Origin of the sequence: Novosphingobium lentum NBRC 107847 (genome assembly GCF_001590965.1) — a bacterium.
Classification (GTDB): domain Bacteria; phylum Pseudomonadota; class Alphaproteobacteria; order Sphingomonadales; family Sphingomonadaceae; genus Novosphingobium; species Novosphingobium lentum.
This window is the reverse complement of record NZ_BCTW01000008.1, coordinates 107501-165171: the sequence shown is the minus strand read 5'-3', so window position 1 is coordinate 165171 and position 57671 is coordinate 107501. Positions and strand designations below refer to the sequence as shown.

Here is a 57671-nt window from a genome sequence, read left to right as displayed (position 1 = left end):
CGAAGCGCGGCGGCTGCTGCTCGCGGCGGGCCTGCGCCTTGGCTGAGTGGCTGGTCGAGGCCGGCATCGGCGAGGACCGCGCGATCCTGCTCGATCGCGGCGAAATCCGCGCCGCGCGGATCGACTGGGGCGACGCCGCCGGAACCTTGCGCCCGGGCCTGGTCGCGCAAGCCCAGATCGTGGCGCGCGCCGCATCCAGCCGGCGCGGCACCGCGCGCTTTGCCGATGGCGCGCAGGCGCTGGTCGATGCCCTGCCCCCCGAAGCCACCGAAGGCTCGCACCTGATGTTGCGCGTCACCCGCGCCGCCATTGCCGAGCGCGGCCGCACCAAGCTGCCCCACGCCCGCCCCGCCCCGCGCGACACGCCCCGCCCCGCGCCCGGCTTGCTCGACACCTTGCGCGCCGGCACGGACCCCGTCCGCCTGCTGCCGGTGACCGACCGCGCGTTCGATGACGCCGACTGGGACGAGCTGGTCGAACAGGCGCTGACCGGCGAGATCGCGTTCACCGGCGGCAGCCTGACCATCAGCCCGACCCCGGCGATGACGCTGGTCGATGTCGACGGCACCCTGCCCCCGCGCCAGCTGGCGCTGGCCGCCGCCCCCGCCATCGCCGCCGCACTGGGACGGCTCGACCTTGGCGGATCGGTCGGGATCGACTTTCCCTCGCTCGCCGAAAAGCGCGACCGGCACGCAGTGGACGAGGCCATCGCCGCAGCGCTGGCGCAAGTGCCCGATGGCTGGCGTGGTGAGCGCACCGCGATGAACGGCTTCGGCTTTGTCCAGCTGGTGTCGCGGCTGGAACGCCCCTCGCTCGTCGCGCTGCTCGCCCGCCGTCCCGCGGCCGCTGCCGCACGGATGCTGCTGCGCAAGGCCGAGCGCGTGGCCGAGCCGGGCCGCCTGCTGCTCACCGCGCATCCCGCCGTGATCCGCGCGACGCCCGCCCACTGGATCGACGAACTGGCGCGCCGCACCGGCCGCCTGATCGAATGGCGCGAGCAGCCGGGGCTTGCCCCCGCCGCCGCTTTCGCGCAGGCGCTGGCCACATGAGCCCGACTCCCGAACCAAGCCCGCGCGTCCGCACCTGCCCGATCTGCGGCAAGCCGCGCAGCGCCGAACACGCCCCGTTCTGCTCCACCCGCTGCCGCGACCGCGATCTGGTAAAGTGGCTCGACAACGGCTACGCCCTGCCCGTTGCGCCGACCGAGGCCGAGGACGAAACCTGAGGGGTTTTGTTGGTTGAGGCCAAAGGGGCTGGACAGATTGCGCGCACCTCGCCATAGGCGCGCTTCCCATCGCTCGCCGGTCCTCAACGGGCCGTCGCTGGGGGCGATGCCCGGGTAGCTCAGTTGGTAGAGCACATGACTGAAAATCATGGTGTCGGCGGTTCGATTCCGTCCCCGGGCACCACTTGCCTGATCGCCACTGGCCGCCAAAGCTTGCAAAAACCCCAGAAATCTGCCAAAAATGTCACCGGCTTAACCGCCGGGGTTCACCTCTGTTCGCCTGCAATCGGGTGATTCTGGGGGCCACGCTGGGGGCCACTTCGAATTGATCGAAAGGCGTGGCCCCCAAATGGCACTGAACATCACCACCATCCGCAACGCGAAGCCCAAGGCGAAGCCGTATAAGCTGACCGATGAAAAGGGTCTGTTCCTGCTGGTGCAGCCATCAGGCGGGATGCTCTGGCGGTTCAAGTTCCGGACTGATGGCCGCGACGGAGCGGGCAACCCCAAGAAAGTTGAGAAAAAGCTAGGCCTAGGTACGTTTCCGGACGTGGGCTTGAAGGATGCGCGCGATCTACGCGACGACGCCCGGGCGCTGCTGGCGAAAGGCATCGATCCGGCAGACAAGAAGCGCAAGGACCTTCACACCGCCAAGGTCAGCGCTGCCAACTCGTTCGCGTCTGTAGCGCAGGCCTACATCGACAAGTGCAAGCGTGAGGGCCGCGCCGAAGCTACCACCACCAAGCAGGAATGGCTTCTGAAGCTGGTAGATCGGGCAATCGGTCAACGGCCTATCGGCGAGATTGAACCGTTTGAAATGCTTGAAGCCGTGCGCAAGTACGAGACAACTGGCCGCACCGAAGCCGCACACCGCGCGCTGCAATTCTCCAGCCAAGTTTTCCGCTTCGCGATTGCCAATCAGTTTGCCGCCTCCGATCCGACGCGCGATCTGCGCGGTGCGTTGACCGCCCACAAAGCCAAGCACCACGCGGCAATCCTCGATCCGCAGAAAGCGGGCGAACTATTGCGTGCGATGGATGGCTACGAAGGCGGTCCGGTTACAAAGTCCGCGCTGCAGTTATCCGCGTTGCTATTCGTCCGCCCGGGCGAACTTCGCCAAGCCGAGTGGTGCGAGATCGATACTGCCGCGAAGGTCTGGCGCATTCCGGCGGACAAGATGAAGGGGCGACTCGAACACGTCGTTCCCCTGTCCACGCAAGCGCTGGCTATCTTGGATCAGATGCGAGGTTTGACTGGCGACGGGCGCTACGTTTTCCCGTCGATCCGCACCTATGCCCGCCCCATGTCGGAAAACACCGTCAATGCGGCGCTGCGCAGATTGGGATACTCTGGCGACGAAATGACAGCGCACGGCTTCCGCGCCATGGCCAGCACGTTGTTGAACGAATCAGGCAAGTGGTCGTCCGACGCCATCGAACGCGCGCTGGCGCATAAGGACAAGGACGCAGTGCGAGCAGCCTACCATCGCGGTGCGCATTGGCAGGAACGGGTTGAAATGGCCCAATGGTGGGCCGATCATCTGGGCACGTTGCGAACCGGGGCCGAAATAATACCGCTGGGCCGCAAACGCCATTGAAGCGATTTATGCCCACGCTTGAGTAAGCGCGTTTCTTCCGCTCTACCGATACCATGGTGGAGCAATGGATTTCGGCTATAACAGCTGCAAAAGTCGCGGAAAACTCGCAGGCGCTCCTTTCACGGCTGCGCGACGGCCTGATCGCGGCGCGTGCCGAACGGTTTGTCGTGGAAGGGGAGCCAACAAAATCCCGCGCAATCCCTGCGAATTTCTGGACTGACGACCGCTACAACGATCTAACCCAGGATTGGGAATCGGGCGATTTTGCAAGTGATGCATTTGAGGGGGACTTAGAAGCGCGCGCCTATGGCGTTACCTTCGGCCTAGCTGGCATTCTGAACCTTCGGCCAGCCGAAGAACGGGCGTTACTCGCTCGGTCGCTGTCCGTGGCGGGTAATCCGGATTGGCTTTCAGCCAAGGTCGCGCGAAATCTCGCCTTCACCGAATATCATGCAACCGGATTGGGAGCGGGCACCGAGATCATCGCGCAGGCTCGCCTTGGCTTCATCGCGTCTCGCGCCGTGCTTGCTCAAGGTTCGGTTGCTGGTCGCGACGAATATGATTGGTCATGGCAGGAACGAGAGTGGGACATTGAGCCGTGGTTCTGGACCAACTTTACGTCGCCCAACCAAAGTGCCCAAGTTTGGGAAACAGGAATGTTTTCTGGCCGGGGCATCGGACCGCACGGAATTCGCTGGATCACTTTAAGCGGTGTGCATTTCTATCGGCCCTCCCTCGCCTCGCTTGGACCGGCCAAGGAAGCCGCCTTATTGACTGACCCGATTCGTCGAGGTCGCAAGCAGGAATACGATTGGGACGCCGCCACCACGGCGATCTGGGGCCAAATTTTCCGTGCGGAACTCATTCCTGATAATCAGGCCCAAGTGGAGAAAGCATTCCAGCGCCATCTCGAAAAAGCCGACAAAGAACCTTCTGAAAGCACGGTTAGGCCTTATGCAAGTCGACTGTGGAAAGAGTTCAAAAAGTAGGCTGAAAATTCCGTTCCGTTGAATTGCTGGCCTATTTTCGGCCCTTTCGTCCGACTTAGGCGCGAAATTCCCCGATGTTTGCTGCCAGTCGCTGACAATCGCCAGCGACATGGGAGTACACCTATGGAACGCCTCGCCTACTCCATCAATGATACCGCCCGGCTGCTTAGTCTCGGTCGAACTTCCGTTTACGCAATGATCGCTGACCATCGGCTGGAGTCCTTCAAGTGGGGCCGCCGTACGCTGATCCGTGCGGAATCGATCAAGCGCCTGATCGAAGCGCAGGATTGATCCGATGCCAGCTCGCCGGATCAATCCCTTTCGCGTCAGGATGCATCGCAGCTACAGCGTGCAGGAGTTGGCGGCCTGCTGTGGTGTCCACAAGAACACGGTGCGCAATTGGCAGGCCAATGGACTGGAAGCCAATGAGCCACGGAGGCCCTACCTGTTTCAAGGCGAACGGGTTCGTGCCTTCCTGACGAAGGCGAACGCCAAGCGGAAGTCCCCCTGCACACCCGGGACCATCTTTTGCTTCCGCTGCCGTGCCCCACGGGCACCTGCGTTGGCGATGGTTGAATACACCCCGCACAGCCCCACCGGCGGCAATCTGCGCGCCTTATGCGACCACTGCGAGGGCTTGATGCATCGCCGGGTCCGCAAGGCCGATCTGGCCAGCGTCATGCCGGGAATCGCCGTCCACATTACGGAAGGCCAGCCACGCCTAATTAGCCGCCCCTCACCCTCCACCAACTGTGACTTTCAAGGGAGTTGATCGATATGCCCAAACACAACGCCGCAAATGAGCGGATCAAGCGCGACTATTTCCGGTATCTGAAGGACGCACGCGGTCGCGACGACGCCACGATTGATTGCGTCGCAAAGGCGCTATCTCGCTTCGAACTTTCGACCGGCGCTAAGGACTTCAAGCGCTTTCACCGCGAACAGGCGATGGCCTTCAAACGCCGATTGGCCGAGATGAATAGCGCCCGGACTGGCGAAAGGCTGAGCAAGGCGACGTTGCTTTCCACACTTCGCGATCTGAAGGCCTTCTTCTTCTGGCTGGCGCACCAGCCGGGCTACAAGTCGCATATCGAATATGCCGGGTCGGACTATTTCAACCTTTCCGAAAAGGACGTGAACATCGCCCGCGCCCGCCGCGAGCAGCCGGTCCCGAGGCTGGAGCAGGTTCACCACGTACTGTCAGTCATGCCCACTGAAACCGTGCTGGAGCGGCGCGACCGTGCACTGATCGCCTTCGCCGCCATAACCGGCGCGCGGGTCAATGCGCTCGCCTCGTTCCAGCTTGGCCACGTCAACTTCGGGGGTGGCTATGTCGAGCAGGACGCGCGCGTGGTCCACACCAAGTTCGCCAAAACCTTCCGCACGTATTTCATGCCGGTGGGAGGCGAAGCGCTGGAGATCGTCGGCACATGGACCCAGGAACTGCGCGAAGCCCACCTTTGGGGATCGGCGGATGCACTTTTCCCCGCCACCGCTATGACAGTGGGCGAGAGCGGCGGCTTTGTCGCGTCGGGTTTGCAGCGCCGCGCATGGTCCACAACCGAGCCGATCCGCGAAGTTTTCCGCAAGGCCTTCGCAGCGGCTGGCCTGCCCTACTTCAACCCGCACAGCTTCAGGAGCATGCTTGTCCGTCATGCCATGACGCTGAACCTGTCGCCTGAACAGATGAAAGCATGGTCGCAGAATTTGGGACATGCTGACGTGCTGACTACGTTCACCAGCTATGGAAACGTCCCGGTCTATCGGCAGGGCGAACTGATCCGCGCCGTGGCCAAGACGGCAGGTCATTCAACGTTTCCATCCGATCTGATCGAACTGGCGCGCCGCATCGTGGACGAAAGCAATTAAATCAATTGGCCAACGTGCCGTTGCGGCCCGCGAGCCAGCCGGTATCTTGCGACAATGTGCAACCACTACCGAAACCACCCGGACGCCATTTCGACATGGCAGGAATATATCGGCTGGGATTTGTATGACCGGCTGCCGGAGCCGGACCTGTGGCCCAAACGCCAAGCCTTGGTGGTGCGCATCGTTGATAACCGCAAGGCGCTGGACAGTATGGCATGGGGCGTGCCGTTGACGCTGCCGGGCAAGCGACCGGGAACGACGATAACCAAGCACGTCACCAATGTCCGCAATCTGGCCAGTCCGTATTGGAAATCGCTGCTGGCAGCGCCAGCGCAACGCTGTCTTGTGCCGTTCACGTCTTTCGCAGAGCCGAAGCTGAACGCGGGGCGGGAGGAACATTGGTTTGCAGTAAAGGATGGCCCCCTGTCCGCCTTTGCGGGCGTCTGGCGGGCAACCGGGGCCGGTCATGCCTTTGCCTTCCTGACTTGCGAACCCAACCCGCTGGTCGCGCCGCTGCATCCCAAGGCGATGCCGGTGATCCTCCACCCCGGAGACTATGACCGATGGCTGTCAACGGACTTTGCCGATGCCTGCACGTTGGCCGCGCCGTTCCCATCGCAGTTGATGATCATGGAATAGCGCGCGGGTTCACCGACTACCGCCCCGCCGTTTCCCTTATCCCCTTGGCGACCAACCGAACGCGCTGCTAAGCCCCCGCCATGTTTGAACAGACCTTCCGAAACATCGACGACGTCCTGCGTAAAGAGGCCGGTTGCACCACCGAACTGGATTACACCGAACAGACCAGCTGGATTCTGTTTCTCAAATACCTCGACGAGCTGGAGGTGGACCGCGCGCTGGATGCGGAACTGCGCGGCAAGCCCTATGCGCCGATCATCGATGCCGCCCACCGCTGGAGCAAATGGGCAGCGCCCAAGGATGCGGCGGGCAAATTCGATCACAACGCGGCGCTGACCGGGCCGGACCTGATCGATTACGTGAACGTCACGCTGTTCCCGTACTTGCAGGGGTTCAAGCAGCGCGCGCCCGCGCCCGATACCATCGAATACAAGATCGGCGAGATTTTCGGCGAGATCAAGAACCGCTTCAACTCGGGCTATTCGCTGCGCGATGCGCTGGAGCTGATCGACGGGCTGTCATTCCGCAGCCAAGACCAGAAGCACGAGCTTTCGCACCTGTATGAAGCCAAGATCAAGAACATGGGCAACGCCGGGCGCAACGGCGGGGAATACTACACCCCGCGCCCGCTGATCCGCGCGATGATCAAGGTGGTGAAACCGCAGATCGGCGACAAGATTTACGACGGCGCGGCGGGTTCGGCTGGCTTCCTGTGCGAAGCCTATGACTTCATGAAGCCGCTGGCGAAATCGACCGGCGACCGTGAAACCCTGCAAACCCGCACGTTCTACGGCAAGGAGAAGAAGTCGCTCGCCTATGTGATCGCGATCATGAACATGATCCTGCATGGCATCGAAGCGCCCAACATCCTGCACACCAACACGCTGGGCGAGAACCTGAACGATATTCAGGAGAAGGACCGCTACGACGTGATCCTGGCCAACCCGCCGTTCGGTGGCAAGGAGCGGCCCGAAATCCAGCAGAACTTCCCGATCAAGACCGGGGAAACCGCCTTCCTGTTCCTCCAGCACTTCATCAAGTCGCTGCGCGCGGGAGGGGCGGCAGCCATCGTGATCAAGAACACCTTCCTGTCGAACTCTGACAACGCCAGCGTGGCGCTGCGCAAGGAACTGCTGGAAAGCTGCAACCTCCACACCGTGCTCGATATGCCCGGCGGCACGTTTCAGGGCGCGGGGGTGAAGACGGTGGTGCTGTTCTTCGAGAAGGGCGAGGCCACCCGGCGCGTGTGGTATTACCAGCTCGATCCCGGGCGCAACATGGGCAAGACCAACCCGCTGAACGATGCCGATCTAGCCGAGTTCGTGGACTTGCAGGCCGTGTTCGCCACCAGCCCCAAGAGCTGGAGCGTGGAGCGCAGCGCGATCGATCCCGCCAGCTTTGACCTTTCGGTGAAGAACCCCGACGCGGGCGAGGTTGTGGCGCTGCGCAGCCCGGCAGCCATTCTGGAGGAGATCGCTGCGCTCGATGCGGAGAGCGCGGGGTTTTTGGCCGAGATCAGGGCGCTGCTGTGAGTTTGGAACAAAAAATACCCGCCGGTTGGAAGAAAATTCGACTGGCGGATGCCTGTTTGCGGATCACACAAGGGCCAAATCCGAAATATGACAAAGCAGGAGTAGCTGCTTATAGGGTTTTAAAAACCAAGGACATTTATGACGATCGTATTCGTTATGATTCTGCGGATACGATTAGCGCAAAAGTTTTTGATGAAAATTTCAAATCTGAGCTTATAAAAGGCGATTTAATTTTAGCAATTGTTGGGAAAGGGTCCATCAATAAATGTAATGTTTTCGAAGGAAGTTCCGGTGTCCGCTTCATATTTACTCGTGCGCTTGGCTTGATTCGCCCAAATAGTAAAATTCTAAATCCTTACTTTTTGAAATACGTTTTGCAATCTGACTTAGGCAAATCGATGATTGATGCCGGGATCGGCGGCACATCAGGCCAGCAGGTTGTTACAACAACCCATCTCAAGGGATTGGGCTTCTTGCTCCCCCCGCTCGACGAGCAGCGGCGGATTGTTGCGATGTTGGACAAAGGCTTTGCAGGCATCGCCACCGCGACGGCGAACGCGCAGAAAAACCTGACCAACGCCCGCGCCCTTTTTGAGAATTATCTGGAATCCATCGCCACCGGCAAGGGCCACGGCTGGACTACAACACCGCTCGGTGAGGTCTGCGAGACGCAATATGGCATCTCTGGAACCATGAACACTCAAGGCGTTGGCTACAAGATTTTCCGCATGGGTGAGGTGCAGGGCGGCCGGATGGTTGATACTGGCCAAATGAAGCACATCGACATGGCGGCTGCTGACTTTGAGCCCTATCGCTTGCGGAAAGGCGACGTTCTTTTCAATCGCACGAACAGCATTGCGTTGGTTGGGAAGACCGGGGTCTTCTCACTTGAAGGACCTTATTGCTTTGCATCCTATCTAATCCGGGTCATCTTCGATCCGAAGAAAATGGCATCGCGCTTTGCCGGATACGTTATGAACTCAAATTCGTTCCTCGAAAAGGTGCGGGCAAAGGCTGCGCAATCAGTCAATCAAGCCAACATAAATGCCACGATCTTGCGGGCTGAAGTGATCAACTATCCCGTTGACGTCTCTGTTCAGAACGAAATTGTTGTTAGACTGGACACCTTTTCGGAGCATATCCAAGCACTGCAAGCGGTCTATCAAGCCAAACTCGCCGCCTTCGCCGAACTCAAACAATCGCTCCTGCAAAAAGCCTTCGCCGGGGAACTGACCTGATCCGATGAACGAAGCCGAAACCCGCGCCGAACTGATCGACCCCGCGCTCGCCGCCGCCGGCTGGGGCGCGGTGGGCGACAGCCGCACGCGTCGCGAGGTGATCGCGCCGGGGCGGCTGATGGGTTCGGGCAAGCGGGCGCAGGCGCTCTCGGCGGATTACGTGTTGGTCTATCGCAACACCAAGCTGGCCGCCGTGGAGGCCAAGCGCGTCGGGCTGGAAGTGGGCGAAGGCGTGGCGCAGGCCAAGGACTATGCCGAACGGTTGCAGATCCGCTTCGCCTATGCCGCCAATGGCCGCGCGATCTATCGCATCGATATGCACACCGGCGCGGAAGGGCTGGTCGATCGCTGGCCCACGCCGCAGGAGCTTTGGGACGAAACCTTTGCCCACGCCAACAACTGGCGCGATCGCTTCGCCGCCGTGCCCTATGAAACCGGCGGCAAGTTCGATCCGCGCTATTACCAGTATAACGCCATCGAAAAGTCGCTGGCTGCCATCGCGGCGGGCAAGGACCGCATCCTGCTGACCCTCGCCACCGGCACCGGAAAGACCGCCGTGGCCTTCCAGATCGCGTGGAAGCTGTTCCAGTCGCGCTGGAACCTTCACGACTGGAAAGCCGGGACGGAACCGGCGCGGCGCCCGCGCATCCTGTTTCTGGCGGATCGCAACATCCTGGCCGATCAGGCCTACAACAGCTTTTCCGCGTTCGACGACGATGCGCTGGTGCGGATCACGCCAGCCGAAATCCGCAAGAAGGGTCGCGTGCCCAAGAACGGCAGCGTGTTCTTCACCATCTTTCAGTCGGTTGCCACCGAAGGCGGGACGGAAGCGGAACCGGCGTTCAACTATCAGGATTATCCGCCCGACTTCTTCGATTGCATCATCATCGACGAATGCCACCGTGCCGGGGCCAAGGATGGCAGCGAGTGGCGCGGCATTCTGGAATATTTCGCGCCAGCCGTGCAGATCGGCCTGACTGCCACACCCAAGCGCCGCGACAATGTCGATACCTATGCGTACTTCGGCGATCCGGTTTACACCTACTCGCTGAAAGAGGGGATCAACGACGGCTATCTGACCCCGTTCAAAGTGGTGGAGCTGGGCACGACGATTGACGATTACGTCTATACTCCCGGCGACGAGATCGAATCCGGCGAGGTTGAAGAGGGCAAGCGCTACAAGGAAGGCGACTTCAACCGGACAATCGAGATTGAGGCGCGCGAGCGCTACCGCGTCAAAATCTTCATGGAGCGGATCAACCAGCGCGAAAAAACATTGGTGTTCTGTGCCACGCAAACCCACGCCGCACAGGTCCGCGATCTAATCAATCAGGCCAAGAAGAACTCCGACCCGAACTATTGCGTCCGCGTGACCGCCAACGACGGGGCGCGGGGCGAAGCATGGCTGCGCGTGTTTCAGGACAACGAAAAGACCGTCCCCACTATCCTGACCACCTCGCAAAAGCTTTCGACCGGGGTGGACGCGCGGAACATCCGCAACATCGTGCTGATGCGCCCGATCACCAACATGATCGAGTTCAAGCAGATCATTGGGCGCGGCACGCGTCTATTCGATGGCAAGGACTACTTCACGATCTACGATTTCGTGAAGGCCTATGAGCTGTTCAATGATCCGGAGTGGGACGGCGAGCCGCTGGAACCTGATCCACCCGGCCAGCCGCGCGGCAAGCCGGAAGGTGGCCCAACGCCGCCCGACGGCGGCGACCCCGGCGAGGATGATCCGCCCAAGCAGCGGCTGGTGATCAAGCTGGCGGACGGCAAGGAGCGCGTGCTTCAGCATATGAGCGCGTCCACCTTTTGGGATGCGTCGGGCAAACCGATTTCCGCCGCGCAATTTGTCGAAAGCCTGTTCGGCAAGCTGCCCGAACTTTTTCGCGACGAAGAAGAGTTGCGCGCGATCTGGAGCGAACCGGAAACACGCGCCGCCCTGATCGCTGGCCTGGCCGAACGTGGCTTCGACGGCGAACAGCTTTCACAGGTGCGCACGATGATCGACGCGGAGCAATCGGACCTGTTCGACGTGCTGAACTACATCGCGCACACCAAACACCCCTTGAAGCGGTCCGAACGGGCAGGCACGCATCGCGCCAGCATCCTGTCTGGCTATGGAGCCAAGCAGCAAGCGTTCCTCGATTTCGTCCTCTCGCAATACGTGGAGGAAGGCGAAGCCGAACTGGGCATGGACAAGCTGCCCGACCTGCTCGACCTGAAGTATGGCTCGCCTAGCGATGCCGTGCGGGAGCTGGGCAGCGTAGCCGATATTCGAAGCACGTTCCGGGGCTTCCAGCGCCAGCTTTACGACGCGGACGACGAGAGCAAAAATCGCTTCTAAGCCAAGATTTTTAGACAACGGAGGGCCACATTGGGGGCCACTTGCGAAAAATAACTGATTTGTTCGTTATATATCAACTATTTGCCCGTTCAATTCGATGCCGTCCCCGGCACCACTTGCCGGGCCGTGCCCGAGGGCATCGGCGTGCGGTTCGGCAACCGACAACTTCTCTAACTTCTCCCGTATCGGGCAGGCTGTTCGGGATTTTCGATTTCGAAAACGAAGGACAGGAGCGAGGCCGATTACAGCCTGACCGGTTCTGGCCATGACTCAACTGAAAGCCACCCCTCCATTCAGCCCACGCAATTCGACTGTTGTCGACCCAGTTCCGCCGTACCGCGCGCAAGCGACGCATGACCGCTTCGGGAAAAACTGGCCTTACGGCAATTGCGATTGCTCTGACCATTCGCGGCGCTTAGGATCTGCGGGACAGTGATGCCGGACAGACCGACAAACATGGCCGGGAACAGGTTTACGATCATTGGTGGACCGGTTGTGCTTGGGGTAAAGGTAGCTGCTGGCTGATCGTCACAGAAAATCCGGGGCCGACGCCGGTCGTCTCAACCACGGCATTCAAGCTGTTGGCGAGTGCAGCGACAATGTTTGTGCCAAGGCCGCCGCTCGCCTTTGGCGGTACGTCGGCTATCCTCCCGACCCCGTTATCCGCCACGGCTAAAGTCCAGACGTCGTTTGTGATGTGGTAACTGACCGTGATCAGATTTAGACGATGCGCGTCAGGGAAGGCGTATTTGAGCGCATTAATCACCAGTTCGGTCACGATCAAACCTAGGCTGACAGCTGTTGACGAAGGAATCATGGCGCCATCCGACACAACGCTGATATCGACCGGTCGGTCCGCACTGATCATAGACGAACCCAAGCCATCACACAGCTTGGTCAGGTAATTGCCGACTTCGATCTGGTCGATTCCGTTGGTCATATCGAGATAGCGCTGGACGGAGGCGACCGACATGACCCGTTGGTGCGCGTCTCTGAGGTGAAAGCTCGTTTCGTCCGAATTCACTGTTCGCGCCTTGAGCAACAGGATGCTCGCGATGATCTGCAGGCTGTTGGCGACGCGATGCTTCATTTCCTGCAGCAGCACATCATTTTGCCGCCGGAGTTCTTCCGAGCGCTCCAGCAGCGCTTCCTTTTCGCGCTCGATCGCGCGCCGTTCTGTCACGTCGCGAAAAGCCAGCAGGATCGCCATGGTATCGCTCTCGTCGTAGAGCACCTTCCGCGCGTTGAGCAGCATCACGCGCCAGCCGATTGCGGGGAAATCGTGATCGACCTCGAAGTGGTCCATCGCCACGCGCTCGGGCAGGATCGTTTCGAGCAGCAGCCGCAACGCTGGAATGTCCCATTGGCCGTCGCCCAACGCATAAAGCATCCGCCCTTGAGTCGCCGTCGGCTCGACCTTGAACACCTCGTAGAACGAACGGCTGGCTTCGAGCACGCGCAAGTCGGCATCGAGCACCAGGAAAGGTTCAGGGATGGTATTGACGATGGCCTGGGCCAGCAGGTTCGCTTCTTCGAGCGTCCGCACCGGGAGCGTGATTGACATTTCAAACGGTCCGCCGGTTCAGTGCGTCGGCTTTTGTCACCGTCATTATCATCGTTTCCCTCGCGTTGCAGGCGAGGGCGCGATCGTCCCACTGTCACGGGACGCCTGCATATGCGGTCAGGTGATGTGGAGTACCTACCACGTCGCAATGGCCAAGCCTAACCCAAGCTTCGCAGACAAGGCTCGCGGAATACATCGCAACTGCGGCAACAGGCCGGGCATATTGCATAAGGCAATGGCCGATGGTATCGCCAAACGTCAACTCTCAAGGCGGCGCCGGTCTCGCAGATCAGAGTGCGGCCTAAGGCAGCTTCTGACATCAACGGTCATTTTTCGCCATGGCCTTCAATGACGGCGAAGTCTCAATGCCGGTTTTTCGCGATAAATTGGCCGCTCTTTGCGGGAATGACTGGTTTAGGACCATCTCCGATGCTCTGAAAGGCAAGCATCGGACACCAACCTATCACGACCAAAGGTGGCCAAGCGCTTCACCCCTCCACCATCCTGCGGATGGTCCCCCGCCCCCGGCGGGGGCGGAATTGACGGCTCCCCCCCCTCTTCCCGCTGGCATCGCGGGGCAACTCGCGGCAAGCTGTGTGCGCTGGCGGATGGGCGCCGGGGGACAGGCATCATGGATCATCTGCAGATCATCGTCGACGAGATCGCCGAGGAAATGGCGCTGGCGGTCGAGCGCGGGAAAGTGGCGGACTACATTCCCAACCTGGCGGCGGTGTCGCCCGCGCATTTCGGCATGGCAATCGTGTCGGTCGACGGGTCGGTGCATGTCGCGGGCGATGCCGAGCAGGCGTTTTCGGTACAGTCGATCACCAAGGTGTTCGGGCTGACGATGGCGCTGGGCGCGGTGGGCGATGCGTTGTGGAGCCGCGTGGGGCGCGAGCCTTCGGGCAGCGCGTTCAATTCGATCGTCCAGCTGGAAACCGAAAAGGGCATCCCGCGCAATCCGTTCATCAACGCCGGCGCGATCGTGGTCTCGGACATCCTGCTGGCACGGTACGAACCGCGCGAGGCGATTGCCGAATTCCTGCGCTTCATGCGCGCGCTGGCGGGCGACGACACCATCGTGATCGACGATCACGTCGCGCGCGGCGAGGAGCAGACGGGATTCCGCAACGCGGCGCTGGCCAGTTACATGCGCGCGTTCGGCAACGTGCGGCACCCGATCGAAAAGACGCTGGGCATCTATTTCCACCAGTGTGCGCTGGCGATGAACTGCCGGCAGCTGGCGCTGGCCGGGCGCTTTCTGATGTGCGGCGGGCGCAATCCCGAGACCGGGCGATCGGTGGTTTCGCCCCAGCGCGCGCGGCGCATCCTGGCGCTGATGCTGACCTGCGGCCACTACGACGGATCGGGCGAGTTCGCCTATCGCGTGGGCCTGCCGGGCAAATCGGGCGTGGGCGGCGGCATCCTCTCGATCGCGCCGGGCATCGCCTCGATCGCGGTGTGGTCGCCCGGCCTGAACGAGCGCGGCAATTCGCACCTCGGCACGCTGGCGCTGGAACGGCTGGTGCAGCGCACCGGCTGGTCGGTGTTCGAACCGGTCTCCCCCGACAGCGGCCGCGCGGGGCGCAAGATCGGCAGCCATTTCGTGGATTGAGGGTGGGGGTGGGCGAGCTATAATCCGTCCAACCACCCTTTTTGATCGTCATCCTGAACTCGTTTCAGGATCCATTCCTCCGCCTGCACGGCGGATGGGTTTGAGAGGCCTTTCGGCCCGGTCTAACCCAATTCCGCCGGTGCCGACCAAACGGCCCGATGGATCCTGAAACGAGTTCAGGATGACGATAACGAGACAGGGCGCTGGTATGCGAATCCCTTGCCGACAGAGGCGAGGGCTTTTTGCTCCCGCTCGCGCAGCCCTTCGCCGATCAGCAGCACCGCCGGGCCATCGCCCAGCGCGCTTTGCGCGGCGAGCGGCAGCAGGTCGAGCCGGGTGCGCAAGGTGCGTTCGGTGGGCAGGCTGGCGTTCTCGACCATGGCGACGGGGGTGGACGCGGGCAGCCCGGCGGCGATCAGCTCGCGCGACAGCAGCCCGGCGGCGGCCTTGCCCATGTAGACCGCCAGCGTCGCCTGCGGATCGGCCAGCGCCTGCCAATCAAGCACCAGCGGCTCGCCGGCGCGGGCATGGGCGGTCACGAAGGTGAGCTTGCGCGCGAGGCCCCGCAGCGTGAGCGAGGTGCCCAGGCTGGCGGCGGCGGCGCTGGCGGCGGTGATGCCGGGGCACACGCTGATGGGCACCCCGGCGGCGCGTGCGGCGTCGAGCTCCTCGGTCGCGCGGCCGAAGATCGCCGGATCGCCGCCCTTCAGGCGGACGACGCGGTCCCCCTGCAGCGCCGCCTCGACGATCAGCTTGTCGATCGTCGCCTGATCCTTCGAATGGCGGCCCGATCGCTTGCCGACGTGCACCAGCCGCGTGCCCGGCGCGGCGAGATCGAGCACGCCGGGGCCGACCAGCGCATCGTGGAAGATCACGCTGGCGGCGCGGATCAGCCGTTCGGCCTTGCGCGTCAGCAAGTCCGGGTCGCCCGGCCCGGCGCCGACGAGCCAGATGCTGCCTGCGGGAAAATCGGTCATGCCGCCTGCTCCGTGGGTTTGGCGATCGCGGCTTCGAGCAGCCGGGCGATGGCGGGGCGGCAGCTGCCGCAGTTGGTTCCGGCGCAAGTGGCGGCACCGATCGCCTCGACCGTGGCCGCGCCCGCATCGACGGCGGCGGTGATCGCGCGATCGCCCACGCCGTGGCACACGCACACGATCGCGCCGCGATCGGGCGCGGGCGTGCTGGGTCGGCCCGCCAGCAGTTCAACGGGCGAGGCGTCGTCGCTGCCAAGCTGGTCGGCAACCCATTCGCGCGGGGGCAACGTGCCCGACCGGGTGACGAACAGCGCGGCGGCGAGCGATCCGCCGGGCCCGCGCACCGCGATGCGCCGCATGCCGCGCACCGGGTCGGCCGCTTCGAGCACGTCGCCGGTGGGCAGCAGCGCGGCGCTGTCGATCGCGCCGTCGCCAGCCAGTTCATACAGCCAGCCGCCAGATCCGCTGCCCGCCCCGCTGCCTGCAACGCGCGACCGCGTCCAGTAGAGCAGGCCGACCGGCACCGGATCGTCGCGGGTGACGAGGAAGCCGCGCCATTCGGGGGTGACCGGCTCGATCCGCGCGGGGCCGTTCTTGAAGCCGGGCTGGCCCGAATGCGGGTCCGCCCCCTGCCCCGGCAGGCGGTTGCTGCGCCCTTCGCCGGCCATCGTATCGGTCCAGTGCATCGGCACGAAGATGTCGCCGCGCCGCTGGTCGGCGGTGACGCTGACGCGGAAGATCGACCGGCCGTGCGGCGTGACCACGCGCGCCAGCCCGCCGTCCGACAGCCCTTGCGCCAGCGCATCGGCGGGGTTCACCTCGAGCAGCGGCTCGCGCCGGTGCTGCGACAGCGTGGGCGACAGCGCTGTGCGCGTCATCGTGTGCCACTGGTCGCGATAGCGCCCGGTGTTGAGCCGCAGCGGATAGGCCGGATCGGCCTCGGTCCGCGGCGGCTGGACCGCCACGAGCCGGGCCTTGCCATCGGGCGTGGAATAACCGTTGGCCAGCGGATGCTCGCCGCCCCACTGGAACGGCTGGAGCACTTCGTAAGCGCGATCGGTCAGGTCCGCCCACGCGGTCAGGTCGAGCTTCTTGCCATGGCGCATCGCCAGCGCGGTCATCGCGGCATATTCGCGGAACACCGCAGCGGGCGATGCGAACGCGAACGCGCTGCCCCAGCCCAGCCGCGCCGCGACGTCGCACACGATCCGCCAGTCGGCGCGCGTTTCACCCGGCGGGGCGAACAGCGCGCGCTGGCGGCTGATGCGGCGTTCGGAATTGGTGACCGTGCCGTCCTTCTCGCCCCACGCCAGCGCGGGCAGGCGGATATGCGCGAACCGGCCGGTGTCGGTATCGGCCATCACATCGGACACCACCACGGTGGGGCACTTGGCCAGCGCCGCGCGCACGAAGGTGGAGTCGGGCATCGACACGGCGGGGTTGGTCGCCATCACCCACAGGAACCTGATCCGCCCGTCGTGCACCGCGCGGAACATGTCGACCGCCTTCAGTCCCGGCCCGGTGCACATCTGCCCGGCATTCCAGAACGTTCCGGCGTCGGCCAGCTCGGTTGCGGAAAAGCCGAGGTGACAGGCCAGCGTGTTGGCCATGCCGCCCACTTCGCGCCCGCCCATCGCGTTGGGCTGGCCGGTGATGCTGAACGGCCCGGCGCCGATGCGGTTGATGCGACCGGTGGCCAGGTGCAGGTTGGTGATCGCCAGCCCCTTGTCGGTGCCGCAGACCGACTGGTTGGCGCCCTGGCTGAACAGCGTGATCGTGCGCGGGTGCGCGGCGACCATGTCGGCCAGCCGCGCGAACAGCGTGGCATCGATACCCGGATCGCAGGCCAGCCCGTCCCAGAACCCTTCCGGCACCGCGACGCTGCGGTCCAGCGCCGCCGGATCGACCAGTCCGCGCTGGTGCATATCGGCCAGCAGCGCGTTGAACAGCGCGATGTCGCCATCGGGCGCGATCGGAATGTGCAGATCGGCCTGCTCGGCGGTTTCGGTGCGGCGCGGATCGATCACCACCAGCCGCGTACCGCGCCGCTCGCGCGCCTTTTCGATCCGCTGCCAGATCACCGGATGGCACCACGCGGTGTTCGAACCGACCAGCAGGATCAGGTCGGCGGCGTCGAGATCGTCGTAATTGCACGGCACGACATCCTCGCCGAACGCCATGACGTGGGCGGCGACCGCGCTCGCCATGCACAGGCGGCTGTTGGTATCGATGTTGCCGCTGCCGACGAAGCCCTTCATCAGCTTGTTGGCGACGTAGTAATCCTCGGTCAGCAGCTGGCCCGAGACATAGAACGCCACGCTATCCGGGCCATGCTCGGCGATGCAGTCGCGCATGCGCGTGGCTACCAGATCGAGCGCCTCGTCCCAGCCAGCGGCGCGGTCGCCGATGTGCGGGACCAGCAGCCGACCCTCCAGCCCAACCGTCTCGCCCAGGTGCGTGCCCTTGGAGCACAGCTTGCCGAAGTTGGCGGGGTGGTCGCGGTCCCCGGCGATGGTGACGCTGCGCTCACCGATGGGCGTGGCGACGATGCCGCAGCCGACCCCGCAATATGCGCAGGTGGTGCGGACCTTGCTCACGCGCCTCAGGCCGCCTGCGCCGAAGGATTGCCGCCGACCACCGCCTCGCGCAGCAGATAGATCCGCCCCGCATCGACGCGTAGCGGGATGGTGGGCACGCACCCTTTGTCCTCGCCCAACGCCTCGCCGCTTTTGAGCGAGATGTTCCAGTTGTGCAGCGGGCAGGTCACGACATTGCCGTGGACGATGCCTTGCGACAGCGGCCCCTGCTTGTGCGGGCAGCTGTTGACCAGCGCATAGAACTGGTTGTCGAGCGTGTGAAAGATCGCGATCTCCGCTCCGCCCCGCACCGGCAAGGTGCGCGCGTTGCCGGGGGCGATCTGGCCCACCGGGCCGATATCGAGCCAGTCTCCGATCATGATACGGTCTCCACGGTGATCGCGCTGGGCATCAGCGGCCGCACTTCGGCCAGATGCTGGTGCAGTTCGCTGTCCTCGCCCGCGGCGCGTTTTGCCCACGGATCGTCCTGCATGAACGACTGCGAATAGCGGAACCGCGCGGCCAGCCGCTCGATCGCCTCGGGATCGTCGAACAGCCCGGCCTTCACATGGTCGAGCCCGACGCGTTCGATCCACGGTGCGGTGCGTTCCAGGTAATGCGCCTGTTCGCGATAGAGCTGGATGAACGCGGCGCAGATGCGCATCGCCTCCGCCTCGGTCGCCACCTTGCACAGCAGGTCGGTGCCGCGCAGCTTGATCCCGCCGTTGCCGCCGACCATCAGTTCGTACCCGCTGTCGACGCAGATCACGCCGAAGTCCTTGATCGTCGCCTCGGCGCAGTTGCGCGGGCAGCCGCTGACCGCGATCTTGAACTTGTGCGGCATCCAGCTGCCCCAGGTCAGGTGCTCGAGCTTCACGCCCAGCCCGGTCGAATCCTGCGTGCCGAAGCGGCACCATTCGGACCCCACGCAGGTCTTCACCGTGCGCAGCGACTTGCCATAGGCGTGGCCCGAAACCATCCCGGCGGCGTTGAGATCGGCCCACACCGCAGGCAGGTCTTCCTTCTTGATCCCGAAGATATCGAGACGCTGACCGCCGGTAACCTTGACCATCGGCGCGTTGAATTTATCGACCACGTCGGCAATCGCGCGCAGCTCGCGCGGGTTGGTCAGCCCGCCCCACATGCGCGGCACCACCGAATAGGTGCCGTCCTTCTGGATGTTGGCGTGCATCCGCTCGTTGACGAAGCGACTCTTCTGGTCGTCCTCGTATTCGCCCGGCCAGGCGCACAGCAGGTAGTAGTTGAGCGCGGGGCGGCATGAGGCGCAGCCATCGGGGGTGGACCAGTGCAGTTCCTGCATCACTTGCGGGATCGCCTTCAGGCCCTTTTCCACGATCAGGCGGCGGACATCGTCGTGGCCGAAGCTGGTGCATTTGCACACCGTCTTGATCGCGCGTTCGCCGGCGAATTCATCGCCCAGCGTTATCGCCAGCAGGCTTTCGACCAGCCCGGTGCACGATCCGCAGCTGGCCGACGCCTTGCAGGTGGCGCGCACCGCATCGAGGCTGCACGCGCCATCCAGGATCGACTGGACCACGCGGCCCTTGGAAACGCCGTTGCAGCCACAGATCTCGGCATCGTTCGCGAGGGCAGCAACGGCAGCGTTAGGGTCCAGCGGCGCCCCCCCGGACGCGAAGGCCTGCCCGAAGATCAGCGCCTCCCGGATATCGGAGATGTCGTCGCCCTTCTTGAGCAGATCGAAATACCAGTTGCCGTCGGCGGTATCGCCATACAGCACCGCGCCGACCACGCGGTTGTCCTTGACCACCACGCGCTTGTAGATGCCGCGCGCGGCATCGCGCATGACGATGTCTTCCGCGCCATCCCCGCCCGAAAAGTCCCCGCCCGAAAACAGGTCGATGCCCGAAACCTTGAGCTTGGTGGAGGTGACCGATCCGGCATAGCCGGTCGGCGCGTCGGTCGCCCCGCTCCAGGTGGCGGCGTCGGCCAGTGCGCGGCACATGTCCCACAGCGGCGCGACGAGGCCATAGCAGGTGCCCCGGTGCTGCACGCATTCGCCCACCGCCAGGATCGCCGGGTCGGACGTGACCATGTGATCGTCGACCATGATGCCGCGCTCGACCTCGATCCCGGCGGCCTTGGCCAGCCCCGTCGCGGGGCGGATGCCCACCGCCATGACCACGATGTCCGCCGCGATCTCGCGCCCGTCCTTCAGCTTGACCGCGCTGACGTGGCCGTCCTTGCCGACGATCTCGGCGGTGTCGGCGCCCGTCAGGATCACCTGACCGCGCCGTTCCAGCTCGGCCTTCAACAGCCAGCCCGCCGCTTCATCGAGCTGGCGTTCCATCAGGGTGGGCATCAGGTGGATGACGGTGACCTGCATGCCGCGCAGGCTGAGGCCGTGCGCCGCTTCGAGCCCGAGCAGGCCGCCGCCGATGACCACCGCCGTGCCGCCGCCATGGGCCTTGCCCGCCTCGGCTGCGGCCAGCATTTTGTCGACATCGTCCAGATCGCGGAACGTGACCACGCCCGCCAGATCCTTGCCGGGAACGGGGATGATGAACGGGTCCGACCCCGTCGCGATCAGCAGCTTGTCATACGGCTCGACCCGGCCGGACTTGCCGATCACGGTCTGCGTGCCGCGATCGATCTGCGCCACCGGATCGCCGGAGATCAGGGTGATGGCGTTGTCGGTGTACCATTCGGCGGCATTGATGACGATGTCGTCGAACGCCTTCTCGCCCGCCAGCACCGGCGACAGCATGATGCGGTTGTAGTTGACCCGGGGTTCGGCCCCGAAAATGGTGATGGCATAGCGATCGGGGTCGCGGGCGAGGATTTCCTCCACCGCGCGGCACCCGGCCATGCCGTTGCCGATCACCACCAGCCGTTCGCGCAACGCGCGCGGTGTGCCGCGATCCTGGATACTCATCGGAGCGTTCACGTCGATCTCCATCGCAACGCGCGCACGCAAAAAAGCCGCCACGAACCGACCCTGGGAAGGATCAGACCGGGCGGCTTCGTTGCCACGCGATTTAAGGTGTTTGGTGCAGGGCGCTGGTTCGTCCAACGTTGGACGGCGCTTTCCGCTTGCCCGCCTTTTACCCGATTCGGGGCGCTCTGGACAAGCTGTTTTTTGCAGTGCAGCAAAATTGTGCCGGACGCCCGGCATCGGGCAGCCGCTGCGGTCGTTCCGAGCAGCAACAACGCCACTCCGCCATGTGCTCGCTCCCCTGCAGGGGAGAAATGCGAAGGCCCGGCAGCTTGCCTGCCCGGCCGGAGTTGAGAGGGGTTTCGTTATGCGATTCCCTCTCTCGGCCCCCTCTCCCAACCCTCTCCCCCGAAGGAGAGAAGGCTTCGTTCGTTTTCGCCCGTCAGAAGCTGTATTCGGCCTGCAGCCAGAACTTCTTGGTGTCAGTGTCGGTCGCAAAGTCCTTGGCGCCCATCTGGTTGTAGCGCGCGTACTTGGCCAGCAGCGTCACTTTGCTCACCTTTAAGCCAAAGCTGGCGTCCCATTCGTCGCCATAGCGCAAATGGCCCACGTCGCTGTCGAAGCGGTGATAGGTCACGCCCGCATTCAGCCCCGGCAGCGCCTTGATCTTGGCGAACTTGTACGAAACGCCGCCGTACAGATCCTGCAGGCCCGCGGCGGGCGTGGTCAGGAACACATCGGCCCAGCCGTTGAACTTGTGCAGCGTCGCCAGCTGCGTCTGCAGCGCGCGGCCCTTGTTGCTGCCGAGCAGTTCGTACCCGCCGGTCACGGTGAAGCCCGCGTACGACAGGCCCGCCTCGCCCGCGACATAGTTGGCGCCATAGCTCAGCGGGTTGTTGCGATAGCCCGACTGGCGGGCATAGCTGGCCGCAACCGCCAGCTTGACCTGCTTGCTCAGCGCGAACTGGCCGGTGGCGCGGCCGCCGTACGTCTGGGTATCGGCATTGACGATCGCCAGCGCGCCGGCCTGCTCCTTGGCGTCGTAGCCCAGCAGATAGGCAAAGCCCTTGAGCTGGATCGGTCCGACTTGCGCGCCCGCGCCCAGGAACACGAAATCACCCTGGTACGAGCGGCGCGGTCCGGCATCGTGGCCGAAGATCGTGCGCTGCGCGATCGAGTACGTCGCATCGACGCTGACCGGGCCGAACTTGGCTTCGCCGCGCACCGCGTCGAACGTCTGTTCGTTCTGGCGCCAGCCGACCGAACCGACCCAGCGCTGATCATCGAGGTTGATCCGCTGGCGACCCACCGTGACGGTGGCCTCCTTGGTCTTGTACTGCAACTGCAGGCGGTTGAGCTCGATGTTCTGCGGATCGGCAACCACCGAATAGGCCAGCCGCCGCTGGCTGTCGGCGATGGCGAACGGGAACGCGTTGTAATGCTTGTCGAACGCCAGCGTGGCCTCGGCTTCGGCCAGGAACGCCAGGTGCGACGGTGCGTGCTTGATCTCGAACCCGCTGCGCAGGCGCAAGGTCACCGCATCGGCGTCGGTCGCGGGCTGATCGACGTGTTCGTAGCGCAGCCGCAGGTCGAGCATCGGGTCAAAGGTCAGCCCGTCGCCCATCGGCACGGGATCACCGAACTGGTGCTTGGGCGGCGGCGCGGCGCAGGCCGGAACCGAGGCGAGCGCGATCGGCGCGGCAACCAGTGCCGCGACAGCAAGACGAACGGTCATGTCATTTTCCCTCGTAGTGGTTGTGAACCGGGCCTCCCTGGCCCTTCGTGTCAGGCCGCCTTCTCGTGCGGTCCGTGATCGTATTCGGCCAGGAAATGCAGCACTTCCTGGCGGTATGCGTAGAAATCCGGGTGCTGGAGCAACGCCTTGCGATCGCGCGGGCGCGGCAGGTCGATCTTGAGCACTTTGCCGATCGTGGCATTGGGGCCGTTGGTCATCATCACCACCCGATCGGCGAGCAGGATCGCCTCGTCGACGTCGTGCGTGACCATGATCGCGGTCACCTTGGTGCGGTTCCACACTTCGACCAGCACGTCCTGCAAGTCCCAGCGGGTCAGGCTGTCGAGCATCCCGAACGGTTCATCGAGCAGCAGCAGCCGGGGCGACAGCGCAAACGCGCGGGCGATGCCCACCCGCTGGCGCATGCCGTTCGACATTTCCGCCGCCAGCTTGTCGCGCGCATCGGAAAGCCCGACGCGGTCGAGGTAATAGTCGATGATCTCGCCGCGTTCGGCCTTGCTGGCGTGCGGATAGACCCGCTCCACCCCCAGCGCGACGTTCTGCCGCGCGGTCAGCCATGGCATCAGGCTGGGCGCCTGGAACACCACCGCCTTGTCCGGCCCGGCAATGTCGATCTCGCGGTTGTCGAGCACGATCGAGCCCTTGCTGATCGCGTTGAGCCCGGCCGCCATCGTCAGCACGGTCGACTTGCCGCAGCCCGAGTGGCCGATCAGCGAGACGAATTCACCCTTGTCCATCAGCAGGTTGAAATCATCGACCACGGTCAGCGGGCCCTTGGGCGTGGGATAGACCTTGTGCAGCTTGTAGAATTCCATGAACCGCCGGTCGGTGCCGCCGCGCGCCGCATCGCGATAGGCCTGCGGCGGGGGCGCGAGGTCGAGCGGCGTCACGTTGGGCAGGTTGCCGTAATCGGCCACGGTGCGCACGCGGCCCGCGACCAGCGAGCCGAGGTACGACACGATCTCTCCGCGCAAGGCCTGGAACGCCGGATCGTCGTTCACCGCCTCGCGATCGCGCGGGCGGGGCAGCGCAACGTCGAACATCCGCCCGATGGTGGCGGCCGGCGCCGGGGTCAGCACCGCGACGCGATCGGCCAGCAGCAGCGCTTCATCGACATCGTTGGTCACCAGGATGATGGTGCGGCCTTCGTGCTTGCGGATGCGCTCGATCTCGTCCTGCAGCTTGGCGCGGGTCAGCGCGTCGAGCGCGGACAGCGGTTCGTCGAGCAAGAGGATTTCGGGCTCCATTGCCAGCGCGCGGGCCACGGCCACGCGCTGGCGCATGCCGCCCGAAAGCTGCCCCGGCTTGCGGTCCATCGCATGGCCCAGCCCGACCAGCTCGACCTTCTGGCGCACCAGCGCTTTGCGTTCTTCGGCGGTACGATCCTTGTGGACCGCATCGACCGCCAGCGCGACGTTCTTTTCCACCGTGAGCCATGGCAGCAGCGAGTACGACTGGAACACCAGCCCCCGGTCGCGCCCCGGCCCGTCGATCGCCTTGCCCTTCAGCAGGATCTCGCCCGCGTCGGGCTCGACCAGTCCGGCGATGCACGAGATCAGCGTGGTCTTGCCAGCGCCCGAAAAGCCCAGGATGGCGATGAATTCGCCTTCCCTGACCTCAAGGTCGATGCCGGCCAGCACTTCCGTGGTGGCGCCGGACTTGCCCGCGTAACGCTTGGTCACGTTGCGCAGCGAGAGGATCGAGGTCGGGTCCATGGTGTCGTGCCCTTTCGCGGTTCGTCAGACGGTGCGGTTGCGGCTGACGGCGGCCTGCAGCGCCATCATGATGCGGTCGAGCGCGAAGCCGATCAGGCCGATCACCACCACCGCCACCATGATCCGGGCGAGCGACTTTTCGTTGCCGTTCTGGAATTCGTCCCACACGAACTTGCCGAGGCCGGGGTTCTGCGCGAGCATTTCCGCTGCGATCAGCACCATCCAGCCCACGCCCAGCGACAGGCGCATGCCGGTGAAGATGTAGGGCAGCGACGACGGCAGCACGAGCTTGGTCAGCCGCGCAAACCAGCCAAGCCGCAGCACCCGGCCCACCGCGAGCAAGTCCTTGTCGATCGACGCGGTGCCGATCGCGGTGTTGATCAGCGTGGGCCACAGCGAGCACAGCATCACCACCACGGCGGAAATCACGAAGCTTTTCGCCAGCGTCGGGTCTTCGCTGGTGATCGAGGCGGACACCACCATCGTCACGATCGGCAGCCAGGCCAGCGGGCTGATCGGCTTGAGGATCTGCACCAGCGGGTTGATCGCGGCGTTGACCCGCTTCGACATGCCCGCGACCAGCCCCAGCGGCACCGCCACCAGCGTGGACAGCACGAAGCCCAGCGCCACGGTCTTCAGCGAGGTGAAGATCTGGTCGATGAACGTGGGCGGCCCGGAATAGCTTTGCCCGGCAGCCTCGGCCACGGCAGCGGCAGCGCGGGCGGCGGAATATTCGTCCATCAGTCCGCCGAACGCGGTCCAGACGTCGCCCGGCCCGGGCAGCGTGCCGAGCGAGGTCTTGACCAGCGGCGCGAGCACGGCCCACATCCCCAGGAACGTCAGCACGCCGACCACCGGCGGCCACGCCGCCTCGAATATCACGCGGCCCGGCGGCAGCGCGATGCGATCGAGCAGGCGGTTCTTCTTCACCGCCGTGTCCTTTACCGGCAGATGGGCCGGTTCCCGTGCCGCCGCATCCTCAGGCGTGGCAACTTCGAGATCGCGAACGAAATCGTCTTTCCTGATCGATGCGACGGTCATGTCGGTTGTCCTTACTTCACGCCCGCAGGCGTTACGTGCTGGCCCTGCTTCAGGCCGATCGAGAACTTGGCGAGGTAGGCGTTGGGCTGCTTGCCATCATAGCTGACGCCATCGATGAAGCCCGATTCCGCCGCCTTGAAGCCGTCGGTTTCCGGCACCGATCCGGCAGGGATCACGCCTGCATCGACCAGGCTTTTGGCGGCCGACATGTACAGGTCGGGCCGGTACACGGCCTTGGCGGTGTCGAAGTACCACTGGTCGGACTTGTCGTCGGCGATCTGGCCCCAGCGGCGCATCTGGGTGAGATCCCAGATCGCGTCGGAGTAGAACGGATAGCCCGCGAACTGGTCGAAGAAGATGTTGAAGCCCGGTGCATCGCGGGTGTCGCCCGGCGCGAACGTGAACTTGCCGGTCATCGATGCGGCGATCACTTCGGGATCGGCGCCGACGTAGTTGGGCTGCGCCAGGATCTTCACCGCTTCTGCGCGGTTCTTGCCACCATCGGCATCGAGCCATTGCTGCGCCTTGATCAGCGCGCGCAGGATCGCCTGGGTGGTCTTGGGGTTCTTCGCGGCGAAAGCGTCGGTCATGCCGAACACCTTTTCCGGATTGTTGTGGAAGATCTCGTCGTCGGTGATGATCGGCACGCCGATCTTCTTCTTCACCGCCGCCTGGTTCCACGGCTCACCCACCGAATAGCCGTCGATCGTGCCGGCTTCGAGCGTGGCGGGCATCTGCGGCGGCGGGGTAACCGAAATCTGCACTTGCGCACCGGTCGTGCCGGCCAGGTCGCCCGGCAGGTAGAAGCCCGGGGCAATGCCGCCGGCGGCCAGCCAGTAGCGCAGTTCGTAGTTGTGCGGGCTGAACGGGAACACCATGCCGAACTTCAGGCTTTTGCCCGCCATCGCCGCCTTCAGCGCGGATGCCGGGATCGGATGCTTGACCTTGCCGTCGGCATCCTTGGGCAGCGACGGGGAAATTTCAGCCCACACCTTGTTCGACACGGTGATGGCGTTGCCGTTGAGATCGAGGCTGAGCGGCGCGATCAGCTTGACCTTGGCGCCGATCCCGGCGGCAGCGGCGATCGGCTGGCCGGCGAGCATGTGCGCCCCATCGAGCTGGCCACCGGCGACACCGTCGAGCAGCACCTTCCAGTTGGCCTGCGGTTCCAGCGTGACGTTGAGCCCTTCGGCGGCGAAGAAGCCCTTCTCCTTGGCGATGGCGAGCGGCGCCATGTCGGTCAGCTTGATGAAGCCCAGCTTGAGGTTGGATTTCTCGATGCCGTTGGCGGCGGCGAGCTTGGCGATGTCGCCCCCGGCAGCCGGTGCGCCGCTTTTGCCGCAACCGGCGAGCGCACCCGACAGCGTCGTGGCGATCAGCAGGGCCGCGATCATTCCGCGTTTGTCGAACCGAACCTTGGTCATGCGCTCATTTTCCCTGTTGAAGCGCGCGAACAACGCAAAAAACCGCCCAGACTTGATCCCGGATGGGACCAGATCGGGCGGCGACGTTGCCACGCAATGTTTCGAACCAACCGAGGAGCGCATCATCGTCCAGCGTTGGACGGCGTCATCTCGGTTGCCCTGCTTCTATGCGATTCGCAGGTCCGGGGTAAAGCGGTTTTTGCAGTGCAGCACGAAATTTCCTTCAGGGCAGCCGCGCCAGATAGCCCCTCAGGTCGGTCGGATCGAACACCATCCCGTCGAAAAAGCGATTGCTTTCCAATGTCATGCTGCCCTGCTGGGTGGTCACTGCGGTGCGCTGGCCGACGCTGCCTTCGACTTTCGAACTGGCGCCGGGCAGCACATCGCCGGTGCCCAACAGTGCACTGCGGTATACGTCGGGGCGGAACACGCGCGCGGCCCGCTGCGCGTTTTCGGGATCGAACACGACGTCGTCCCACCGCACCATCTGCGTGTAGAGCCATTCGGCCTGGCTCACCCACGGGAAGTTCGCCGCCTCGCGGTACTGGAACATGAAATCGGGATAGTGCACCACCTGCCCGCCGCGCGACAGCAGCAGGCGGTCCGAAATCGCGCGCTGGATCAGGCGCGCATCACCATCGAGGTACTCAGGGCGCGCCAGAATAGCCGCATTGGTTTCCAAGTTGGCCGGATCGACAAAGTGTGCGCCGGCCTTGCGCATCGCCCGGATCAGCGCCTCTGTCGCATCCCGCCGGTCGTTGAGCACCGGCTCGCGCAGCGCCAGCACCTTTTCCACGCCGCGTCGCCAGATCTGCGCGGTGACCAGCGCGATCTGCCCGGCGCCGCGCTCCACGGCCACCGAATTCCACGGCTCGCCCACGCAGATCGCATCGACTTCACCCGTCTCCAGCGCATCGGCGCAGAACGGCGGGGCCACGGTGGTGATCTCCACGTCGCGGTCGGGGCGGATGCCGCTCGACGCCAGCCAGTAGCGCAGGACGTAGCTGTGGCTGGAATAGCGGTGGACCACGCCGAACCGCAGCGGGCGGCCGATTTCGGCCCGGCGCCGCGCCTCGATGGCCAAGGCCGCGCCGATCACCGCCGGGTCGCCCAATCCGCCCGTCACCGCCACGCGCGCCGCCAGTTCGGGGGCCATGGTGATGGCGTTGCCGTTCAGCCCCAGCACGAACGGCACCGACAGCGGTTGCGCCGGCCGCCCGCGCCCCAGCGTGGTGGCGATCGCCAGCGGCGCGACCATGTGGGCGGCATCGCTGTAGCCGTACAGCAGCCGGTCCAGCACCGTCGCCCAGGTCATGTCGCGCACGAACCGCAGCGACACGCCCTCTTCCTCGGCAAAGCCGTGTTCGCGCGCCAGGATCGGCAGGCAGGCATCGACCAGCGGCAGGAACCCGATCGTCAGTTCCTGGCTCATCGTGTTCCTCCCAGCAGCGATTGCGCGGTGACGACCGCCTCGGCGATGTCGGCGATGCGCTTGCCGCTCTGCATCGCGTGGTTGCGCATTTCGGCATAGGCTTCGTGTTCGGGCAAGCCGCGGGTGTTCATCAGGATGCGCTTGGCCTTGTCGATCGTCTCGCGCTCCGCCAAGCGGCCGCGCGCGTCGGCCAGATCGGTCTGCAGCCGCGAGAATGCGTTGAAGCGGCGCACCGCCAGATCGAGCAGCGGGCGGATGCGGTGCGCGGCCAGGCCATCGACGACATAGGCCGACACCCCCGCCTCGATCGAGGCGGCGATCGATTCGTCATCCGATTCGTCGACGAACATCGCGATCGGGCGCGCCACCGCGCGGCTGACGGCGAAGTATTCCTCCAGCACGTCGCGGCTGGGATTGCCGAGGTCCATCAGCACGATGTCGGGCGCGATCTCGCCGATCCGCGCGACCAGGCCGCGCCGTTCGGTGACCACGAACAGTTCGCAGTCCGCGACGGCCGCCAGCCCTTCCTGGATCACCGAGGCGCGGGCTGCGCTTTCATCAATGATGGCAATGCGCATGGCGTCTTGTGCACTGCAGCAACGCCGCAAGGCAAGGCCATCCGCGCGCCGATCGCGCTAAAATCGGCAGGAGCGGGCCATGGCCGCCAGAACGTGCGGCGGGAACGGGCTTCAGATCAGCGCGAACTGCCCGACGATGTCGCGCGTGAGCGGGCGCAGGAATTCCAGGCCGGAGATGTCGCCGTCGATCCAGCGCACGATCGCCTTGATGCAGTGCTCCTTCGACAGACGGACGCTGACGAACTGGCCGTGGCGCAGCGTGCCGTGGGCCAGCGATGCGTTGCAGCCGTGGGTCGAGATGTCGGTCAGCCGGGCCGGCAGCGTCGCCTCCGCGACGATCTCGATCTTGCGCAATCCGGCGACCGGCTGGCGCGAAACCTTGCGCGTGCCGGCAGGCTTGGCGGCGGCGGCAGCCGACTTGGCGGACTGGAGCCTAGGCATGGTGTTGGTCATCGATGCGGTTCCTGCGACGTGCCCTGTCTGGATAAGTACAGATCGTGGTTATGAACCGATTGTCGCGCGAAACAGTTAACAACTCGATAGTCGTGCCCACGATGCTTTCCCGCATGGCGCGCCGCTGTTTCGACTAGCGGGCGACTTGTCCGTTCCGGACCTATCCGGCTGAACTACGGACGATTTGCCTTATCGGGGATTTTGGCGAATATTGGGCGTATTGGATGGTCCCGTGCGGTCGCCTGACGGGTTTCTTGCCGGTCACTGCGGCGATCGCCGCAACCGTCAAGTTGGCCGGAACCGCTGTGTTGGCCGGAACCGTTATGTTGGAGCGCGCGCATGACCCCACCCAAGGCCCTCCGGCGCCACATGGCCAGCCCGCTGCCCCCGGGCCAGTTCGAGGCGGCCCGGTTCCAGCGCTTCGGTCTGGGCAAGTTCCGCACCATGCCCGTGCCGCAGGGCGCCCCGCCCCAGCTGGCGATCGGCGGCGACGTGGCGCGTTCGCTCGACATCTGGGAACGGCTGGCGGTGTTGCCCCGCCACGAACAGGTCAGCGACTTTCATTGCGTGACCGGCTGGTCGGTGCGCAGCGTGCGCTGGTCGGGCTGGCGCTTTGCCGATGTGCACGCGATCATCGCTGCGGTGACGGCGATGCCCGACGCCGGGGCGGAGACGGTCGTGTTCCGGGGCAGCGACGGGTATGCCTGCTCGCTGCCGCTGGCCGACCTCATGGCAGGCGACGTGATGCTGGCGGACACGCTCGACGGACAGCCGCTGGGGCTGGAGCACGGCGGGCCGTTGCGGCTGGTGGCGCCGGCGCACTATGGCTACAAAAGCGTGAAGCACCTGTTCGGCTTCGAATACTGGCGCGATGCCGGGCCGCACTACCGCTTTCCCAAGCCGTATCCCCGGTTCATGGACCACCCGCGCGCGCGCGTGGCGCAGGAAGAACGCGCGCTGCTGCCCAACTGGCTGATCCGCCCGATCTATCGGCTGTTCGTGCCGGGTTCGATCAAGCGGGGGTGAAGCTTCAGAAACATGCTATGGATTAACCCATCACCGTTCGTGTCGAGCGTAATCGAGACACGATGCGCAACAGACGAAATTGGTCTGGCATCCTTCGACGTCGCTGGGGCTGAGCGGGTCAATCCAGCGTCATCGGACTCTAATCCTCCAGCGGAACGCCGGGCAGCATCTTGGCGGTGCGGATCGTCAGCGAGGTCTTCACGCTCGCCACGTTGGGCGCGGGCGTCAGCTTGCTGGTGAGGAATTCCTGGAAGCTCTGCAAGTCGCGGCTGACGATCTTGAGGATGAAGTCGATCTCGCCATTGAGCATGTGGCATTCGCGCACTTCGGGCAGCCCGCGCATGTGATCCTCGAACTGGCGCAACGCTTCCTCGGCCTGGCTTTTCAGGCTGACCAGCGCGAACACGGTGATCGCGAAGCCCAGCTTGGAGGCATCGAGTTCGGCATGGTAGCCGCGAATCACGCCTTCTTCCTCGAGCGCGCGCACGCGGCGCAGGCACGGCGGTGCGGTCAGCCCGACCCGCTGGGCCAGTTCCACATTGGTGACACGCCCTTCGTCCTGCAATTCGGCGAGCAGGCGCCGATCGATGCCGTCCAATGTGGCCATTGCCTTCTTGCCAGTCCTCGCTCGCCAATTGGCGGGTATTGTCGTTCACAACAGGACATGCCGCCATCCTGCGCAATTTTCCACACCGAATGATCGAGTGCAGGATAATATTATTGTGTCTTATCGCAATCGTCCCACATTGCAACGCACCGATCTCGCCCCTGTCAGAACCGCGCGGATTTGCTAGGACGCGCGTTGCTTGCCAGACAATGCGCCGTGTGGGTGCGTGGTGGCACGGCGGGAGCGCGCATGATCTTCGACGACCGCCTCGACACCGTGTTGCGGACCGCCGCAGCCGGACCGGCGGCGGCGCGCACCCAGTTCCGCCAGATCATCGACATCCTCGGTCGCGTGCCCGAGCATGACTGGTCGACCGAACACTTCGCCGCGATCGGCCGGCTCGATTCCCTGGCCGCAGTGCTGCCCGACGATGATCGCGCGGCGCTGGTCCGGTCGGCGCAAGTCCGCTCGCCCGCGCTGGTCGATCACTTCGCACACCAGTCGCCGCGCATCGCCGCCGGCGCGATCGGCGGCGCGCGGCTGACCGAGGCGCAGTGGCTCGACCTGATCCCGCGCCTGCCGCTGGCCGCGCGCGGCTACTTGCGCCACCGCCGCGAGCTGGGGCCGGACGTGGAACGGATGCTCGAACGGTTCGGCATCGGCGATCGCGCGCTGCCGCTGCCCGCCGGGTTCGAACCCAATGTGGTTGAGGGCGCCGCGCCCGCACCGCTGCCGTTCCCGGTGCGCAAGCCGGTGGCCGTGCCCGATGCGACGGCCAATCCGGCGGCGGAGGCCACCCCGCCCGTGCCCTTGCGCGCCGCCGATCCCGATGACGGTCGCAACGGCATCGGCGCGATCGTGCGCCGGATCGATGCGTTCCGCCGCCAGCGCGAGAATGCGGCCCCGCCCGGCCCGTTGGCTTCCGGCGATCCCGGCGATCCGCGGCTGCCGCTGGCCGACGAGGCGCTGGCCCCGCCGCCACCGGCCAACCGCCTCCAGTTCCGCAGCGATGCGACGGGCACGATCATCTCGGCCGAAGGCGCGGCGGCGGCGATGCTGGTGGGCCACCGCCCGTTCGACCGGCAGGCCGGCGCGCCCGCACAGTGCGACGACGCCACCGCGCGCGCCGCGATCAAGCGCCAGCCGATCGCCGCCGGACGGATCGAACTGGAAGGTGCGCCAGCGATTTCCGGGGCCTGGCGGATCGACGCGGTGCCGCGTTTTGCCAAGGCGGGCGGACGCTTCATCGGCTACCACGGCGTGCTGCGCCGCCCGACACCGGCAGCACCGGCCGACCTCCCCGTGCCCGCCAGCGCAATGCCGGCCGAGCCCGAGGGCGACCGCCTGCGCCAGCTGCTCCACGAACTGCGCACGCCGATCAACGCGATCCAGGGCTTTGCCGAGCTGATCCAGCAGCAGATCTTCGGGCCGACCCCGCACCAGTACCGCAGCCTTGCCGCCAGCATCGCGTCCGATGCCGCGCAGATGCTCGCCGGGTTCGAGGAGCTGGAGCGGCTGGTCAAGCTGGAAGCCGGGCAGGTGCAGCCCGATGCGGGCGAGACCGACGCGGGCGCGCTGCTGGCCCGGCTGATCGCGCAGATGCAGCCCGCGCTGGCGGCGCGCGAGGTGCGGCTGACGTTCGAACCCGCCGCCGGACCGGTGATGGTCGCGCTGGCCGAGGATGAGGCCGAGCGCCTGCTGTGGCGCGTGCTGGCGGTGTTCGCCTCCACCGTCGCGCCGGGCGAGCGGCTGCGCTTTGCGATCGGGCCGGAAGCTGCCCCCGAAGGCACCCCGAACGCCACAGCTGAAGGCTCCGGCGCGCAGATCGTGCTGTCGCTGCCCGCCGCGCTCGCCGCGCTCGACGATGCGGCGCTGTTCGCGCCCGATGCCCGGCGCGGCTTGGCGGTGCAGGCTTCGGCGATCCTCGGCAACGGATTTGCCCTGCGCCTGGCCGCCGCCGAGGCCAAAGCGGCGGGCGGACGCCTGTTTCGCGCAGATTCGCGACTGATTATCATTCTCCCGGGCTTGACCGCGCGTGCGGCGCACCATAGCCAAGATCAAGGGCTTGTTTACCGCTGACGTGGTACGGCTTCCTCCAGTGCCACACGTCCTGCGGAGTAAATCGGCGTTGCGCAGGACCAGCATCCTTGATCTTCCCGGCCCCGATGATGTGGTCCGCTTCCGGCCCGGTTTCGGCCAGCGGTTCATCCTGACGGTCGACACCGAGGAAGAATTCGACTGGACCAAGCCGTTCGACCGGTCGGGCCACGGCCTGGGCCATGTGCCCCGGCTCGCCAAGTTCCAGCAGTTCTGCGAAGGGCGCGGGGTCTGCCCGATCTACCTGATCGACTATCCGGTCGCGACCGATCCCGCCGCCGCCGAAGTGCTGGCCGATGCAGTCGCGGCAGGCCGGGCCGAAGTCGGCGTGCAGCTGCACCCGTGGGTCAACCCGCCACACGACGAAGACATCAACGTCCACAACAGCTTTGCCGGCAACCTGCCGGCCGACCTCGAACGCGCCAAGTTCCGCAAGCTGCGCGACGCGATCGAGCAGAACTTCGGCGCGCCGCCGATGATCTATCGCGCCGGGCGCTATGGCGTGGGGCCCGCCACCGCCCAGCTGCTCAGCGACAGCGCGATCGCGATCGACACCTCGGTCCGCGCGCGGTTCGACTATTCCAGCGGCGGCGGACCCAATTTTCGCAGCCACCCGCTCGAACCCTACTGGATCGACCAGCGCGGCGGACTGATGGAACTGCCGCTGACGTCGGTGTTCTGGGGGCTGCTGCGCCGCCAGGGCGAACTGCTGTACCCCGCGCTATGGCGGATGCCGAGCCTGCGCGGCGCGCTGGCCCGGCTGGGCCTGCTCGAACGCATCCCGCTCACCCCCGAGGGCGTGAGCGAGGACGAGGCGATCAAGGGTATCGACATCGCGATCGACGACGGGCTGCCGATCCTGGTGTTCTCGTTCCACAGCCCGTCGCTGCGCCCCGGCCACACGCCGTATGTGCGCGACGAGGACGACCTCGACCGGTTCTATGGCTGGTGGCGCGCGGTGTTCGATTACCTGGAGCAGCGCAGCGTCAAGCCGACCACGGTGCGCGAGATCATCGGCGCGGTGGAGGTTTAAGCCTGCGCGGTTGCCCCCCGCTCGCTTGCCCAGCCCGCGTGCCGAGCCGCCTGCCCTGCCCGCTTGCCATCACCCACTGCCATGGAGTACGCCGCGCGGCGCAATGGGCCTGTAGCTCAGTTGGTTAGAGCTGGCCGCTCATAACGGCTAGGTCGCGGGTTCAAGTCCTGCCGGGCCCACCATTGCTCCACCACCGCGAAGGCGGTATCACGCCACATGCTCCAGCGCCGCCCAGCACCCTGCCGATCCGCGCATCACGCGTCGGCCGCCATTTCCTGATCCTGGGTCGCAATCCGCCAGGGCCATGATCAAGACAGAAACCTGACCTTATGTCGCGCAGTATGATCGCTTACGCATTGCTCGCTGCCGCGGTGGTCGCCATCGTGCTGGTGATCGGACTGGGCGAACGCAAGCGCAGGCGTGCCAAGCGCCGGCGCTCAGAACGGCGGCGGCGCAAGCGTTCCGACCCATGACAATGTCGTCCGATCGACGGGTCGTTGCGGCAACGTGTAGTCGCGGCAGACGGGTGGAGCCCTAATTCGCGCCGATCTTCACAGCGGTGCCAGGTTCTCGCTGCCGACCACGCCCAATACAAGCATCGCCGCATCGACCAGCGTCGCCGCCTCGATATGCCCGATGTCTTCCAGTTCAGCCTTGATCAGCGCCAGTCGCGCGATGCAGCTGCCACGGATTGCGTCCCGCAGATGCGAATAATTCAGATGTTCCATGCGACGTGATTCTCGTACCCGTATTTTTTGATGCAATCGCCTCACTGGGCGATTTGTTCCGGCGCTTCTACAATGGCGGATTCCATTCTCAAGACCCGGCGTTCGCCACAACCGATTGCGGCACGACGAGTTGAGCGACCGGTTACGCGGGCGCGGATAGGGCTTGCGCCCGGCGGCGTGCAAACCTAAGGCCCGGCGCGGTACGGGGAGTGGCGCAGTCCGGTAGCGCGCCTGCTTTGGGAGCAGGATGTCGCAGGTTCGAATCCTGTCTCCCCGACCATTTTTCCGCTTATGTTGTCGAACCGTATGCACCGGCCGCTACCTGCGAACGGACGGGCCGCTGGGCTATCGGGCCAGCCGGCACGCCGCCTGCAGGATCTGTACGTCGCTGCCGGCCACATTGATGGCCAGCACGTTCTGGTCGAGGATGTCGAAGCCGAACGTGCGCAGCAGCGCGGTCAGCGACGATTGCGAATAGAAATTCACGTGCTCGTGCCAGTGGCGCTTGATCGTCTCGCGATCGGGGGTGTCCTGGCGCATGACCGTTTCGAACGGGACTTCGATGTAGAGGACGGAGTCCGCGTCCATCGCCTTGCGGACCTGCGCCAGCACCTCGGAGGGATAAGGCGTATGCTCGAGCAGTTGCCCGCAGATGACCAGCCGATATTTCGCCGATGTCGCCTGCTCCAGCGTCACGACGCGCGCGCCCGGCACCACGTCCTTGCCACTGATGTCGAAGATGTCGAGGCTGACCCGGCGCCGTTCGTACGGCGTGTTCGATCCGGTGTCGCCGCCCCAGTCGAGGATGGTCAGCGGATCGCGCAAGTACGGATCGAGGAACGCCTCGATCCCGGGCTTGTAGGTGACGATTTCGACCAGCCCGGTGTTGCGCGCGCGGTATCCCGGTTCGTAATGGTCGCGCAAGGCAACGTAGGCTTCCTCGCGATAGCCGGCGTAAAGCGCGTTCATTTCCGCGTCGGAAAACCGGATGTCGCAGAACAGATGCGAACACTGGCGGCAGCGCAGCGTCTTGCAGATCGTATAGGCCATGCCGTTGCGGATGGTCTGCAGCCCCCAGCTGTCATCGATCTCGACCGGGGCCCAGCCGAACGCGCGATCGGCAACGAACGGCATCAGGATCGCGGGCGAGGACGCCAGATCGGCGGACCCGCAACACACGCAGGAACTGGCCAGCCGCTCGCGCGCAACCGGTGCGCTGGTTTCATCGGCGGTGATGGTCATCTGCTTCCCCAATTCGCATGGTCCCGACGTCCCTACCACCGTCGTCTTTACGGAATATTGACGATAGAACGTCGCGGATCGGCTGTGCCGCGATCGGCAGGATCGCGATCATGCCACTGGGGCTGGCCACTGGGGCTGGCCGCTGTAGCTGGCCACTATGGCTGGAACGCGTAAACGACCGTCCCGAACGTGTTGAACTCGTGCGTCCGCAAATGGAAGCGATAGCCCAGATTCCACGATTCGATCAGGTCGACGATCTCGTAGAGATGTTCGGGAAGGTGGTAGGCAGAAACCAGCAGCGCGGGCTTCTGCTCCGCGATGATCTTGCGCATGCCTTTGAGCGTTTCGATCTCCGCGCCCTCGACATCCAGCTTGACGACGTTGACCTGCTCGCCATGCAGCACATCGTCGACCGCGACGCACTGGATCACCGTATCGCCGGCATCGCTCAGGCGGCTGGCCATCGAGCCGTCGCTGGAAAAGTGCAGCTGGCAGGTGGATGACCACGTGCCGAGCGGCAGGCAGAGCCGCCGCCCGATGTTGAAATCGCGCGAGGCCAGCGTCGCGAAATTGCCGGCGTCGGGCTCGAAGGCGACGAAGCTGTCGATGGCGTAGCCAGCCTTCAGGAACTTGTGGATCGCCACGCCGGTAAACGCGCCGCAATCGACGATGCGTAAGGGTTCGGCCAGGCGCGGCAGGTCGGCGGGGGTGTACTCGTCCTCTAGGCTGGGCGCCGGGCAATCGGCGACGTCGCCGCTCTGGCGATAGGCCACGATGGCGTCGAACAGCGCGCGGCTCACCTCATCCGCCAGCAAGGCACGCACACGGGCGAAATCGGGTTTGTGCGCGGCGTAGTCGAAATCCTTGTCGAGCCAGTACCCCGGGCGCGTCAGCGCGTCGGGGGCCAGATCGGGCAGGTTGACCGGCGTCAGCACGCGCGCGGCGCCCGCTTCGACCAGTTCGCCGTGGATCTGCTTGATATCGACGTAGTGGTTGTGGAGGCCGATCAGCACGGTCCTGTCCGCCAGCCGCCCATCCGCCGCATCGTCGAGCGACAGCACGGGGATGTCGCGATAGCTTTGCCCGCGCTTGCCGCGATCGAGGATCAGGTCGACGGCTGTCCCCCCGGCGAGCAGGTCATCGACGATGCCCTGCCCCACGCTGCCCAGACCATAGACGACAAGGCCTTCGGAGGCGGGCTGGTTAACCACAGGAAGCATGATCCATTTTCTCACTGGCTGACACCGGGCGCAGCAACGGCATTGCGGCGACGATCGGGGCATCGGGGCGGGATACGAACACGTATCGCCGCAGGACGATGAAGTTGATGGCGGCGGCGACCACCGTGGCCAGCAGCCCGGCCAGATAGGGCGATCGCAACATCAGCGCCGACAGCGCGAGGGCGGCCAAGCTGACGAGGTAGTTCAGCGCATAGGACAGCCCGAACCGCAGGCGTGACGTGGGTGCGCCGGCGAACACCAGGCGGCTGTAAGTGAAGTAGTTGAACGCGACGGCGATGATCGTGCCGACGATCTGGGCCACGAACATCTGCAGCCCGATCGCAACCAGCACGGCATACAGCGCGTAACCGAACAGCGTGTTGACCGCCCCGATCTTGAGGAAGCGCCACAGCTGCGCGACGGGTACGCTGGACAACGGCACGGGCCGTCAATCCTCCGGGGCGAAGTTGACGCGTTCGCGCTCGATCACCAGCGGGGTTCCGCGCGTCCGGTCCGAAATCAGCCGCACCTGCACGCCCAGGATGCCCAGGAACAGGAACAGCAGGCCGAACTGGAGTTCCAGCAGCGAGGCGAACATCCACATCCTGGCGTTCTGGCCGAAGAAGATCGACCAGGCGGCCCCGAGCACGGTGACGACCACCGCCGCCATCGCGATGAAGCTGAAATACAGCGGCGCGCGCAACAGGCCTTTCGACGAATAGGCCAGCCCCGTCAGCGCGAAGTCGAGCAGCGTGAAGATGCCGTTCTTGGACTTTCCCGCCGCGCGTTCCGGCCGCTTGAACGGGATCGTCTCGATCGCATAGCCGGTTTCCACCAGCATCCCGCGCACGAACGGCTCGGGCTCGTTGAGGTCGGCAATGGCGCGGATTGCCTTGTTGTCATAGATTCCGAAGCCGGTGGCGTTGGGGATGATCGGATAGTCGCCGAACTTGCGCTGCATGTCGTACGACAGCTTGCGCAGGCTGGCATACAGCAGCGACGTGCCCTTGGTCTCGCTCACGCCCAGCACGATGTCGACGCCGTTGCGCCAGCGGCGGACCAGCTCCGGGATCAGTTCCGGCGGATCCTGAAAGTCGGCGGCGATGCCGATGATGCCCTTGCCGCGCGCCTGGTACAGCGCATGCGCGGGCGAGCGATACTGGCCGAAGTTGCGCGTGTTGACGATCAGCCGGATGCGCGCATCGCGCCGGCACAGGCCGCGCACGATCTCGGCGGTGCGATCCGACGAGCCGTTGTCGATGAAGATGATCTCGAAGTCATCGGTGACCGTTTCCAGATTGACGATCACGGCAGTGGCGATCGCCTCGGCATTCTCTTCCTCGTTGAGGCAGGGAATGACGACCGAGATTTCGGGGGTGTCGGTGATCTTAAGCATACATATCCTGTGACATATCGCAGGCAGACCCGCTTTTCAGGAAGGCAGCCGTCTCGCCGATCTGGTCGGAAAGCGGCACGGTTTCGATGCAGTGGCGGTCGAGCAGCAGGCGGTAGGAGCGGTCGTCACCGAGGTAGATGTCGGCCAGCCCGTCGCGGACAGATGGGCGGTCGATCACGCCATCCGTCGACGCTGCGATCATCGCGGCCAGCGCGCCGAGTTCGATGTCCTGGCCACCGCTGTCGAAGCGCGTGACCCCGCTGTGCCGTTCGAGCAGCAGCGCGAACGCCAGCGACATCAGCTCGCGGATGGCGACATAGCCGCGCCGCACATCGTGGCGCGCGCGGACGACCACGGGCTTGCCCGCCAGCGCATCGAGCACGAACGACGACAGCGCATAGCTGTTGAGCTTGTTGATGTGCGGGCCGGAGATGTTGAAGATCCGGGCGATGGCCGCGCTGGTGCCATGCGTTTGCGCCCAGTCGGCGAAAGCGTCCTCGTCCTCGCGCTTGAGCATGCCGTACAGCCGCATGGCGGGCGCAGCCGCTGCGTCGTCCGCGTGGCGCGCGGCGCCCGACGAGGCGACGAAGACCGCCTCCACGCCGATCGGGTTCAGCGCATCGAGCACCGTCTGCCGGATGGCGCGGTTGGCGGCGCAATAGTCCGCCTCGGGCATCGCCTCGGCACGGTCTTTGGTCAGGAACGCGAAATGCAGCAGCAGCGTCGGCTGGCGCGGCAACGTGCCAAGCTCGCTCAGCGGCCGTTGCGCGATGACCCGCGTGGCGGACAGGCGCACATCGGCCTGCCGCGATCCGAAACACACCACCCGCTGCGCAAACGCATCGCCCAGCGCATCGTGCAACAGGTCGACCGTGGCGCGGCCGAGCCAGCCGCTGGCGCCGGTCACGACGATCCGCTGTGGGCCCTGCCGCAACGCGGCGGCGATGTGAGCGGAGAGCGCCATGGTGCCGTCGGCCGCGCTATGCTGCGCCGCGCGCCGGCAGGATCGCCGCGCGTTCCGTCGTGACCCACCGGACCAGATCGGAAAACCGGCTGAACTCGTCCTGCTGGCCCACGGTGAACTGTTCGGTGGCATAGCCGTAGGTCACGAAAGCGAAGCGCACGCCGGTCGCCTTGGCCAGCGCCTGGTCGATCTCGCTGTCGCCGACGTAAAGGCAATCGTGCACCGTGGTGCCGAGCTGCGCCATCACCAGTTCCATGAGATCGGGCGCGGGCTTGGCCATGCGATCGGGCGAACTGCCGACGATGACCGGAAAATGTTCGGTCAGGCCGACATCGGCGATCACCTTTTCGCACAGCTGCTGCGGCTTGTTCGAACAGATCGCCAACCGGAAGCCGTGCGCGGACAGCGCCTTCACGCCATCGGCCACGCCGTCGTAAAGCGATTCGATCGGCGTCGGATACAGCCGGTAGCGCGCGCGAAAATCGTCGACTTCCTGCCGCAGATCGCCGCATTCCTGCGCCAGCACGCCGCTGACGAGCGCGGGCCCGCCCAGACTGGCGAACGGGCGGATGTCCGACTGGGTCACGCGGCGGGCGCTGCCGCGATCGGCGAGCATCGCGTTGAGCACTTCGACGAACACCGGGGCGCTGTCGATCAGCGTGCCATCGAGGTCGAAGACGATGTTGGCGACCGGGGCGGTCATGCCGGCACCCGCATCGCTTCGGCGAGTTCGTCGCGTGGCAGAAACGGCGCGAGATCGTGCAGGGGCGCTGTCACCATGCTGCCATCCTCCAGGCGTCGCGATGACACCTTCGGCGCGAAGTTCTGCTCCTTGTCGATGAAGATTTCGCAAATGGCCGCGCCGGGGGCGGACAGCGTATCGGCGATCGCCCGGACCATGTCGGCGTGTTCGGATGTGCGCGTATAGGCAAACCCGAACGCCGCCGCGACTTTGCCGAAATCGGGAAAGGTCACGCCCGAATCCGGCCCGCAACCCACCGAGTGGCCGTCGAAATAGGCCTGCTGGGTCTGGCGGATCGAGTGATAGCCCGAATTGTTGTAGAGGAAGATCTTGGCCGGGATGCCCTGCCCGATGATCGTCTGCAGTTCCTGCAGGTTCTGCATGATGCTGCCGTCGCCGGCCAGGCAGATGATCCGCTCCGCGCCTGCGGGCATCGCGTGCCAGGCGCCGATCGTGGCGGGCAGGTCATAACCCATCGATGCCGCGCCCGAGTTGGAATACAGGCGCTGGCCGGTCTTGAGCTTCGCCGCCTGCACGGTGACGACCGCCGCGGTGGCATCGGCCATCACGATCACTTCGTCCGCCTTCAGCGCCTCGAACAGCTTTTCGGTGAAGCAGTAGGGGTTCACCACGCCTTGCGTCTGCCAGTATTCCGGCAGGACCGTGGGGTAGCGCTGCCGGCGCTCCATCGCCCAGTCGACATACGTGCGATGCGCGGCGGGCGTCTCGTAACCGTCCAGCGCCTCGATCAGCGCGGGCACGAACGTGCGCAAGTCGGCATGGACCGGCAGGTCGATCGACAGCGTCGGCTTGAACAGTTCGGCCGCATCGACATCGACCATGATCTTCTGCGCGTCGGGCGCGAAGCCGGCATAGTTGTAGCTGATCTGGCGAATGTTGAGGCGGCATCCCAGCACCAGCAGCAGGTCGCTGCTTTGCACCGCGAAGTTGCCCGAGCGATCGCCCACGGTTCCCGGCCGGCCCACGTACAGCGGGTGATCGTCGGGCACGAGATCCTGCGCATTCCACGCCGGGGCGACCGCGATGCCCAGCCTGTCGGCCAGTTCGAGGAACTGATCATAAACCCCGGCGATGCGGATGCCGGTGCCGGGCAGCAGGACGGGCCGTTTGGACTGCCGCACGGCGCGGATCACGTCCTGCGCCACGCGGTGCAGGTCATCGCCGCGCAGCCAGCCGTATTCGCCCGGAATCGCGTGCGCGTGGCCATAGCCTTCGGCCATCGGATCGAACCCGCGCATCTGCGACGGGTCGATCAGCGCGGACTGGACGTCGATCGGAATGTCGAGCCACACCGGGCCGGGCCGGCCGGTTTCGGCCAGATACAGCGCCTTTTCGAGCAAGTAGCGGATGTCGTGCGGGTTGGTGACGGTGACCGCGAACTTGGTGATCGACCGCGCCATGTCGGTGATGTCGGCTTCCTGGTCCCCCAGTTGCCGCACGACGACCGGCGCATTGTGGCGCAGCGTCTCGCGCTTGACCTGTCCGGACAGCACCAGCATCGGGATGGAATCGGTAAACGCGCCATGGACGCCGTTGAGCGCGTTGATGCCGCCGGGCCCCGTGGTGACATTGAGCGCGGCCATTCGCCCCGACAGGCGCGCATAGCTTTCCGCCGCCATCGCGGCTGCCTGCTCGTGGTGGAAGCAGACATAGCGCAGGCCATCGGTGCGACCGAGCGCATCGTTGAGATGCATCGCCCCGCCGCCGGTCAGCATGAACACGTGCCGCACGCCGTGTTCGGCAATGCGCTGCGCGACAAAGTCCGCCAGCCGCATCCGGCTCACCGCCGGGCTGGCCCGCTCTTTGGTCAGGCCGAATTCGGCGGTCTGGGTCACGAAGTTCATCTCAGGAGACCATCGCGGCGCGAGGGGGCGTGGCATCGTGCCCGCGATCCTTGATCAGCCGCAGCAGCGACGGGTTCTTGAGGCCCGGACCATCGACGGTGTAGATGTCGAGCGGCGCATGCGCCTTGATCGGACCGGTGAGGTATTCGCCGCCGGCGAATTCCCGCGTGGACAGCTGGCCCTTGAGCAACGGCACCGCGAAATAGACGTCATCGGCGGTCAGCACTTCGCCCTTGGCGAGGTCGCGCCTGGCGTAAACACCGCGCACCAGCGCATCGAGGTAGGTGCGTTCGCCCTCGGGCACGACGCGGCGCTGGGCCGAACCGCTGCCGCACATTTCCTGTGCCTTCTTCATCGCGCGGAACCAGGTATCGGCCTGGTGCGGCTTGGTGCAGTACGAACTGACCGGAACGCCTTCGTAATCGATGTCGATATGACGTTCGAACGTGCGGGCGCCCTTGCCGTAGGCGATCAGCGTCGAATCCCACCAGTCGCGGTGTTCGTGGGTCGAAAAGCCGATCGTGATGTCGGGATAGCGCGCCTTGAGGAAATCGATCTGGTCGAGCTCGAGATCGCCGTCCTCGGACGGATAGAGCGAGACGCAGTGGTTGAGCGAGAAGGGGATGTTGCGCGAGGTGAAGAAGGTCACGAGCTGGTCGACATGTTCAAGGTCCGCGCCGCCCGACGAGGCGATCACCGGCAGCCCGGTCGATGCGATCTTGCGCAGCAGGGTCTTGTCGCGGATGTCGGAACTGGCGATCTTGAGGATCTCGACGCCGAATTCGACGCACTTGTCGACCGAGACTTCGTCGAACGGCGTGACCATCGTGACCATGCCGAAATCGCGCACCGTTTCGACCATCAGGCGCAGGTTGTCCCACGACATGTGGGTGTCCTGGGTCTTCTTGATGTAGCGGATATCCGCTCGGTCGCGGAAATCGGGGTGGATGAAGCTGTCGACGTCGCGGAACTGCAGCTTGATCGCAGCGCGCACGTTGTTGAACTTCACCACGCGCGCAAAGTCGCGGATGATCTTAAGGCCCCGCTCGGTATTACCCCAGTGGTTGTTGGCAAGTTCGAGAACGAACAAGTTATTGAAAATCGATTCGGTCACCACATATCCCCTGTTCGAGCGGTCCCCACTGCCCATCGGCTAAGGCTCAGTTATTAACGCAGTTCCTTAAAAAATCCTTTACGACCCCGGCGACATAACCGAGATGATCCTCGCCCAGACCGGGATAGAGCCCGATCCAGAACGTGCGCTCGGTCACGATGTCCGAATTCTCCAGCGAACCGACCACGCGGTAGTCGCGGCCGCGCATGTACGGCTGGCGGATCAGGTTGCCCGCGAACAACAGCCGCGTGCCGATCTTGTGGGCTTCCAGGTGCGGCACCAGCTGTTCGCGCGTGAACGGCGCACCCTTGCGGATGGTGATCGGGAAGCCGAACCACGACGGCTCGCTGTTGGGCGTCGCCTCGGGCAGGATGAACACATCCTCGAACGGCTTGAGCAGCTGCGTCAGGATATCGAAATTGCGCCGGCGGTCGGCGATGAAACCGTCCAGCCGATCGAGCTGGGCCACGCCGACGGCGGCCTGCATGTCGGTGATCTTCAGGTTGTAGCCGGCATGGCCGTAAGTGTATTTATGGTCATAGCCCATCGGCAGGTCGCCAAGCTGGCGGCAGAACCGCTTGCCGCAAGTGTTGTCCATGCCCGGCGCGCACCAGCAGTCGCGACCCCAGTCGCGCATCGATTCAATCACGCGCTTGAGCCGCGGCTTTTCGGTGAACACCGCCCCGCCCTCGCCCATCGTGATGTGATGCGCCGGATAGAAGCTGAGCGTGCCGATATCGCCGAACGTGCCGACGTGGCGCCCGTCATACGTCGCGCCGAGCGCGTCGCAGCAATCCTCGATGACCCACAGGTTGTACTTCTTGGCGACGCGCATCACTTCGGCCAGATCGAACGGATTGCCGAGCGCGTGCGCGATCATGATCGCGCGCGTCCGGCTGGACACCGCCGCCTCGATCGCGTCGGGCTTGATATTGTAGGTCGGGATGTCGACATCGACGAACACCGGGACTAGGCCGTACTGCAGCACGGGGTTGACCGTGGTCGGAAAGCCGGTCGCCACCGTGATGACCTCGTCACCGGGCTTGAGCGCCTCGTCGCGCAGATAGTGCGAGCACAGTGACGACAGCGCCAGCAGGTTGGCGGATGATCCCGAATTGGTCGTCAGCACGTGGCGGATGCCGATGCGCGCGGCCAGCCGTTCCTCGAACGAGGCGTTGAAGCGCCCCGTGGTCAGCCAGAAATCCAGCGCGGAATCGACCAGCGACTGCATGTCCGAAGCGCCATAGACCTTGCCCGACACGGGCACCGGGCTGGTCCCCGGCAAGAACGCGGGGGTGGCGTGATGGCGGCGGGCATATTCGCCGACCAGATCGAGGATCAGGTGGCGCAGTTCGCCTTCGTCCGTATCTCCGGCCAGGGCCTGCAATGGCGAAATGTTCGAAATCTCGGTCACACTCATGGATCCTCGCTACTTCAGGCTGCGCCGTGGCCGGCGAACTGGTCGATCTGCCGCAGGCTGATGTCCCGGGCATCGCCGCTTTGCGCGACGCCCTTATGCCAATCGACGATTATGGTTAACGCTTCGTTTAAACGCAGCTTCGGCTTCCAGCCGAGTTCGCTGCGCGCCTTGCTCGAATCGAGCCGCAACAGCACCGCCTCGTGCGGGCCGGCCACGTTGGGCCGGTCCCAGCCGGTCGCAGAACCCCAGCTGGCAAGCATCTGGTCGACGATCCAGCCCACCGGCTGCGCGTCTTCCTCGGACGGGCCGAAGTTCCACGCGGTCGCGGCATCCCGCCGCCCCTCGAGCAATCGTTCGCCCACCATGAGGTAGCCCGACAGGGCTTCCAGCACATGCTGCCACGGGCGGATCGACGCCGGATTGCGGACGCTTACCGGTACATCGGCGATGAGCGCGCGGACGATGTCGGGCACGAGCCGATCTTGCGCCCAGTCGCCCCCGCCGATGACATTGCCCGCCCGCACCGATGCGATCGCCGGCCCATCGGGGTAGGAATGGCGCCACGATGCGATGGCGATTTCCGCCGCGCCCTTGCTGCTGCTGTAGGGATCGTGCCCGCCCATCGGATCGCTTTCCCGATAGGGCCAGATCCATTCGCGATTCTCGTAGCATTTGTCCGACGTCACGCAGACGACCGCGCGCACGCTGTCGACCGCGCGGCAGGCCTCGAGCACGTGCACCGTGCCCATCACGTTGGTGGCGTATGTCTCGACCGGGTTGTCGTACGAATAGCGGACCAGCGGCTGAGCGGCGAGATGGAACACGATCTCGGGCCGCGCGGCGGCGATGGCATCCATGACCACCTGCATGTCGCGCACGTCGCCCACGTGGTGTTCCACCAGATCGGCAAGGCGTGTCTGTGCGAAGAAGCTCGGCTCGGTCGGCGCGGGCAGCGCCAGGCCGGTGACGTGTGCGCCCATCCGGTGCAGCCACAGGCTGAGCCACCCGCCCTTGAAGCCGGTGTGGCCCGTGACCAGCACGCGCCGGCCTTGCCAGAAATCGGTCGTCACCAGGATTTCCAGGGCGCGCCCTGCTGCCACAGCGATTCAAGATAAAGCTTGTCGCGCAGCGTATCCATCGGCTGCCAGAACCCGTCGTGGCGATAGGCGGCCAGATCGCCGCCCGCAGCCAGACGTTCGAGCGGGCTGCGCTCCCAGATGGTGTCGGGTCCGTCGATCAGATCGAGCACCGACGGGTCGGCCACGAAGAAGCCGCCATTGATCAGCCCGCCGTCACCGGCCGGCTTTTCCCGGAAATTGCGCACCAGATCGCCGTCGAACTCCATCGCGCCGAACCGGCCGGGCGGAGACACCGCGGTGATCGTGGCGCGCTTGCCCTGCGCGTGGTGGAACGCGATGAGGCTGGACACGTCGATATCGGCCACGCCATCACCATAAGTGAAGCAGAACGGCGTCCCTGGCTTGAGGTGGTTCGCGACCGCCTTCAACCGTCCCCCCGTCTGCGTATCGGCGCCGGTATCGACCAGCGTGATCCGCCACGGTTCGCTCCAGTTCTGGTGGATCTCGACGCTGTTCCGCTGCAGGTCGATCGTGACGTCGGTGTTGTGCAGGAAGTAGTTCGCGAAGTACTCCTTGATCATGTAGCCCTTGTAACCAAGGCAGATCACGAAGTCGTTGACCCCCGCGCTCGAATAGATCTTCATGATGTGCCAGATGATCGGCATTCCGCCGATTTCGACCATCGGCTTGGGGCGGATGGATGTTTCCTCACCCAGCCGCGTACCCAGTCCACCCGCAAGAATAACTGCTTGCATCAACTTCACCCCCGGCGACGTCGTTCGCGCATCCGGGGATCGTGCCATGCCTGCGCATCGCGGACCGTTCCGGACTGTCCGAGGCGTTTATCCCAGCTATTTCCTAACGGAGCGTTAAGGTTAACAGCAATCTAAGGGGGGTATGCGACAGGTACGGCAACGGCCGGATTTGGCGCTGTTGCGCGGGCTCAGGAATGGGTGTCCGCACGCGGCACGCAGGCCAGCACGGTGATGTCGTGCGCCCCGAAATCGCGGCAGGTCCAGCGGGCCGTATCCTGCAGCACGCCCGGTGCGTGGAGCAACGCGCTGGTGTTGGGCACGTTCTTGTCGAACGCCCAGATCACCGCTGTATCAGCGCGTGCGCCCGTGAGCGCGAGCACCGCAGGATAAGGATCGGCGTTCAGCGCGTAGTGCGGGATCAGCACCTCGACCGGGCGGCCGGCGCGGCGGAAGAAAAATCCGCCGACGTCGGCCATCTTCTCGGGCGTGCCGAGCAGCGCGGTCGGATTGTCCCACAGCAGCACGACCTTGCGCGCGTCGTGATGCGCCATGATCCAGTCCGAAGGCTGTTCGAAATTGAAATCGTAGCGATGATCGTCATGCGGCGCCGTCACATGCTTCATCAGCGGTGGCACCGCAGCGCCGATCAGCAGGATGACGATCAGCATCGACGCAAACGGCAGCGTCGGCTTCACCTCGCGCAGCACAAGCGGGATCGCCAGCGACACCGCGCCCACAAACGCCAGCAGGTAGCGGATCGAGAAGCTGGGCCGCACGAACCCCATGCCGACGACGATCAGCGTCGCGATCAGCCCGGTCACGATCAGCACCACTTCGGGCGACAGCGGGAACAGCCCCGCACGCGCTGCCTTTGCCCGCGCGAACCGGGCATGGATGGCGGCGGGCGTCAGGATCGCGAGCGCCACGGCGGTCGCCAGCGAGCCGCAGAAGAACACCGGCACGATCAGCGCCTGCTCCCAGTGCAGGACCTGATACCAGGTCTGCCCCGAATTGGCGTAGTGGAGCACGACCTGCAGGTGCACGCTCATCCACGCCGCCATCGGGACCAGCACCAGCAACGCCGGCCACGTCCGCAGCGCGGTCTGTCGCCACACCAGCAGAAAGGCGATGCCCTGCACGCCCGAGATCACGATGGCGTGATAGTGCGTGAGCACGGCGAGCGACGATACGCCTGCCCAGATCGCGGCGCGCCGCGTGGTCGGTGCGCGCAGCAGGCTGAGAAAGCAGATCGCCTGCACGCAGCCCAGCAACAGCATCAGGGTGTACGGGCGCGCTTCGGTGGCAATGCCGAACCCGGGGCCCCACAGCGCGATGGTGAACGCCCACAGGATCCGCGTCGTGCGGTCCTCGTGGCCCTTCCATAGCAGCACTGCGGGCGCGGCGATCGAGAACAGCAGGCTGGGAATCCTGAGCGCGAGGTTGCCGTCGCCGGCGACCTTTTCCCACGCCCACAACACCGAATAGTACAACGGCCCACTGAGTTCGTTGAGGCACCAGTCGACCAGATGCCGGACATCGGGCTGCGCCGCGATCGTTGCGCTGAAGTTTTCGTCCAGCCACAGCGGCGTCTGCAAGCCGGCGGTCAGGATATTGACGAGGAACAGCACGAATCCGGCGATCAGCGCAGTGCGGGGAATCTCGCCGGCAAACAGCGATGGCGATGCCGGTCGATCCAGCGCGACTGAAGTCATCATGCGGTTCCCATGTCCGTGTCAGCCCGCGTCGTTACATTCGGTATGGTTAACATTTTGACCGCCCGGCTCAACCGGCGCGCGCCGTGACGTGACCGCGGCCGCTGTCCCGACGATCATCGATTGCGATCGTTTCATCTTGTCGGCAAACGGGGTGCCGAAGGAGCGAAGATCACGGGCCGTCCCCAGCGCATTGCCGATACCGTCGCGGGCATTTCGGTCGCGGGGCTGATGCTGCCCGAGGCGGTCGCTTATGCGGCGATCGCCGGGCTGGCGCCGGAGCGCGCGATCCTCGCCGCGATTGCCGGCGGGCTGGCTTATGCCGCCGTTGGACGCAGCCGGTTCGCGATCGTCGCGCCGACGTCGTCCTCGGCGGCGATCCTGGCGGCGACGCTGGCCGCGCTGCCCGGCACCGCCGCCGACAAGGGGCTGATGGCCACGATGGTCGTGGCGCTGGTCGCGGTCCTGTTCCTGCTCGCTGCCGCGATGAAGCTTGGCAGTCTGTCCGGGTTCATCGCCCGGCCCGTGCTGCGCGGCTTCGCCTTCGGGCTGGCGATCACCATCATCGTGCGCCAGTTGCCGACGTTGCTGGGGCTGGATGTCCACGCCGGCGGGCTGCCCGCGCTGGCCGGCGCGATCCTCTCCCATATCGGCGCGGCCAATCCGGCCAGCGTCGCCATCGGCGCGACGGCGCTGGCGCTGCTGCTGATGCTGCGGCAGTTCACCAAGCTGCCCGCCGCGCCGATCGTGCTGCTGGCCGGCATCGCGCTGTCGTTCGCAACCGACCTGCCGCAGCTGGGCGTGCGGCTGGTCGGGCCGGTGGCCATCGCGATCGAGCTGCCGCAATGGCCAACGTTCAGCTTTGCGGTGTGGTCGCGGCTGGCGCAGCTGGCGCTGCCGCTCGCGCTGATCCTGTTTGCCGAAAGCTGGGGCACGATCCGCTCGCTCGCCTTGCGCAACGGCGATACGGTCGATGCCAACCGCGAACTGGGCGCGATCGGGCTGGCCAACATGGCCTCGGCACTTATCCAGGGCATGCCGGTGGGCGCGGGATTTTCCGCCGGATCGGCCAGCGAGGCCGCCGGTGCCACCACCCGCCTGACCGCGTGCGTCGCCGCGATCGCGCTGCTGGTGCTCGTGCTGACGGCGAGCGGGCTGGTCGCGCGCATCCCCGAACCGCTGCTGGCGGCGATCGTGATCGCGGCGCTGTCCCATTCGCTGGCGCCGCGCCCGCTGCGCCGGCTGTTCGAACTGGGCCGCGACGGCTGGGTGGCGCTCGGCGCGGCGGTCGCGGTGATGCTGCTGGGCGTGCTCAACGGTATGCTGCTGGCCATCGCGCTGTCGCTGGCGGCGCTGCTGCGCAGGCTGGCCGGCGTACGGATCGACGAGCTCGGCCGGGTTGGCCAAAGCCACGATTTCGTCAGCCTGGCGACGCACACCGATGCCCGCCGGATCGCCGGGGTAGCCGTGTTCCGTCCCGGCGCGCCGCTGTTCTTCGCCAATGCCGACGTATGCGTGGGCGCGGTGACCAAGGCCGCCGCTGCCCTGCCCGCTGGGATCGCGATCGTGCTCAGCCTCGAGCAAAGCGACGATCTCGACAGCAGCGCGGTCGATGCGCTGGCCGAACTCGACACCAGCCTGCACGCCAACGGCCAGACGCTGCACCTTGCCCGGGCGCACGACAACGTTCGCGCGATACTGGCGCGCGCTGGCCTCGACCGCCTGTTTGCCGGCGCCGGCTTCAGCGTGGCCGATGCCGTAGATGCCTTCGATCGGGAGAAGACCAATGACCATGCGACCTAACGTCGAGCCGCAACTCCACCCTGCCCGGCTGATGGACCTGCGACCCACGCAGATGACCGTCGGCATGGCCGAAGTCGCCCGCAAGCGCAGCCAGTGGACCGCGCATGCCAAGACCGACGGCGGCCTGTTCCTGGGCGAGCACATGATCCCCGTCGTCATCGGTCCCCGGAAGCGGCCCTGGCTGATCGACCATCACCATCTCGCGCTCGCGCTGCACCACGAAGGGGTCGAACACGTGCTGATCAGCGTGGTGGCGCGGCTCGATCACCTCAAGAAGCCGCAGTTTCTGACGTTCATGGACAACTGCAACTGGCTGCACACGTTCGATGCCAGCGGCGAACGGCGCGAGTATGGCGCGCTGCCGCGCAAGCTGACCGGGCTGGGCGACGATCCCTATCGCTCGCTGGCGGGCGAAGTGCGGCGGGCCGGCGGCTATGCCAAGAACCTGACGCCCTACAGCGAGTTCCTGTGGGCCGATTTCTTCCGCCACCGCGTTTCGCACAAGCGGGCCGCCATGCTCGAACCGGCAACCGTCGCGGATGCCGTGACGCTGGCGCGCAGCCCGAGTGCCCGGCACTTGCCCGGCTGGAGCGGCGCCGACGCCGACTGATCGGCGCGGCGGCTGTCAGGCGGCTCGCATCGGGGCATTTTCGCGTTACAAGGCAGCATGTTGCCGTCCCATCCCGACTTGCGTCTCGTCTGGTATGTCGCCGAATGGATCATCCGGCTGGGCGCTCTGGGCATCGTGCCGTTCCGGCGCTCGCCCGCCGCCACGACCAGCTGGCTGCTGCTGATCTTCTTCCTGCCCGGACCGGGCCTGCTGCTGTTCCTGTTCATCGGCCGACCGCGCTTCCCCGCCGCCCGGGATCGCCGCTCGCAGGCGCTGCGGCCGTTCTATCTCGACGTCGCGGACCGCCTCGACCGCGCGGCAGGCTGCGATGCGGGCGAGGCCGGACGGTTCGCCCGCGACCTTGGCCGCATGCCGAGCGCGGGCGGCAACACGGTTGAACTGATCGACGACTATGACGGCGTGTTCGATCGGCTCGTGGCGGATATCGAGGCCGCACAAAGCCACGTCGATCTGCTGGTCTACATTTTCGCCAACGATGCCGTCGGCCACCGGATTGCCACGGCGCTGGCCGGGGCGGTGCGGCGCGGCGTGCGTTGCCGGGTGATGTTCGATCCCGTTGGCTCGCATACATGGCGGCGCGGCACCTGGCGTATGCTGCGCCAGAGCGGTGTCGAAGTGCGCGAGGCGTTGCCCGTGCGACTGCTGTGGCGCCGCAGCCGCGCCGACATGCGCAATCACCGCAAGCTGTTCGTGATCGACGGCACCATCGGTTATGCCGGATCGCAGAACATCGTGCGCAAGGATTTCAAGCCGAAGATCGTCAACCACGAACTCGTGGCGCGGGTGACCGGTCCCGCCGTGGCCGCGATGGCTGCCGTGGTCGCAGGCGACTGGGCGATCGAGGGCGAGGAGCCGCCCGCACCATCGCCGGTGGCGATCCCGGACCCGGCGGGCGATGCCTGCGTCCAGCTGCTGCCCAGCGGCGCGGACTACCGGCTGGAGGGGTTCGAGACCATGCTGGTGTGGCAGATCCACCGCGCGTGCGAACGCGTGGTGCTGGTGACGCCCTATTTCGTCCCCGACGAGAGTGTGATCGGCGCGATGTGCAGCGCCGCCGCGCGCGAGGTGACGATCGATCTGGTGGTCTCGGCGGTGGTCGACCAGCGGATCGTCCATCTCGCCCAGTGTTCGTACTTCGAGCAATTGCTCGCAGCGGGCATCCGCATCCACCAGTACCGCGACTTCCTGCTCCACGCCAAAAGCGCCAGCATCGATCGCACGCTCGGCGTGGTGGGTTCGAGCAACGTCGACGTGCGCTCGTTCCAGCTCAACGAGGAAGCCAGCCTGCTGCTGTACGACGATGCGTCGATCGCCCGGCTGCTGCACATTCAGGCAGGCTATCTCGCCGCCAGCGACCGGCTCGACCTCGCCACCTGGCGCGCGCGCCATCCTCTGCGCCGCCTGCCCGAAAGCCTGGCCCGGATCATGAGCCCGCTGCTGTAGCGTCTGGTCCCCTAGATCGCGACGATCCCCCAGTACCACAGCGCGAGACCGGCGAGTGAGGCGGCCAGCGCGGCCAGCAGGGGGATGGCGGCGGCCAGTCCGGCGCGTCCCGGCGCGATCACCATGGTCATCCCGGCCTTGATCGCGGTGTTGGCCAGAACCGGCACGCTGAGCACCAGCCCCGCCTGCACGCCGCCAAGGCTGGTTTGCGGCATGCCCGACAGCGTGATCACCGCGGCATCGACGTCCATCATCCCGGTCAGCCCCAGCACGACCGCGATGCCGCCGTCACCGAAGCGCGCCAGCGCCCACCGCGCCACCAGCGAGAGCACCGCCACAGACAGCGCCAGCAGCAGCGCCGGGCCGAAATCGAAGGGGTTGCCAATGCGCGTGGGTGCCGCCCGATCATCGCGCTGCCGCCACCAGCCCAGCAGCGCCAGCCCGCCGGCAACCAGCGTCGCCGGTGCCATCGCCAGCATCAGCGAGGGCAGCGCCCGCGGCACCAGCAGCGCCGCCAGCACCTGCACGCGCACGAACATCACGATCGAGGCCAGCGCGATCCCGGCGCTGAGCGCCCCGCGCGTTTCGGATTCCGACCGCAGGCGGCGCGCCAGGTCCGCCGTCACTGCCGTCGATGACACGATCGCACCGGCGAGCGCGACCACCAGCGTTCCCCGCTCGCTCCCCATCCGCCGCGCGGCGACGTATCCGGCAAACGACAGCGCCGCGACCAGCACCACCACCATCCAGATCTTGCGCGGATTCCATGCGTCGTAAGGGCCGAACTGGGCGTCGGGCAGCAACGGCAACACCACCAGTGCCACCAGCAGGAACCGCGCCACCGCCTCGATCTCGGTCTCGGTCAGGCCCTTGAGCAATCCGTGCAGCGACCGGCGCGCGCTGAGCAGGATGAAGCATGCCCCCGCCGCGCCGAGCGCCACCGTGGCCGACTGGCGCACCGCGACCAGCCCGATGGCGACGGTCAGGATGCCGGCAATCGCGGTCGTCGCCGAAAGGGCATCGCTGCGCGCCGACAGGCGGTAGCCTACGGCCAGCAGAGCGGCCACGCCCAGCACCAGCGCCGCGGCCACGACATTGGGCAGCAGGCCGGCAATGCCGCCTGCCAGGCCGAGCAGGCCGAAACTGCGCACACCGCTGACCCGGGTGCCGTCGCGCGCGTCGCGCTGGCGCCAGCCGCGTTCCAGCCCCACGATCAGGCCGCCGAGCAGCGCGGCGATCAGTCCGGTCAGGGATGCTGGAACCACGCCGCTCACCAACTGCAAACCCCTCCGGCCGCATCATGCGGACGACCGGCGACTACTCCCCGCGCAAGTGTTGCGCCAGCCATGCCGCCGCCGCGTCGGGCGATTGCTTGTCGGCATCGCGGTCTACCCGGTAGTTCGCCTCGCGCATCGTCTCGACGTCGATCCGGCCCGCCAGTGGCGCGATCGCGCCCCGGCATCGCGGATCGCCGGAACAGCGCGACGAGGCGAGCAGCAGCGCATCGTAGCTCGGCACCGCGCCTTTGGGATCAGCGAGCACGACGAGATGGTCCGCTGCGATCCGGCCGTCGGAGGAAAACGCGGTGATCGCATCGGCTGCGCCGCTTTCCAGCGCACGGTACATGAACGTGGGGCTGTAGCGATGCTGTTCGCGAAACGCGAAAGGATAGGCGCGCGCCACCGCCGCCCATTCGGGCCGGTCGAGAAACTCCAGGTCGGTGCCCAGCGCCAGTCGTGGCGACGCCGCCGCCAGATCGTCCAGCGTGGCGATGTGCGCCGCGCGCGCCTTGTCGCCTTGCATCGCAAAGACATAAGCGTTCTCGAACCCGAGCGCGCCGATCAGCCGCGCGCCGCCGGGCCGGTTCAGCCACTGCCCGATCCCGGCGATCATCGCGGCGCGCGGCGGCGTGTCCTTGCGCTGCATCTCGGCGGTCCACAGCGTACCCGCGTAATCGACATAAACGTCGATATCGCCGCGCTCGAGCGCCTTGAACACCACCGCCGAGCCCAGCCCTTCGCGATAGCGCACCGCGTATCCGGCGCGTTCGAGCCGCGCGCCGATCAGGCGGGCGAGGATGTATTGTTCGGAAAAATTCTTGGCGCCCACGGTGATCACTGGGCGCTTGGCGGCGGGTCCAAACGGCACCAGCGCGAGGGCCAGCCCGGCACCGGCCAGCGCCAGCCCGGTCCACGCCAGCTTCGGCTGCCGGCTGGCGATGCCGTGCTCGATCATGCCGAGCAGCGCGTCCGCCGCCATCGCCAGCGCGGCGGCGGCAAGGCATCCCGCCAGCACCAGCGCCCAGTCCTGCGTCTGCAGCCCGGCGAAGATCGGATCGCCCAGGCTGGTCGCGCCGACGGTGGTGGCCAGCGTCGCCGCGCCGATCGTCCACACGGCGGCGGTGCGGATACCCGCCATCACGAACGGTGCGGCCAGCGGTGCCTCGACCCAGCGCAGCTTCTGCGCAAGCGTCATCCCCATCGCATCGGCCGCATCGCGCACCGCCGGATCGAGTTGCGCCAGCCCGGTCACGCCGTTGCGCAGGATCGGCAGCACCGCGTAAAGCGCCAGCGCGAGCAGCGCAGGCAGAAAGCCCAGCGCGGGGATGCCTCCGCCCAGCAGCGCGGACAGCGACAGCAGCAGCGGATAGAACAGCGCCAGCAGCGCCAGCGCGGGAATGGTCTGGACCAGGCTCGCCACGCCCAGCGCGACGCGCGCGAACCGGGGGCTGCGCGCCGACAGCAGCACCAGCGGGACCGCGACCGCGATGCCCAGCGCCAGCGCCGACACCGACAGCACCAGATGTGCCGCGATTGGCGCACCCATGTGCGACAGCGCGGCCAGCAGCGCGCCGGTCATCGTACCATCCCCGCGAGCCGTCGCGCCTGCTCGCGCGGGACCGCGACGAGCGCCTGCGCACGATCGCCACCCTCACCCGCCAGCAATTGCGCCGGGGTGGCATCGGCGACGACACGCCCGACTTCCATCACCACCACGCGATCGGCCAGCAGCAGCGCCTCGCTGATGTCATGCGTGACCATCAGCGTGGTCAGCGACAGCCGATCGTGCAGCGCACGCAGCGTCTCGCCCAATGCAGCGCGGGTCACCGGATCGAGCGCCCCGGTCGGCTCATCGAGCAGCAGGATGGCCGGCTCGCCCGCCAGCGCCCGCGCCAGCCCCACCCGCTGGCGCTGGCCGCCGGACAAGTCCGCCGGGCGCCGCGACGCGAGATCAGGTGCCAGTCCGACGCGTTCGAGCAACGCCGTGACCCGCACCGAATCGGTCGGCCGGCCAGCGATCCGCCACGCAGTCGCGATGTTTTCAGCCACCGTCCAGTGCGGCAGCAGGCCGACGTTCTGGAAGGCATAACCGATCCCGCGCCGCAGTGCAGTAAGCGGCTGGCGGTCGACCGGCACGCCGCCGATCGCCACCGTGCCCGCGCCCGTGGCGGCACCATCGAGGCGGTTGATCGTGCGCAACAGCGTGCTTTTGCCCGATCCCGATGTGCCGACCAGCCCGACAAAGCTGCCCGCCGCGATGGCCAGGTCCACGCCCGCCACCGCCAGCGTATCGCCAAATCGGCGGGTCACCCCGCGCAGCTCGATCGAAGGACCCATCGCACCGATCATAGCGCCAAGGCCGCCTGCGTCACAGGCTCGTTTTCACACCCACCGACGCAGTCCTTTACGCATTCCTTATGCCGGTCGGTGCTGTTCCCCATCGCGCTGTAACGCCCGCCAGCACCATATCGATCCTGACGAGGCGACAGGAGCAACGCGCATGTCGAACAACCAGCAAGCGAACATGGCGAACCGGATCGGTGCGAACCACATCGTGCGCGGCATGGGTGCAGGGTTGATGCTGGCGGCTGCCGGCGTGATCGCCCAACTGTATTATCTGCTGCAATCGCCGGCGCCGCATCCGCTGACGGCGGTAGAGTTCGCCATGGCGGCGGTCGCCGTGCCGGTCGCGCATCTGGCGCTGGCCATGCTGCTGGCGGGCGGCGACTTGTTCCGACCGGTCGCACGGCCGAGGTTCACGCTGCCCGATCCACGGTCGGCGGCGTCGCTCAACCCGCGCCCAGCAACATCGCCGCGCCTTTTTCGGCAATCATGATCGTGGGCGAATTGGTGTTGCCCGACGTGATCGTCGGCATCACCGAGGCATCGATCACGCGCAGCCGCTCGATCCCGTGGACGCGCAGTTGCGCATCGACCACCGCCTGCGGCCCGCTGCCCATCGCGGCGGTGCCGACCGGGTGGAAGATGGTCGTCCCGATCGCACCCGCCGCGCGAACCAGATCGGCTTGTGTTGCGAATTCCGGGCCCGGCTTGATTTCCACCGGACGGTAACGCGCCAGCGGCGCCTGCGCGACAATGCGGCGGGTGAGCCGGATCGCCTCGGCGGCGGCTTGGCGGTCACCTTCGGTCGTCAGATAGTTCGGGCGGATCAGCGGGGCACCTGCCGGGTCGGGCGAGGACAAATGCACCGAACCCCGGCTCTCGGGACGCAACTGGCAGACAGAGGCGGTGAAGGCATCGAACGGATGCAAGGGCTCGCCGAAGTGATCGAGGCTCAACGGCTGCACGTGATACTGCAAGTCGGGCGTCGCCAGATCAGCCCGTGAGCGCGCAAATGCGCCAAGCTGGCTCGGCGCCATCGACAGCGGGCCGGTGCGGCGCACCACATATTCCAGGCCCATCGCCATGCGCTTAAACAGGCTGCGATAGCGCGTGTTGAGCGTGCCACCATTCTCGACCTGCCAGACACAGCGCAATTGCAGGTGGTCCTGCAGGTTGGCGCCGACCCCGGGCAAGTGATGGGCCACCGCAATGCCGTGCTCACCCAGCACCGCCGCATCGCCGATGCCCGACCGTTCGAGCAGCACCGGGCTGGCCACCGCACCGGCGGACAGCACGACCTCGCCCGCCAGCACCGCACGCTGCTGCCCATTGTGGCGATACCGCACGCCGGTGGCGCGGCGACCGTCGAGAGTTACCGCCTCCACCGTCGCCCCGGTGATGATGCACAAGTTCGGACGCTGGCGTACCGGCCGCAGGAACGCCTTGCCCGCGTGCCAGCGCCATCCGCCGCGCTGGTTGACCTTGAAGTAGCCGACGCCACTGTTGTCGCCGCGGTTGAAGTCGTCGCTCGGCGGGATCCCGGCAGCCACCGCCGCATCGCGAAACGCATCGAGGATGTCCCAGCGCAGCCGCTGCTCCTCCACCCGCCACTCGCCACCGGCGCCGTGAAATTCATCCGCGCCCGCAAAGTGGTCTTCCGACTGGCGAAAGTACGGCAGGACATCGT

Annotated in this window: 51 protein-coding genes and 3 tRNA genes (2 of these 54 running past the window's edge); 24 read left to right on the top strand and 30 right to left on the bottom strand. The window is 65.7% G+C overall.

The features are described 5' to 3' along the window. From NL2_RS09055 to hsdR, 13 genes are all read left to right on the top strand, one after another. Nucleotides 1–46, top strand: partial view of a Maf family protein gene (locus NL2_RS09055; RefSeq protein WP_068073900.1) — the 3' end only. 554 nt of this gene lie to the left of the window's left edge; 46 of the gene's 600 nt are visible here — the last part of the coding sequence; the start codon falls outside the window, past its left edge; the stop codon is at nt 44–46. After that, entirely contained in the window at nt 39–1049 is a 1011-nt protein-coding gene (locus NL2_RS09050) for a ribonuclease E/G (protein WP_068073898.1), read from the top strand. The genes NL2_RS09055 and NL2_RS09050 overlap by 8 nt, the downstream gene beginning before the upstream one ends. Beyond that, nucleotides 1046–1225, top strand: a complete 180-nt coding sequence (yacG, locus tag NL2_RS09045; protein ID WP_068073896.1) for a DNA gyrase inhibitor YacG — start codon at nt 1046–1048, stop codon at nt 1223–1225. Before NL2_RS09050 ends, yacG begins: the two co-directional genes overlap by 4 nt. A 108-nt stretch (nt 1226–1333) precedes the next feature. After that, a tRNA-Phe gene (locus NL2_RS09040) sits at nt 1334–1409 on the top strand. A 165-nt stretch (nt 1410–1574) separates the two neighbouring features. Further along, nucleotides 1575–2822, top strand: a complete 1248-nt coding sequence (locus tag NL2_RS09035) for a tyrosine-type recombinase/integrase (RefSeq protein WP_068073894.1) — start codon at nt 1575–1577, stop codon at nt 2820–2822. A gap of 53 nt (nt 2823–2875) precedes the next feature. Further along, nucleotides 2876–3811 (top strand): hypothetical protein, encoded by a 936-nt coding sequence (locus tag NL2_RS21135; RefSeq protein ID WP_157083111.1) that lies wholly within the window; start codon nt 2876–2878, stop codon nt 3809–3811. 123 nt (nt 3812–3934) lie between these two features. After that, nucleotides 3935–4102 (top strand): helix-turn-helix domain-containing protein, encoded by a 168-nt coding sequence (locus tag NL2_RS09025; protein WP_068073890.1) that lies wholly within the window; start codon nt 3935–3937, stop codon nt 4100–4102. A gap of 4 nt (nt 4103–4106) precedes the next feature. Then, nucleotides 4107–4583 carry a helix-turn-helix domain-containing protein gene (locus tag NL2_RS21130; RefSeq protein ID WP_157083110.1) on the top strand — a complete coding sequence of 159 codons (477 nt, stop codon included), beginning with the start codon at nt 4107–4109 and terminating at the stop codon, nt 4581–4583. Between the two features lie 5 nt (nt 4584–4588). Continuing rightward, nucleotides 4589–5680 (top strand): tyrosine-type recombinase/integrase, encoded by a 1092-nt coding sequence (locus NL2_RS09020; protein WP_068073888.1) that lies wholly within the window; start codon nt 4589–4591, stop codon nt 5678–5680. A 54-nt stretch (nt 5681–5734) separates the two neighbouring features. Continuing rightward, nucleotides 5735–6319 (top strand): SOS response-associated peptidase family protein, encoded by a 585-nt coding sequence (locus NL2_RS09015; protein WP_068073885.1) that lies wholly within the window; start codon nt 5735–5737, stop codon nt 6317–6319. An 80-nt stretch (nt 6320–6399) separates the two neighbouring features. Further along, nucleotides 6400–7851, top strand: a complete 1452-nt coding sequence (locus tag NL2_RS09010) for a class I SAM-dependent DNA methyltransferase (protein WP_068073882.1) — start codon at nt 6400–6402, stop codon at nt 7849–7851. After that, on the top strand, nt 7848–9089 hold the full coding sequence (locus NL2_RS09005) for a restriction endonuclease subunit S (protein WP_084355994.1): 1242 nt from the start codon (nt 7848–7850) through the stop codon (nt 9087–9089). The genes NL2_RS09010 and NL2_RS09005 overlap by 4 nt, the downstream gene beginning before the upstream one ends. Nucleotides 9090–9093: 4 nt before the next feature. Continuing rightward, on the top strand, nt 9094–11442 hold the full coding sequence (gene hsdR / locus NL2_RS09000; protein ID WP_068073873.1) for an EcoAI/FtnUII family type I restriction enzme subunit R: 2349 nt from the start codon (nt 9094–9096) through the stop codon (nt 11440–11442). A 478-nt stretch (nt 11443–11920) separates the two neighbouring features. On the opposite strand, the gene NL2_RS08995 is transcribed toward hsdR, so the two are convergent. After that, nucleotides 11921–13006: a sensor histidine kinase gene (locus NL2_RS08995; RefSeq protein WP_068073872.1), complete on the bottom strand. Its 1086-nt coding sequence runs from the start codon at nt 13004–13006 to the stop codon at nt 11921–11923. Between the two features lie 631 nt (nt 13007–13637). Between NL2_RS08995 and NL2_RS08990 the strand changes: the two genes are divergently transcribed. Next, entirely contained in the window at nt 13638–14621 is a 984-nt protein-coding gene (locus NL2_RS08990; protein WP_068073869.1) for a glutaminase, read from the top strand. Nucleotides 14622–14797: 176 nt separating this feature from the next. Here NL2_RS08990 and cobA read toward each other — a convergent pair whose 3' ends face one another. The 11 genes from cobA to NL2_RS08935 all read right to left on the bottom strand — a co-directional run bounded on the left by cobA (nt 14798) and on the right by NL2_RS08935 (nt 29484). Then, nucleotides 14798–15598, bottom strand: a complete 801-nt coding sequence (gene cobA, locus NL2_RS08985) for a uroporphyrinogen-III C-methyltransferase (protein ID WP_068073865.1) — start codon at nt 15596–15598, stop codon at nt 14798–14800. Next, a complete protein-coding gene (locus tag NL2_RS08980; RefSeq protein WP_068073862.1) occupies nt 15595–18192 on the bottom strand; it encodes a nitrate reductase in 2598 nt (865 codons plus the stop codon). The genes cobA and NL2_RS08980 overlap by 4 nt, the downstream gene beginning before the upstream one ends. Before the next feature lie 5 nt (nt 18193–18197). Beyond that, a complete protein-coding gene (nirD, locus tag NL2_RS08975; protein WP_068073860.1) occupies nt 18198–18551 on the bottom strand; it encodes a nitrite reductase small subunit NirD in 354 nt (117 codons plus the stop codon). Continuing rightward, nucleotides 18548–21085: a nitrite reductase large subunit NirB gene (nirB, locus tag NL2_RS08970; protein ID WP_218006105.1), complete on the bottom strand. Its 2538-nt coding sequence runs from the start codon at nt 21083–21085 to the stop codon at nt 18548–18550. The genes nirD and nirB overlap by 4 nt, the downstream gene beginning before the upstream one ends. Nucleotides 21086–21527: 442 nt before the next feature. Further along, the gene (locus NL2_RS08965; protein ID WP_068073856.1) at nt 21528–22820 is read right to left on the bottom strand and encodes an alginate export family protein; all 1293 of its coding nucleotides are present in this window, start codon (nt 22818–22820) and stop codon (nt 21528–21530) included. Between the two features lie 50 nt (nt 22821–22870). Beyond that, nucleotides 22871–24556 carry an ABC transporter ATP-binding protein gene (locus NL2_RS08960; RefSeq protein WP_068073854.1) on the bottom strand — a complete coding sequence of 562 codons (1686 nt, stop codon included), beginning with the start codon at nt 24554–24556 and terminating at the stop codon, nt 22871–22873. A gap of 24 nt (nt 24557–24580) precedes the next feature. Next, nucleotides 24581–25597 carry an ABC transporter permease gene (locus tag NL2_RS08955; RefSeq protein WP_084355993.1) on the bottom strand — a complete coding sequence of 339 codons (1017 nt, stop codon included), beginning with the start codon at nt 25595–25597 and terminating at the stop codon, nt 24581–24583. A gap of 11 nt (nt 25598–25608) precedes the next feature. Further along, entirely contained in the window at nt 25609–27021 is a 1413-nt protein-coding gene (locus NL2_RS08950) for a CmpA/NrtA family ABC transporter substrate-binding protein (protein WP_068074023.1), read from the bottom strand. Nucleotides 27022–27244: 223 nt separating this feature from the next. Beyond that, a complete protein-coding gene (locus tag NL2_RS08945; RefSeq protein ID WP_068073853.1) occupies nt 27245–28453 on the bottom strand; it encodes an ABC transporter substrate-binding protein in 1209 nt (402 codons plus the stop codon). Next, on the bottom strand, nt 28450–29031 hold the full coding sequence (locus NL2_RS08940; protein WP_068073850.1) for an ANTAR domain-containing response regulator: 582 nt from the start codon (nt 29029–29031) through the stop codon (nt 28450–28452). Before NL2_RS08940 ends, NL2_RS08945 begins: the two co-directional genes overlap by 4 nt. 111 nt (nt 29032–29142) lie before the next feature. Continuing rightward, nucleotides 29143–29484, bottom strand: a complete 342-nt coding sequence (locus tag NL2_RS08935; RefSeq protein WP_068073847.1) for a PilZ domain-containing protein — start codon at nt 29482–29484, stop codon at nt 29143–29145. 339 nt (nt 29485–29823) lie between these two features. Between NL2_RS08935 and NL2_RS08930 the strand changes: the two genes are divergently transcribed. Further along, a complete protein-coding gene (locus tag NL2_RS08930) occupies nt 29824–30510 on the top strand; it encodes a molybdopterin-dependent oxidoreductase (RefSeq protein ID WP_218006104.1) in 687 nt (228 codons plus the stop codon). A gap of 139 nt (nt 30511–30649) precedes the next feature. Here NL2_RS08930 and NL2_RS08925 read toward each other — a convergent pair whose 3' ends face one another. Beyond that, entirely contained in the window at nt 30650–31117 is a 468-nt protein-coding gene (locus NL2_RS08925; RefSeq protein ID WP_068073842.1) for an Lrp/AsnC family transcriptional regulator, read from the bottom strand. 249 nt (nt 31118–31366) lie between these two features. Here NL2_RS08925 and NL2_RS08920 point away from each other — a divergent pair, with 249 nt between their 5' ends. The 4 genes from NL2_RS08920 to NL2_RS21125 all read left to right on the top strand — a co-directional run bounded on the left by NL2_RS08920 (nt 31367) and on the right by NL2_RS21125 (nt 34720). Next, on the top strand, nt 31367–33196 hold the full coding sequence (locus NL2_RS08920) for a sensor histidine kinase (RefSeq protein ID WP_157083109.1): 1830 nt from the start codon (nt 31367–31369) through the stop codon (nt 33194–33196). A 49-nt stretch (nt 33197–33245) separates the two neighbouring features. Next, nucleotides 33246–34247 (top strand): polysaccharide deacetylase family protein, encoded by a 1002-nt coding sequence (locus NL2_RS08915; protein WP_068073838.1) that lies wholly within the window; start codon nt 33246–33248, stop codon nt 34245–34247. Between the two features lie 105 nt (nt 34248–34352). Next, nucleotides 34353–34429: transfer RNA gene (locus tag NL2_RS08910), tRNA-Ile, on the top strand. Between the two features lie 147 nt (nt 34430–34576). Then, nucleotides 34577–34720 (top strand): hypothetical protein, encoded by a 144-nt coding sequence (locus NL2_RS21125; RefSeq protein WP_157083108.1) that lies wholly within the window; start codon nt 34577–34579, stop codon nt 34718–34720. Between the two features lie 78 nt (nt 34721–34798). On the opposite strand, the gene NL2_RS21120 is transcribed toward NL2_RS21125, so the two are convergent. Beyond that, complete coding sequence (locus NL2_RS21120) at nt 34799–34975, bottom strand: hypothetical protein (RefSeq protein ID WP_157083107.1); 177 nt, start codon at nt 34973–34975, stop codon at nt 34799–34801. A 203-nt stretch (nt 34976–35178) separates the two neighbouring features. Here NL2_RS21120 and NL2_RS08905 point away from each other — a divergent pair. Further along, nucleotides 35179–35255, top strand: a tRNA-Pro gene (locus NL2_RS08905). 65 nt (nt 35256–35320) lie between these two features. Here NL2_RS08905 and NL2_RS08900 read toward each other — a convergent pair. The 12 genes from NL2_RS08900 to NL2_RS08845 all read right to left on the bottom strand — a co-directional run bounded on the left by NL2_RS08900 (nt 35321) and on the right by NL2_RS08845 (nt 48487). Further along, nucleotides 35321–36217: a class I SAM-dependent methyltransferase gene (locus tag NL2_RS08900; protein WP_084355992.1), complete on the bottom strand. Its 897-nt coding sequence runs from the start codon at nt 36215–36217 to the stop codon at nt 35321–35323. Between the two features lie 155 nt (nt 36218–36372). Next, complete coding sequence (locus tag NL2_RS08895; protein ID WP_169799496.1) at nt 36373–37437, bottom strand: FkbM family methyltransferase; 1065 nt, start codon at nt 37435–37437, stop codon at nt 36373–36375. Further along, nucleotides 37421–37879: a GtrA family protein gene (locus NL2_RS08890; RefSeq protein ID WP_084356003.1), complete on the bottom strand. Its 459-nt coding sequence runs from the start codon at nt 37877–37879 to the stop codon at nt 37421–37423. The genes NL2_RS08895 and NL2_RS08890 overlap by 17 nt, the downstream gene beginning before the upstream one ends. Nucleotides 37880–37885: 6 nt before the next feature. Continuing rightward, nucleotides 37886–38833 carry a glycosyltransferase family 2 protein gene (locus NL2_RS08885; RefSeq protein WP_068073832.1) on the bottom strand — a complete coding sequence of 316 codons (948 nt, stop codon included), beginning with the start codon at nt 38831–38833 and terminating at the stop codon, nt 37886–37888. Beyond that, nucleotides 38826–39797, bottom strand: a complete 972-nt coding sequence (locus tag NL2_RS08880) for an NAD-dependent epimerase/dehydratase family protein (RefSeq protein ID WP_169799495.1) — start codon at nt 39795–39797, stop codon at nt 38826–38828. Before NL2_RS08880 ends, NL2_RS08885 begins: the two co-directional genes overlap by 8 nt. Nucleotides 39798–39813: 16 nt before the next feature. Then, entirely contained in the window at nt 39814–40500 is a 687-nt protein-coding gene (locus NL2_RS08875; protein WP_068073829.1) for an HAD family hydrolase, read from the bottom strand. Continuing rightward, entirely contained in the window at nt 40497–42440 is a 1944-nt protein-coding gene (locus NL2_RS08870; RefSeq protein ID WP_245647630.1) for a thiamine pyrophosphate-binding protein, read from the bottom strand. Before NL2_RS08870 ends, NL2_RS08875 begins: the two co-directional genes overlap by 4 nt. Continuing rightward, nucleotides 42406–43518: an N-acetylneuraminate synthase family protein gene (locus NL2_RS08865; protein WP_218006103.1), complete on the bottom strand. Its 1113-nt coding sequence runs from the start codon at nt 43516–43518 to the stop codon at nt 42406–42408. Before NL2_RS08865 ends, NL2_RS08870 begins: the two co-directional genes overlap by 35 nt. Before the next feature lie 46 nt (nt 43519–43564). Continuing rightward, complete coding sequence (rfbH, locus tag NL2_RS08860; RefSeq protein ID WP_245647629.1) at nt 43565–44932, bottom strand: lipopolysaccharide biosynthesis protein RfbH; 1368 nt, start codon at nt 44930–44932, stop codon at nt 43565–43567. Between the two features lie 20 nt (nt 44933–44952). After that, nucleotides 44953–46008 (bottom strand): CDP-glucose 4,6-dehydratase, encoded by a 1056-nt coding sequence (gene rfbG, locus NL2_RS08855; RefSeq protein WP_157083106.1) that lies wholly within the window; start codon nt 46006–46008, stop codon nt 44953–44955. Next, nucleotides 46005–46772, bottom strand: coding sequence for a glucose-1-phosphate cytidylyltransferase (gene rfbF / locus NL2_RS08850; protein WP_068074015.1), 768 nt, complete (start codon nt 46770–46772; stop codon nt 46005–46007). Before rfbF ends, rfbG begins: the two co-directional genes overlap by 4 nt. A gap of 188 nt (nt 46773–46960) precedes the next feature. Continuing rightward, nucleotides 46961–48487: a glycosyltransferase family 39 protein gene (locus NL2_RS08845; protein WP_068073825.1), complete on the bottom strand. Its 1527-nt coding sequence runs from the start codon at nt 48485–48487 to the stop codon at nt 46961–46963. Between the two features lie 120 nt (nt 48488–48607). Between NL2_RS08845 and NL2_RS08840 the strand changes: the two genes are divergently transcribed. The 3 genes from NL2_RS08840 to cls are packed head-to-tail and all read left to right on the top strand — an operon-like array spanning nt 48608 to nt 52361. After that, nucleotides 48608–50287 carry a SulP family inorganic anion transporter gene (locus tag NL2_RS08840; RefSeq protein ID WP_245647628.1) on the top strand — a complete coding sequence of 560 codons (1680 nt, stop codon included), beginning with the start codon at nt 48608–48610 and terminating at the stop codon, nt 50285–50287. Then, nucleotides 50271–50897, top strand: a complete 627-nt coding sequence (locus tag NL2_RS08835) for a ParB-like protein (protein WP_245647627.1) — start codon at nt 50271–50273, stop codon at nt 50895–50897. Before NL2_RS08840 ends, NL2_RS08835 begins: the two co-directional genes overlap by 17 nt. 57 nt (nt 50898–50954) lie before the next feature. Beyond that, nucleotides 50955–52361, top strand: a complete 1407-nt coding sequence (gene cls, locus NL2_RS08830; protein WP_157083105.1) for a cardiolipin synthase — start codon at nt 50955–50957, stop codon at nt 52359–52361. Between the two features lie 11 nt (nt 52362–52372). On the opposite strand, the gene NL2_RS08825 is transcribed toward cls, so the two are convergent. Genes NL2_RS08825 through NL2_RS08815 form a run of 3 tightly spaced genes read right to left on the bottom strand, consistent with a single transcriptional unit; the run spans nt 52373 to nt 55978 of the window. Further along, complete coding sequence (locus tag NL2_RS08825; protein ID WP_245647626.1) at nt 52373–53626, bottom strand: MgtC/SapB family protein; 1254 nt, start codon at nt 53624–53626, stop codon at nt 52373–52375. 52 nt (nt 53627–53678) lie between these two features. Further along, nucleotides 53679–55220 (bottom strand): ABC transporter permease/substrate-binding protein, encoded by a 1542-nt coding sequence (locus tag NL2_RS08820; protein WP_068073821.1) that lies wholly within the window; start codon nt 55218–55220, stop codon nt 53679–53681. Next, on the bottom strand, nt 55217–55978 hold the full coding sequence (locus NL2_RS08815) for an ATP-binding cassette domain-containing protein (protein ID WP_068074004.1): 762 nt from the start codon (nt 55976–55978) through the stop codon (nt 55217–55219). The genes NL2_RS08820 and NL2_RS08815 overlap by 4 nt, the downstream gene beginning before the upstream one ends. A gap of 163 nt (nt 55979–56141) precedes the next feature. Here NL2_RS08815 and NL2_RS08810 point away from each other — a divergent pair, with 163 nt between their 5' ends. Further along, the gene (locus NL2_RS08810) at nt 56142–56477 is read left to right on the top strand and encodes a hypothetical protein (protein WP_068073820.1); all 336 of its coding nucleotides are present in this window, start codon (nt 56142–56144) and stop codon (nt 56475–56477) included. Here the strand turns inward: NL2_RS08810 and NL2_RS08805 are convergent. Beyond that, nucleotides 56431–57671: the 3' portion of a GMC family oxidoreductase gene (locus NL2_RS08805; RefSeq protein WP_218006102.1), read on the bottom strand. Its footprint extends 361 nt past the window's final position; only the last 1241 of its 1602 coding nucleotides appear in the window; the start codon falls outside the window, past its right edge — the gene reads right to left on this strand; it ends in the stop codon at nt 56431–56433. The two genes, NL2_RS08810 and NL2_RS08805, sit on opposite strands and share 47 nt — an antisense overlap.

Excerpts from the sequence above, each read along its gene's own strand:
- NL2_RS08990 (WP_068073869.1), top strand. The coding sequence starts at position 13,638 with ATGGATCATCTGCAGATCATCGTCGACGAGATCGCCGAGGAAATGGCG.
- NL2_RS08960 (WP_068073854.1), bottom strand. The coding sequence starts at position 24,556 with ATGGACCCGACCTCGATCCTCTCGCTGCGCAACGTGACCAAGCGTTAC.
- NL2_RS08955 (WP_084355993.1), bottom strand. The coding sequence starts at position 25,597 with ATGACCGTCGCATCGATCAGGAAAGACGATTTCGTTCGCGATCTCGAA.
- rfbF (WP_068074015.1), bottom strand. The coding sequence starts at position 46,772 with ATGCAAGCAGTTATTCTTGCGGGTGGACTGGGTACGCGGCTGGGTGAG.
- NL2_RS08880 (WP_169799495.1), bottom strand. The coding sequence starts at position 39,797 with ATGGCGCTCTCCGCTCACATCGCCGCCGCGTTGCGGCAGGGCCCACAG.
- yacG (WP_068073896.1), top strand. The coding sequence starts at position 1,046 with ATGAGCCCGACTCCCGAACCAAGCCCGCGCGTCCGCACCTGCCCGATC.
- cobA (WP_068073865.1), bottom strand. The coding sequence starts at position 15,598 with ATGACCGATTTTCCCGCAGGCAGCATCTGGCTCGTCGGCGCCGGGCCG.
- NL2_RS08895 (WP_169799496.1), bottom strand. The coding sequence starts at position 37,437 with ATGCTTCCTGTGGTTAACCAGCCCGCCTCCGAAGGCCTTGTCGTCTAT.
- NL2_RS08935 (WP_068073847.1), bottom strand. The coding sequence starts at position 29,484 with ATGACCAACACCATGCCTAGGCTCCAGTCCGCCAAGTCGGCTGCCGCC.
- NL2_RS21135 (WP_157083111.1), top strand. The coding sequence starts at position 2,876 with ATGGTGGAGCAATGGATTTCGGCTATAACAGCTGCAAAAGTCGCGGAA.
- NL2_RS08950 (WP_068074023.1), bottom strand. The coding sequence starts at position 27,021 with ATGACCAAGGTTCGGTTCGACAAACGCGGAATGATCGCGGCCCTGCTG.
- NL2_RS09020 (WP_068073888.1), top strand. The coding sequence starts at position 4,589 with ATGCCCAAACACAACGCCGCAAATGAGCGGATCAAGCGCGACTATTTC.
- NL2_RS08900 (WP_084355992.1), bottom strand. The coding sequence starts at position 36,217 with ATGACCATCACCGCCGATGAAACCAGCGCACCGGTTGCGCGCGAGCGG.
- NL2_RS21125 (WP_157083108.1), top strand. The coding sequence starts at position 34,577 with ATGTCGCGCAGTATGATCGCTTACGCATTGCTCGCTGCCGCGGTGGTC.
- NL2_RS08945 (WP_068073853.1), bottom strand. The coding sequence starts at position 28,453 with ATGAGCCAGGAACTGACGATCGGGTTCCTGCCGCTGGTCGATGCCTGC.
- NL2_RS08965 (WP_068073856.1), bottom strand. The coding sequence starts at position 22,820 with ATGACCGTTCGTCTTGCTGTCGCGGCACTGGTTGCCGCGCCGATCGCG.
- NL2_RS08810 (WP_068073820.1), top strand. The coding sequence starts at position 56,142 with ATGTCGAACAACCAGCAAGCGAACATGGCGAACCGGATCGGTGCGAAC.
- hsdR (WP_068073873.1), top strand. The coding sequence starts at position 9,094 with ATGAACGAAGCCGAAACCCGCGCCGAACTGATCGACCCCGCGCTCGCC.
- NL2_RS09010 (WP_068073882.1), top strand. The coding sequence starts at position 6,400 with ATGTTTGAACAGACCTTCCGAAACATCGACGACGTCCTGCGTAAAGAG.
- NL2_RS08820 (WP_068073821.1), bottom strand. The coding sequence starts at position 55,220 with ATGACCGGCGCGCTGCTGGCCGCGCTGTCGCACATGGGTGCGCCAATC.
- NL2_RS08845 (WP_068073825.1), bottom strand. The coding sequence starts at position 48,487 with ATGATGACTTCAGTCGCGCTGGATCGACCGGCATCGCCATCGCTGTTT.
- NL2_RS09015 (WP_068073885.1), top strand. The coding sequence starts at position 5,735 with ATGTGCAACCACTACCGAAACCACCCGGACGCCATTTCGACATGGCAG.
- NL2_RS08885 (WP_068073832.1), bottom strand. The coding sequence starts at position 38,833 with ATGCTTAAGATCACCGACACCCCCGAAATCTCGGTCGTCATTCCCTGC.
- NL2_RS08930 (WP_218006104.1), top strand. The coding sequence starts at position 29,824 with ATGACCCCACCCAAGGCCCTCCGGCGCCACATGGCCAGCCCGCTGCCC.
- NL2_RS09035 (WP_068073894.1), top strand. The coding sequence starts at position 1,575 with ATGGCACTGAACATCACCACCATCCGCAACGCGAAGCCCAAGGCGAAG.
- nirD (WP_068073860.1), bottom strand. The coding sequence starts at position 18,551 with ATGATCGGAGACTGGCTCGATATCGGCCCGGTGGGCCAGATCGCCCCC.
- NL2_RS08940 (WP_068073850.1), bottom strand. The coding sequence starts at position 29,031 with ATGCGCATTGCCATCATTGATGAAAGCGCAGCCCGCGCCTCGGTGATC.
- NL2_RS08995 (WP_068073872.1), bottom strand. The coding sequence starts at position 13,006 with ATGTCAATCACGCTCCCGGTGCGGACGCTCGAAGAAGCGAACCTGCTG.
- NL2_RS08870 (WP_245647630.1), bottom strand. The coding sequence starts at position 42,440 with ATGCCACGCCCCCTCGCGCCGCGATGGTCTCCTGAGATGAACTTCGTG.
- NL2_RS08815 (WP_068074004.1), bottom strand. The coding sequence starts at position 55,978 with ATGGGTCCTTCGATCGAGCTGCGCGGGGTGACCCGCCGATTTGGCGAT.
- NL2_RS08920 (WP_157083109.1), top strand. The coding sequence starts at position 31,367 with ATGATCTTCGACGACCGCCTCGACACCGTGTTGCGGACCGCCGCAGCC.
- NL2_RS08875 (WP_068073829.1), bottom strand. The coding sequence starts at position 40,500 with ATGACCGCCCCGGTCGCCAACATCGTCTTCGACCTCGATGGCACGCTG.
- NL2_RS21120 (WP_157083107.1), bottom strand. The coding sequence starts at position 34,975 with ATGGAACATCTGAATTATTCGCATCTGCGGGACGCAATCCGTGGCAGC.
- NL2_RS21130 (WP_157083110.1), top strand. The coding sequence starts at position 4,107 with ATGCCAGCTCGCCGGATCAATCCCTTTCGCGTCAGGATGCATCGCAGC.
- NL2_RS09025 (WP_068073890.1), top strand. The coding sequence starts at position 3,935 with ATGGAACGCCTCGCCTACTCCATCAATGATACCGCCCGGCTGCTTAGT.
- NL2_RS08925 (WP_068073842.1), bottom strand. The coding sequence starts at position 31,117 with ATGGCCACATTGGACGGCATCGATCGGCGCCTGCTCGCCGAATTGCAG.
- cls (WP_157083105.1), top strand. The coding sequence starts at position 50,955 with ATGTTGCCGTCCCATCCCGACTTGCGTCTCGTCTGGTATGTCGCCGAA.
- NL2_RS08835 (WP_245647627.1), top strand. The coding sequence starts at position 50,271 with ATGACCATGCGACCTAACGTCGAGCCGCAACTCCACCCTGCCCGGCTG.
- nirB (WP_218006105.1), bottom strand. The coding sequence starts at position 21,085 with ATGAGTATCCAGGATCGCGGCACACCGCGCGCGTTGCGCGAACGGCTG.